Source organism: Curtobacterium sp. MCSS17_006 (assembly GCF_003234215.1).
Lineage (GTDB): Bacteria > Actinomycetota > Actinomycetes > Actinomycetales > Microbacteriaceae > Curtobacterium > Curtobacterium flaccumfaciens.
This window is the reverse complement of record NZ_QKSO01000001.1, coordinates 110,662-167,509: the sequence shown is the minus strand read 5'-3', so window position 1 is coordinate 167,509 and position 56,848 is coordinate 110,662. Positions and strand designations below refer to the sequence as shown.

At 69.1% G+C, this 56,848-nt stretch carries 59 protein-coding genes (2 of these 59 running past the window's edge); 41 read left to right on the top strand and 18 right to left on the bottom strand.

Annotated features, from left to right (window positions below):
• From DEJ21_RS00860 to DEJ21_RS17900, 3 genes are all read left to right on the top strand, one after another.
• Positions 1-443, top strand: partial view of a ParA family protein gene (locus tag DEJ21_RS00860; protein ID WP_269149421.1) — the final stretch only. It extends 451 nt beyond the left edge of the window; the window shows 443 of its 894 coding nt (coding positions 452-894); its start codon lies off the left edge, out of view; the stop codon is at positions 441-443.
• The gene (locus DEJ21_RS00855; RefSeq protein WP_111223416.1) at positions 443-1,411 is read left to right on the top strand and encodes a ParB/RepB/Spo0J family partition protein; all 969 of its coding nucleotides are present in this window, start codon (positions 443-445) and stop codon (positions 1,409-1,411) included. Before DEJ21_RS00860 ends, DEJ21_RS00855 begins: the two co-directional genes overlap by 1 nt.
• Positions 1,412-1,575: 164 nt before the next feature.
• Positions 1,576-1,878 (top strand): hypothetical protein, encoded by a 303-nt coding sequence (locus DEJ21_RS17900; protein WP_146247670.1) that lies wholly within the window; start codon positions 1,576-1,578, stop codon positions 1,876-1,878.
• 158 nt (positions 1,879-2,036) lie between these two features.
• Here DEJ21_RS17900 and DEJ21_RS00850 read toward each other — a convergent pair whose 3' ends face one another.
• From DEJ21_RS00850 to DEJ21_RS18450, 5 genes are all read right to left on the bottom strand, one after another.
• Positions 2,037-2,999, bottom strand: a complete 963-nt coding sequence (locus DEJ21_RS00850) for a D-alanine--D-alanine ligase (RefSeq protein WP_111223415.1) — start codon at positions 2,997-2,999, stop codon at positions 2,037-2,039.
• 60 nt (positions 3,000-3,059) lie between these two features.
• On the bottom strand, positions 3,060-4,364 hold the full coding sequence (locus tag DEJ21_RS00845) for a PLP-dependent aminotransferase family protein (protein ID WP_111109534.1): 1,305 nt from the start codon (positions 4,362-4,364) through the stop codon (positions 3,060-3,062).
• Between the two features lie 150 nt (positions 4,365-4,514).
• Complete coding sequence (trxA, locus tag DEJ21_RS00840; protein ID WP_017887828.1) at positions 4,515-4,841, bottom strand: thioredoxin; 327 nt, start codon at positions 4,839-4,841, stop codon at positions 4,515-4,517.
• Between the two features lie 66 nt (positions 4,842-4,907).
• The gene (trxB, locus tag DEJ21_RS00835) at positions 4,908-5,906 is read right to left on the bottom strand and encodes a thioredoxin-disulfide reductase (protein WP_071404123.1); all 999 of its coding nucleotides are present in this window, start codon (positions 5,904-5,906) and stop codon (positions 4,908-4,910) included.
• A 94-nt stretch (positions 5,907-6,000) separates the two neighbouring features.
• Positions 6,001-10,164, bottom strand: a complete 4,164-nt coding sequence (locus DEJ21_RS18450) for a DUF6049 family protein (RefSeq protein ID WP_220036537.1) — start codon at positions 10,162-10,164, stop codon at positions 6,001-6,003.
• A 127-nt stretch (positions 10,165-10,291) separates the two neighbouring features.
• Between DEJ21_RS18450 and DEJ21_RS00825 the strand changes: the two genes are divergently transcribed.
• From DEJ21_RS00825 to DEJ21_RS00740, 19 genes are all read left to right on the top strand, one after another.
• Positions 10,292-11,731, top strand: a complete 1,440-nt coding sequence (locus DEJ21_RS00825; RefSeq protein WP_111223565.1) for a CCA tRNA nucleotidyltransferase — start codon at positions 10,292-10,294, stop codon at positions 11,729-11,731.
• A gap of 212 nt (positions 11,732-11,943) precedes the next feature.
• Entirely contained in the window at positions 11,944-12,327 is a 384-nt protein-coding gene (gene rpsF, locus DEJ21_RS00820) for a 30S ribosomal protein S6 (protein ID WP_027466903.1), read from the top strand.
• A 3-nt stretch (positions 12,328-12,330) separates the two neighbouring features.
• Positions 12,331-12,900 carry a single-stranded DNA-binding protein gene (locus DEJ21_RS00815; protein ID WP_027466902.1) on the top strand — a complete coding sequence of 190 codons (570 nt, stop codon included), beginning with the start codon at positions 12,331-12,333 and terminating at the stop codon, positions 12,898-12,900.
• A 50-nt stretch (positions 12,901-12,950) separates the two neighbouring features.
• On the top strand, positions 12,951-13,208 hold the full coding sequence (gene rpsR, locus DEJ21_RS00810; RefSeq protein WP_017887834.1) for a 30S ribosomal protein S18: 258 nt from the start codon (positions 12,951-12,953) through the stop codon (positions 13,206-13,208).
• 14 nt (positions 13,209-13,222) lie between these two features.
• Positions 13,223-13,675 (top strand): 50S ribosomal protein L9, encoded by a 453-nt coding sequence (rplI, locus tag DEJ21_RS00805; protein ID WP_027466901.1) that lies wholly within the window; start codon positions 13,223-13,225, stop codon positions 13,673-13,675.
• 569 nt (positions 13,676-14,244) lie between these two features.
• Positions 14,245-15,609, top strand: a complete 1,365-nt coding sequence (gene dnaB, locus DEJ21_RS00800; RefSeq protein WP_031260130.1) for a replicative DNA helicase — start codon at positions 14,245-14,247, stop codon at positions 15,607-15,609.
• 173 nt (positions 15,610-15,782) lie between these two features.
• Positions 15,783-16,307: a DUF6932 family protein gene (locus DEJ21_RS00795; RefSeq protein ID WP_146247669.1), complete on the top strand. Its 525-nt coding sequence runs from the start codon at positions 15,783-15,785 to the stop codon at positions 16,305-16,307.
• A gap of 112 nt (positions 16,308-16,419) precedes the next feature.
• Complete coding sequence (locus DEJ21_RS00790; protein ID WP_146247668.1) at positions 16,420-17,301, top strand: hypothetical protein; 882 nt, start codon at positions 16,420-16,422, stop codon at positions 17,299-17,301.
• Between the two features lie 159 nt (positions 17,302-17,460).
• Entirely contained in the window at positions 17,461-18,432 is a 972-nt protein-coding gene (locus DEJ21_RS18445; protein ID WP_220036536.1) for a hypothetical protein, read from the top strand.
• A 40-nt stretch (positions 18,433-18,472) separates the two neighbouring features.
• Positions 18,473-19,342, top strand: a complete 870-nt coding sequence (locus tag DEJ21_RS00780; protein ID WP_220036535.1) for a hypothetical protein — start codon at positions 18,473-18,475, stop codon at positions 19,340-19,342.
• A gap of 1 nt (position 19,343) precedes the next feature.
• Positions 19,344-20,378, top strand: coding sequence for an ImmA/IrrE family metallo-endopeptidase (locus tag DEJ21_RS18440; RefSeq protein WP_220036534.1), 1,035 nt, complete (start codon positions 19,344-19,346; stop codon positions 20,376-20,378).
• Positions 20,379-20,469: 91 nt separating this feature from the next.
• Entirely contained in the window at positions 20,470-21,117 is a 648-nt protein-coding gene (locus DEJ21_RS00765) for a multiubiquitin domain-containing protein (protein WP_111223411.1), read from the top strand.
• The gene (locus tag DEJ21_RS00760) at positions 21,114-21,515 is read left to right on the top strand and encodes a hypothetical protein (protein WP_220036533.1); all 402 of its coding nucleotides are present in this window, start codon (positions 21,114-21,116) and stop codon (positions 21,513-21,515) included. Before DEJ21_RS00765 ends, DEJ21_RS00760 begins: the two co-directional genes overlap by 4 nt.
• Positions 21,512-22,948 carry a ThiF family adenylyltransferase gene (locus DEJ21_RS00755; RefSeq protein ID WP_181435743.1) on the top strand — a complete coding sequence of 479 codons (1,437 nt, stop codon included), beginning with the start codon at positions 21,512-21,514 and terminating at the stop codon, positions 22,946-22,948. The genes DEJ21_RS00760 and DEJ21_RS00755 overlap by 4 nt, the downstream gene beginning before the upstream one ends.
• A gap of 546 nt (positions 22,949-23,494) precedes the next feature.
• Positions 23,495-24,466 carry a hypothetical protein gene (locus DEJ21_RS00750; protein WP_111223409.1) on the top strand — a complete coding sequence of 324 codons (972 nt, stop codon included), beginning with the start codon at positions 23,495-23,497 and terminating at the stop codon, positions 24,464-24,466.
• Positions 24,467-24,913: 447 nt separating this feature from the next.
• Positions 24,914-25,456: a hypothetical protein gene (locus DEJ21_RS17895; protein ID WP_146247667.1), complete on the top strand. Its 543-nt coding sequence runs from the start codon at positions 24,914-24,916 to the stop codon at positions 25,454-25,456.
• A 330-nt stretch (positions 25,457-25,786) separates the two neighbouring features.
• Positions 25,787-26,104 carry a hypothetical protein gene (locus tag DEJ21_RS17890; RefSeq protein WP_146247666.1) on the top strand — a complete coding sequence of 106 codons (318 nt, stop codon included), beginning with the start codon at positions 25,787-25,789 and terminating at the stop codon, positions 26,102-26,104.
• 298 nt (positions 26,105-26,402) lie between these two features.
• Positions 26,403-27,125 (top strand): HNH endonuclease, encoded by a 723-nt coding sequence (locus DEJ21_RS00745; protein WP_181435742.1) that lies wholly within the window; start codon positions 26,403-26,405, stop codon positions 27,123-27,125.
• A complete protein-coding gene (locus DEJ21_RS00740) occupies positions 27,122-28,051 on the top strand; it encodes a hypothetical protein (RefSeq protein ID WP_111223407.1) in 930 nt (309 codons plus the stop codon). Before DEJ21_RS00745 ends, DEJ21_RS00740 begins: the two co-directional genes overlap by 4 nt.
• A 447-nt stretch (positions 28,052-28,498) precedes the next feature.
• On the opposite strand, the gene DEJ21_RS00735 is transcribed toward DEJ21_RS00740, so the two are convergent.
• Complete coding sequence (locus tag DEJ21_RS00735) at positions 28,499-29,941, bottom strand: glycosyltransferase family 39 protein (RefSeq protein ID WP_181435741.1); 1,443 nt, start codon at positions 29,939-29,941, stop codon at positions 28,499-28,501.
• Between the two features lie 75 nt (positions 29,942-30,016).
• Between DEJ21_RS00735 and DEJ21_RS00730 the strand changes: the two genes are divergently transcribed.
• From DEJ21_RS00730 to DEJ21_RS00715, 4 genes are all read left to right on the top strand, one after another.
• Positions 30,017-30,481 carry a hypothetical protein gene (locus DEJ21_RS00730; RefSeq protein ID WP_146247665.1) on the top strand — a complete coding sequence of 155 codons (465 nt, stop codon included), beginning with the start codon at positions 30,017-30,019 and terminating at the stop codon, positions 30,479-30,481.
• Between the two features lie 53 nt (positions 30,482-30,534).
• Positions 30,535-30,954: a MauE/DoxX family redox-associated membrane protein gene (locus DEJ21_RS00725; protein WP_027466888.1), complete on the top strand. Its 420-nt coding sequence runs from the start codon at positions 30,535-30,537 to the stop codon at positions 30,952-30,954.
• Between the two features lie 71 nt (positions 30,955-31,025).
• Positions 31,026-31,586 (top strand): MOSC domain-containing protein, encoded by a 561-nt coding sequence (locus tag DEJ21_RS00720; protein WP_228516464.1) that lies wholly within the window; start codon positions 31,026-31,028, stop codon positions 31,584-31,586.
• A complete protein-coding gene (locus tag DEJ21_RS00715; RefSeq protein ID WP_111223404.1) occupies positions 31,586-32,554 on the top strand; it encodes an NAD-dependent epimerase/dehydratase family protein in 969 nt (322 codons plus the stop codon). Before DEJ21_RS00720 ends, DEJ21_RS00715 begins: the two co-directional genes overlap by 1 nt.
• A 23-nt stretch (positions 32,555-32,577) precedes the next feature.
• Here DEJ21_RS00715 and DEJ21_RS00710 read toward each other — a convergent pair whose 3' ends face one another.
• On the bottom strand, positions 32,578-33,024 hold the full coding sequence (locus DEJ21_RS00710; RefSeq protein ID WP_111223403.1) for a MarR family winged helix-turn-helix transcriptional regulator: 447 nt from the start codon (positions 33,022-33,024) through the stop codon (positions 32,578-32,580).
• 176 nt (positions 33,025-33,200) lie between these two features.
• On the opposite strand from DEJ21_RS00710, the gene DEJ21_RS00705 reads away from it, so the two are divergent.
• The 4 genes from DEJ21_RS00705 (at position 33,201) to DEJ21_RS00690 (ending at position 36,521) form a co-directional block, all read left to right on the top strand.
• Positions 33,201-33,854, top strand: a complete 654-nt coding sequence (locus DEJ21_RS00705) for a hypothetical protein (RefSeq protein ID WP_027466885.1) — start codon at positions 33,201-33,203, stop codon at positions 33,852-33,854.
• Between the two features lie 128 nt (positions 33,855-33,982).
• Positions 33,983-34,867 (top strand): S26 family signal peptidase, encoded by an 885-nt coding sequence (locus DEJ21_RS00700; RefSeq protein ID WP_111045713.1) that lies wholly within the window; start codon positions 33,983-33,985, stop codon positions 34,865-34,867.
• Positions 34,864-35,721 (top strand): LamG domain-containing protein, encoded by an 858-nt coding sequence (locus DEJ21_RS00695; protein ID WP_111223402.1) that lies wholly within the window; start codon positions 34,864-34,866, stop codon positions 35,719-35,721. The genes DEJ21_RS00700 and DEJ21_RS00695 overlap by 4 nt, the downstream gene beginning before the upstream one ends.
• A gap of 230 nt (positions 35,722-35,951) precedes the next feature.
• Positions 35,952-36,521: a manganese efflux pump MntP family protein gene (locus tag DEJ21_RS00690; protein WP_027466883.1), complete on the top strand. Its 570-nt coding sequence runs from the start codon at positions 35,952-35,954 to the stop codon at positions 36,519-36,521.
• 82 nt (positions 36,522-36,603) lie between these two features.
• Here DEJ21_RS00690 and DEJ21_RS00685 read toward each other — a convergent pair whose 3' ends face one another.
• Together DEJ21_RS00685 and DEJ21_RS00680 are read right to left on the bottom strand one after the other, a co-directional pair.
• The gene (locus DEJ21_RS00685; protein ID WP_111223401.1) at positions 36,604-36,936 is read right to left on the bottom strand and encodes a DUF4190 domain-containing protein; all 333 of its coding nucleotides are present in this window, start codon (positions 36,934-36,936) and stop codon (positions 36,604-36,606) included.
• A gap of 97 nt (positions 36,937-37,033) precedes the next feature.
• Positions 37,034-38,437, bottom strand: coding sequence for a hypothetical protein (locus DEJ21_RS00680; protein WP_111223400.1), 1,404 nt, complete (start codon positions 38,435-38,437; stop codon positions 37,034-37,036).
• Positions 38,438-38,575: 138 nt separating this feature from the next.
• Between DEJ21_RS00680 and DEJ21_RS00675 the strand changes: the two genes are divergently transcribed.
• The 5 genes from DEJ21_RS00675 to DEJ21_RS00655 all read left to right on the top strand — a co-directional run bounded on the left by DEJ21_RS00675 (position 38,576) and on the right by DEJ21_RS00655 (position 43,361).
• Positions 38,576-39,298, top strand: coding sequence for an SDR family NAD(P)-dependent oxidoreductase (locus tag DEJ21_RS00675; protein WP_111223399.1), 723 nt, complete (start codon positions 38,576-38,578; stop codon positions 39,296-39,298).
• Positions 39,299-39,395: 97 nt separating this feature from the next.
• Positions 39,396-40,088: a DUF6766 family protein gene (locus DEJ21_RS00670; protein ID WP_164941154.1), complete on the top strand. Its 693-nt coding sequence runs from the start codon at positions 39,396-39,398 to the stop codon at positions 40,086-40,088.
• 129 nt (positions 40,089-40,217) lie between these two features.
• Complete coding sequence (locus tag DEJ21_RS00665; protein ID WP_111223398.1) at positions 40,218-41,561, top strand: sensor domain-containing protein; 1,344 nt, start codon at positions 40,218-40,220, stop codon at positions 41,559-41,561.
• Positions 41,558-42,202 (top strand): response regulator transcription factor, encoded by a 645-nt coding sequence (locus DEJ21_RS00660; protein ID WP_027466877.1) that lies wholly within the window; start codon positions 41,558-41,560, stop codon positions 42,200-42,202. The genes DEJ21_RS00665 and DEJ21_RS00660 overlap by 4 nt, the downstream gene beginning before the upstream one ends.
• A 163-nt stretch (positions 42,203-42,365) precedes the next feature.
• Positions 42,366-43,361, top strand: coding sequence for a LacI family DNA-binding transcriptional regulator (locus tag DEJ21_RS00655; RefSeq protein ID WP_181435740.1), 996 nt, complete (start codon positions 42,366-42,368; stop codon positions 43,359-43,361).
• Between the two features lie 58 nt (positions 43,362-43,419).
• On the opposite strand, the gene DEJ21_RS00650 is transcribed toward DEJ21_RS00655, so the two are convergent.
• A complete protein-coding gene (locus DEJ21_RS00650; protein WP_111223396.1) occupies positions 43,420-43,815 on the bottom strand; it encodes a MerR family transcriptional regulator in 396 nt (131 codons plus the stop codon).
• A gap of 95 nt (positions 43,816-43,910) precedes the next feature.
• On the opposite strand from DEJ21_RS00650, the gene DEJ21_RS00645 reads away from it, so the two are divergent.
• Positions 43,911-44,612, top strand: coding sequence for an SDR family oxidoreductase (locus DEJ21_RS00645; RefSeq protein ID WP_111223395.1), 702 nt, complete (start codon positions 43,911-43,913; stop codon positions 44,610-44,612).
• Between the two features lie 120 nt (positions 44,613-44,732).
• Entirely contained in the window at positions 44,733-45,719 is a 987-nt protein-coding gene (locus DEJ21_RS00640) for a matrixin family metalloprotease (RefSeq protein WP_111223394.1), read from the top strand.
• Positions 45,720-45,823: 104 nt separating this feature from the next.
• Here the strand turns inward: DEJ21_RS00640 and DEJ21_RS00635 are convergent, their stop codons facing one another.
• Positions 45,824-46,474: an NAD(P)H-binding protein gene (locus DEJ21_RS00635; RefSeq protein ID WP_111223393.1), complete on the bottom strand. Its 651-nt coding sequence runs from the start codon at positions 46,472-46,474 to the stop codon at positions 45,824-45,826.
• Positions 46,475-46,609: 135 nt separating this feature from the next.
• Between DEJ21_RS00635 and DEJ21_RS00630 the strand changes: the two genes are divergently transcribed.
• Together DEJ21_RS00630 and DEJ21_RS00625 are read left to right on the top strand one after the other, a co-directional pair.
• On the top strand, positions 46,610-47,095 hold the full coding sequence (locus tag DEJ21_RS00630) for a DUF4126 family protein (RefSeq protein ID WP_181435739.1): 486 nt from the start codon (positions 46,610-46,612) through the stop codon (positions 47,093-47,095).
• Positions 47,096-47,247: 152 nt separating this feature from the next.
• Positions 47,248-48,219, top strand: coding sequence for an NAD(P)-dependent oxidoreductase (locus DEJ21_RS00625; protein ID WP_111223391.1), 972 nt, complete (start codon positions 47,248-47,250; stop codon positions 48,217-48,219).
• Positions 48,220-48,228: 9 nt separating this feature from the next.
• Here DEJ21_RS00625 and DEJ21_RS00620 read toward each other — a convergent pair whose 3' ends face one another.
• The 6 genes from DEJ21_RS00620 to DEJ21_RS00595 all read right to left on the bottom strand — a co-directional run bounded on the left by DEJ21_RS00620 (position 48,229) and on the right by DEJ21_RS00595 (position 53,648).
• Positions 48,229-49,422 (bottom strand): MFS transporter, encoded by a 1,194-nt coding sequence (locus DEJ21_RS00620; RefSeq protein WP_111223390.1) that lies wholly within the window; start codon positions 49,420-49,422, stop codon positions 48,229-48,231.
• Positions 49,419-50,117 carry a carboxymuconolactone decarboxylase family protein gene (locus DEJ21_RS00615; protein ID WP_111223389.1) on the bottom strand — a complete coding sequence of 233 codons (699 nt, stop codon included), beginning with the start codon at positions 50,115-50,117 and terminating at the stop codon, positions 49,419-49,421. Before DEJ21_RS00615 ends, DEJ21_RS00620 begins: the two co-directional genes overlap by 4 nt.
• A 60-nt stretch (positions 50,118-50,177) precedes the next feature.
• Entirely contained in the window at positions 50,178-50,381 is a 204-nt protein-coding gene (locus DEJ21_RS00610; protein WP_071404097.1) for a hypothetical protein, read from the bottom strand.
• Entirely contained in the window at positions 50,378-51,292 is a 915-nt protein-coding gene (locus tag DEJ21_RS00605) for a helix-turn-helix transcriptional regulator (protein ID WP_181435738.1), read from the bottom strand. The genes DEJ21_RS00610 and DEJ21_RS00605 overlap by 4 nt, the downstream gene beginning before the upstream one ends.
• A gap of 264 nt (positions 51,293-51,556) precedes the next feature.
• Complete coding sequence (locus tag DEJ21_RS00600) at positions 51,557-52,435, bottom strand: helix-turn-helix transcriptional regulator (RefSeq protein WP_111223387.1); 879 nt, start codon at positions 52,433-52,435, stop codon at positions 51,557-51,559.
• A 55-nt stretch (positions 52,436-52,490) separates the two neighbouring features.
• Positions 52,491-53,648 (bottom strand): sorbosone dehydrogenase family protein, encoded by a 1,158-nt coding sequence (locus DEJ21_RS00595; protein ID WP_111223386.1) that lies wholly within the window; start codon positions 53,646-53,648, stop codon positions 52,491-52,493.
• 110 nt (positions 53,649-53,758) lie between these two features.
• Between DEJ21_RS00595 and DEJ21_RS00590 the strand changes: the two genes are divergently transcribed.
• On the top strand, positions 53,759-54,157 hold the full coding sequence (locus DEJ21_RS00590) for a cupin domain-containing protein (RefSeq protein ID WP_111223385.1): 399 nt from the start codon (positions 53,759-53,761) through the stop codon (positions 54,155-54,157).
• Entirely contained in the window at positions 54,154-54,825 is a 672-nt protein-coding gene (locus DEJ21_RS00585) for an SDR family oxidoreductase (RefSeq protein WP_027466861.1), read from the top strand. Before DEJ21_RS00590 ends, DEJ21_RS00585 begins: the two co-directional genes overlap by 4 nt.
• A gap of 121 nt (positions 54,826-54,946) precedes the next feature.
• Here DEJ21_RS00585 and DEJ21_RS00580 read toward each other — a convergent pair whose 3' ends face one another.
• Positions 54,947-56,848, bottom strand: the 3' portion of a protein-coding gene (locus DEJ21_RS00580; RefSeq protein WP_111223384.1) for an ABC transporter permease. The gene runs 918 nt beyond the window's last position; only the last 1,902 of its 2,820 coding nucleotides appear in the window; its start codon lies off the right edge, out of view — the gene reads right to left on this strand; the stop codon is at positions 54,947-54,949.

Sequence of the window (56,848 nt, the reverse complement as noted above, 5' to 3'; positions counted from 1 at the left end):
TGTACCTGCAGTCGCTGGACGAGCCGTACCACTACGTCTTCATCGACTGCCCGCCGTCGCTGGGCCTGTTGACGATCAACGCCTTCGTTGCCGCACAAGAGGTACTCATCCCGATCCAGTGCGAGTACTACGCGCTCGAAGGGCTGAGCCAGCTGCTGCGGAACATCGAGTTGATCGAGCGACACCTCAACCCGAACCTCCGAGTCTCGACAATCCTGCTGACGATGTACGACGGCCGCACGAACCTGGCGAACCAGGTGGCGAACGACGTCCGGGAGCATTTCGGTGACCAGGTCCTCAAGGCGATGATCCCCCGCTCCGTCCGCGTGAGCGAAGCACCGAGCTACGGGCAGAGCGTCGTCGCGTACGACGTGAACTCCACCGGGTCGCTGTCCTACCTGGAAGCGGCCGCCGAGATCGCAGCACGAGGAGCGAAGCACTGATGGCACCGAAGCGAACTGGACTCGGCCGAGGCATCGGCGCCCTGATCCCGACGGCGACCGATCAGCAGGACCGTCCCGTCGACGTGTTCTTCCCGACCGGTGGCTCGCCGGCATCCGCTCCGACCGCGGACGAGCTGGTGGCCGTGCCGGGAGCTCGACTCGCCAACCTCAATCCGCTCGACGTGATCCCGAACGCGCAGCAGCCGCGGAAGGAGTTCCGCGAGGAGGAGCTCCAGGAGCTCGTGCACTCGATCCGCGAGATCGGCGTGCTGCAGCCCATCGTCGTCCGGCCCATCCCCGGCGCGACGGGTACCGAGCCCCAATACGAGCTCATCATGGGTGAGCGCCGTCTGCGGGCCACGAAGGAACTCGGCCTGAGCACGATCCCCGCGATCGTGAAGGACACCCCCGACGACGCGATGCTGCGCGACGCGCTGCTGGAGAACCTCCACCGGGCGCAGCTCAACCCCTTGGAAGAGGCATCGGCGTACCAGCAGCTCCTCGCGGACTTCGGGATCACCCAGGAACAGCTCGGACAGCGCATCGGTCGATCGCGCCCGCAGATCACGAACACGATCCGACTCCTGCGGCTCCCCTCCCCCGTGCAGCGGCGAGTGGCCGCAGGCGTGCTCTCTGCCGGACATGCTCGCGCCATCCTCGCCGCTCCGGACGCCGAGGCGATGGAGTACCTGGCCGAGAAGATCGTCAACGAGGACCTGTCCGTCCGTGCTGCCGAGGCGATCGCGCAGCAACTCTCCGTGAAGACGCCGCCGGCGAAGCCGAAGACCGAGCCGTCCAAGCGCCAGGCACACTTCAACGATCTCGCTGAACGGCTCGGTGATCGCCTCAACACGCGGGTGAAGATCGCAGTCGGTGTTCGCAAGAGTTCCGTCACGATCGACTTCGCGAACGGCGACGACCTCAACCGGATCCTCGGTGAGCTCGGGGTTGAGGGCCTCGAGGGCTGAACCAGGCCGTATGCGGCGCTGTGCGGCGCTGTGAGCCCCTGCGACGGTCGGGCTGGGGTCGGCGCACCTGCGACTCAACCCGGCAGCTCTGGTGGAAACACAGCGTGCTCGACGCGGCTGCTCGAGTAGTGAGGGTGGTTGGCCTCAGGTGAGATGGTGGCGACGTGACCACCATCGGCTCGCCCTTCGTGCCAGCGATCCGCGGGACGTTCTTCCGAGCGGTCGACCCGAGGTTCCGTGAGTTCGCTCTCGAGGGATCGCGTTCCGCCAGCCGCGACTGCAGAGCGGACGATCCGACGCGCTACCTCGGATTGCCAGTTGAGGGGGTCGAAGCTTCGATGCTTGCGAACAAGGGCGTGCGGCAGCGAAACGTGGAGATTGACGTCAAGGCCTCTCCGATCGTCTGTTCACGCGGTTCGGGCGCCTCGGGGCCCGCCGAACGCGCCGGGTGCCAACACCGGCGCTGAGTGAAGATCCTCATGGCGAGATGTTCCACGTGGAACACCTCGCCTCGCGAAGCAGGGAAGTCACTCAATGCCGTCGTTCCACGTGGAACATTTGGGCCCGTTCGAGGGGCAGGTGCAGAGCACGTGCCGGTGTTCCACGTGGAACATCGGCTGCATGGTCAGGCGCGGTGGTCCCGGATGGCCTGCTCGGCGAGCTCGGCGTAGGTCCAGCCGAGGTCGAACCCGGACGCGGACAGCGCCTGCGGCAGCAGTGACGTCTCGGTGAGCCCGGGGAGCACGTTCGCCTCAAGGAACCAGGGTGTGCCGGCCCCGTCGATGATCAGGTCGACGCGGGACAGATGCCGGAGTCCCAGAGCTACGTGCGCGGCCACCGCAGCCTCCGCGGCTGCTCCGGCGAACTCATCGGACAGTCGTGCGGGGGTGTAGAAGGTCGTCTCCCCCGCGTTGTAGCGCGCTTCGAAGCCGTAGATACCGTTGCGCGGCACGATCTCCACGGCGGAGAGCGCCACGGGGCCGTCGCCGGTGTCGATGATCCCCACGGCGACCTCCGTGCCACGGATGAGCTGCTCGACCACGACGTCGTCGCAGTACGTGTACGCCGTCACCATGGCCCGGGGCAGGTCCTTGACGTCGTCGACGAGGGTCACGCCCTGCGCACTCCCGCCGCGCGCCGGCTTCACCGCGAGCGGCACCGGGTGCTCGGTTGCGATGGCCTCGAGGACACCGACGGCACCGAGCTCACGGAAGACGTCGTGGGAGAGCGTCACCGAACGAGGGGTACGGACGCCGGCGCGGGCGACCAGTGCTGACGCCGTGGGCTTGTCCCATGCCAACCGAGCCGACGTCGAACGTGAGCCGACGAACGGGATGTCCACAGCCTCCAGGATGCCCCGCAGGGCCCCGTCCTCTCCGGAGGCGCCGTGCAGCGCCGGCCACACGACCTCCGGGCGTGATTCGGTGAGAGCCGGCAGGAGCATCGCGTCGGCGTCGCGCAAGTCCACCTGCCAGCCGTAGCCGGTCAGTGAGTCGGCGACCCGACGACCGGAGCGGAGGGAGACATCGCGCTCGTGCGAGATGCCTCCGGCGACGACGACGACGTGACGACGGGTGAGCTCGGCCATGCGGGGTCCTCCGGTGTGGAACTGCGGTGCTGTGCGATCAGCACTGAGGAAAAGCGCTGATCAGGAGATGTTCGGCGGCGGTGCGCTGACGGACGACGTCTCGCGGACCACGGTGTTCGGGCGGGTCGTCGGGCCGAACGTCTCGATGAGTTCGAGTTCGTCGTTGACGACGTTGGCCAGACGCTTGACGCCCACCCGGATCTGCTCCGGAGTGGGGTAGCAGAACGACAGACGGATGTGTCCGCCGCCGCGTCCGTCCGCGTAGAAGGCCGTACCGGGCGTGTAGGCCACGAGCTCCTTGACCGCGCGCGGCAACATCCCCTTGGAGTCGAGCGACTCGGGCAGGGTCAGCCACACGAAGAAGCCACCGTTCGGCTTCGTCCAGGACAGGTCGGGCAGGAACTCCCCCAGTGCGGACAGCATGGCGTCACGGCGCTCGGCGTAGATGCCCCGGAAGGTGTCGACCTGACCCTTCCAGTCCGCGGCGTCGAGGTACGCGTTCACGACGTACTGGCCGAAGGAGTTCGGCGCGAGCACGGCCGATTCGTTGGCGAGCACGAGCTTCTCGCGGATGGCGTGCGGTGCGAGCGCCCAGCCGACGCGGAAGCCCGGTGCGAGGGTCTTCGAGAAGGAGCCGAGGTACACCACGCCCTCTTCGTCGATCGATCGGATCGCCTGCGGCGCCGGCTCGTCGAACCAGAGGAGCCCGTACGGGTTGTCCTCGAGCACGAGGATGTTGTTCGACCGGCAGATGTCGAGCACCTCGATGCGGCGCTCGCGGCTCATCGTGACGCCGGCCGGGTTGTGGAAGTTCGGGATCGTGTAGAGGAACTTGATCCGCTTGCCCTGGGTGCGGAGGTTCGCGATGGCTTCGCGCAGCGCCTCGGGGACGAGACCGAACTCGTCCGTCGTGACGTGCACCGTCTCGGCTTGGTACGACCGGAAGACCCCGATCGCGCCGACGTACGACGGTGACTCGGCGAGCACGACGTCACCCGGGTCGATGAAGAGCCGTGTGACGAGGTCGAGGGCGTGCTGCGAGCCCGTGGTGACCACGACGTCCTCGGCGCTGGCACGGATGCCCTCGAGGCTCATGACGTCCACGATGTGCTCGCGGAGGGACCGCAGGCCCTGTCCGCCGCCGTACTGGAGCGCCATGGCGGAGTGCTCGTTCATGACACGGTCCAGGGAGCCCGTGACGAGCTCTCTGGGGAGCGCGGAGACGAACGGCATGCCGCCGGCCAGCGAGACCACTTCGGGGCGCGAGGCGACGGCGAACAGGGCTCGGACCTCGGAGGCGCTCAGCCCGGCGGTGCGCTGGGCGTAGGAGTCGTACCAGGGGTCGAGGCTGTTGCCGTTCGTCATCGAGTGCTCCGTTCAGTGGGACATTCCCGCCACACTACGACATCGGCCCGGGGAACCAGGGTTCCGCGACGAGGCCGATCGTCATCCGGTGGCTCCGGACGAGAACGGCCCCGCTCTCCGGGGAGAGCGGGGCCGTTCGGGTGGGGCGACCTACGCGAGGAACTCGGCGAGGTCGGCCTCGAGTGCGGGCTTCGGCTTGGCACCGATGACGGTCTTGACGACCTCGCCGCCCTTGAAGACCTTCATCGCCGGGATCGACGTGATCTGGTAGTTCATGGCCGACTGGGGGTTGTCGTCCACGTTGAGCTTCACGATCTCGATCTTGCCGGCGTGCTCTTCGGCGATCTGGTCGAGGATCGGCGAGACCGCGCGACACGGGCCACACCACTCGGCCCAGAAGTCGACGAGGATCGTCTTGTCGGACTTGAGGACCTCGTCCGAGAAGGTGGCGTCGGTGACAGCCTTGGCGTTGGACATGTGTGCTCCTTCGAGAAGTCGTTCAGGGGGTACAACGGCGATGCCGTCGTGGTATTCCGAGGCGGGTCAGGCCCGGGCGGCGATGACGTCGACCATGGCGGGCTCGGTCGGGGCAACGCCCTCGGCCTCGTCCGTCAGTGCGTCGTCGAGCTCGGCGAGGTACTTCTCGGCGTCGAGCGCGGCGACCGTGCCCGAACCGGCAGCCGTGATGGCCTGACGGTAGGACGGGTCGATGACGTCACCGGCGGCGAAGACACCCGGCAGGTTGGTCTTCGACGAGCGGCCCTGGACGGCGATCGTGCCCTCGGGCGCGATGTCGATCTGGCCGTGGATCAGGTGCGTGCGCGGGTCGTTGCCGATCGCGATGAACAGGCCGTCCAGCGCGAGCTCGGACTCCTCGCCCGTCACGGTGTCCTTGAGCGTGACGCCCTCGACCGCGGAGTCACCCGTGATGCCGGTGACCTCCTTGTTCCACGCGAACTCGATCTTCGGGTCGTTCATCGCGCGGTCCTGCATGATCTTCGACGCACGCAGGGAGTCCTTGCGGTGGATGACCGTCACCTTGTCGGCGAAGCGGGTGAGGAACGTCGCCTCTTCCATCGCGGAGTCGCCACCACCGACGACGGCGATGTTCTTCTGACGGAAGAAGAAGCCGTCGCAGGTCGCGCACCACGAGACACCGTGGCCGGACAGGCGCTCTTCGTCGGGGAGGCCGAGGTGACGGTACGCGGAGCCGGTGGCGTAGATGACCGCGAGGGCCTCGTACGTCTCGCCGGAGCCGACGGTGACCTTCTTGACCTTGCCGGTGAGGTCGACGGAGACGGCGTCGTCGTACAGGACCTCGGCACCGAACTTCTCGGCCTGTTCCTGCATCTTGATCATGAGGTCGGGGCCCTGGATCCCCTCGGGGAAGCCCGGGAAGTTCTCGACCTCGGTCGTCTTGGTGAGTTCACCGCCCGTCTCGACACTGGAGGCGACGATGAGCGGCTTGAGCTCTGCGCGCGCTGCGTAGATGCCGGCGGTGAACCCGGCCGGGCCGGAACCGATGATGATGAGCTGGCGCATGCCTGATTGCCCTTCCGTTGCGTCTGACCGGGTCAACCCATCGTACCGGCGAGGCATTCCACACGCCCCGTGAGCGTGCGGTGCGCGGCTGGGATCAGCGGCCGAGCTTGCTGCGGAGCATCCGGACGGCGTTGCCGATCTCACCGTTCTTCGCGACGACGAGGGCTCCGAAGTACACGGCTGCCATCACCGCGCCGGCGAGGACGAGGGTGATGGCCGCTCCGGTGAAGTCGGCCATCGCGAAGCCGCTCGCCGAGAACGACCCGAAGAAGTTCACGACGAGGAGTCCCACGACGCCCGCGATGAGCGCGGCGATGACGAACTGCACGTGCGAACGGGTGACCACGGGTCCTTCGATGCCACCGAGCCGCTTGCGGACGAGCACCAGGGCGACGATCGTCTGCGCGGTGCCCGCGAGGGTGGTGCACGCTGCGATCGCGACACCGATCGCCTCGTTCGGGAGCGTGCTGACCGCGAGGGCACCGATCACGAACAGCACCGACTGGACGCACTGCATGAGGAACGGCGTCCGGTGGTCGTGCATCGCCCAGAAGACGCGCTGGATGATGAACAACATGCTGAAGAGCGCGAGCCCCGGCATGTAGGCCAGCAGGACCGCACCGATCGACAGCGCCCCGTCGAAGGTGTTGGAGAACATGCGTCCGAACGGCACGGCGACGACCATCAGCGCGATCGACGCGAAGACGGTGAACAGTCCGACGATCCGCAGCGAGAGCGACAGGTTCTTCCGCACGGCGTCGAGGTCGCCGCGTTCCGCGTCGTGGCTCATCCGTGTGAAGTACGCCGTCGCGATGGAGACCGTGATGATCGAGTGCGGCAGCATGAAGAGCAGCCAGGCGTTCTGCAGCACCGCGTTGCCCGCCGCACCGGAACCCAGCGATGCGACGCGTGACTGCACGATGCCGGCCAGCTGGGTGACGAGGATCATCGCGAACAGCCAGCCGGCCGCCGTGCCCGTCGACTTCAGGCCGACCCCACGCCAGCGGAAGTCAGGTCGGAAGCTCAGGCCAGCCCGGCGCCAGAAGAACGGCAGGAAGGCGGCCTGAGCGAGGACGCCCAGGGTCGCACTACCGGCGAGGACAGCGATCTTGAGCGGAGTCCAGTCGTCGACGCCGGAGTTCGCGGCCCTGCCGCCGAACATGGCGATGAAGACGACGAGCCCGGCGATCGAGATGACGTTGTTGATGAGCGGCGCCCACGTGAACGGGCCGAAGACCTGCTTCGCGTTGAGGACCTCGCCGAGCAGGGAGTACATCGCGTAGAAGAGGATCTGCGGCAGGCACCAGAACGCGAACGCCACCGCGAGGTCGATCTGACCGGGCGTGAACCCCTTGCCCTCGCCTGAGGCGGTCTGCGCGTACACCTGCACGAGCAGTGGGGCGATGAGGGTGGCGACGACTGCGATGACGATGAACAGGGATCCGCCGAGCGTCACGATCTTGTTGACGTAGGCCGTGCCACCGTCGGTGTGCTGCTTCATCGCACGCACGATCTGCGGGATGAGCACGGCGGACAACAGGCCACCCGCGATCAGCGCGTAGATGTTGTTCGGGAGCTGGTTGGACACCGCGAACGCATCCGCCGCCGGTGACTGCGTCTGCCCGATCGCGTACGCCAGCACGAAGGTCTTCGCGAAGCCGAGGATGCGCGACAGCATCGTGCCGGCGGCCAGCATCGCGCTCGCCCGGCCGAGGCTGCGCTCGGCGACCGGCTCGGCGTCGACGTCGGGCTGGGGCTGGCTGGTGCTGATGGTCGGCTCCTCGGGGTCGCGGTCGTCCGCGACGGTGTTGCGTGCGGCGTCGGACGGGAGGCGCGGCTCGGCTCCGGCGCGCGCGATGGCGTCCTGCAGGGGGCCCTGGTCCACCGCCGCGGTCGTCTCTGCAGCCGTCTCTGCAGCCGGGGCTGAGGCCGCCGCTCCGGTGGCCGTGCCGGCCGTGGACGCGGCCACGCTGGGGGCGGGGGCCGCTCCGGAGCGGTGATCCGTGCCTCCAGGCCGGGTGGTGGACGCCTGCGCGCCCCCGACCGTCGGCTGGACCGCAAGGGGGCGGTTCGGGTCGTCGTCGTCCTCGTCGTCGAGTTCGCCGTTGCGGCGGCGGATGCGCTTGCGGATGCTGCGGAAGATGCCGAAGCCGAAGATGCCGATCAGGGCGATCGCGGCGGCCGCGGTGATGACCGTCTCCCACTGCGCCTGCACGTTCAGCTCGACGGTCGCGGGCTCGGCCACGGCGACGCCGGTGGGGCTCGAGAGCGACATCGTCAACTCCACCTTGCCGTTCGCGACCGACTGCACGGGGACGGTCGCACGGGTGGAGGAGTCGGGCTGGATCTCGACGACGATGTCGTTGCGGACGACCCGCAGCGCCGAGTTGGACGGCTGCACGGACAGGTGCACCGTGACCGGGTAGGCGGAGCTGTTGCGGATCGACACCGGCAGGGACGACCGGTCGCCGAGCAGGGTGAGGCTGCTCGAGTCGACGATGCCGACCTCGGTGGTGCTCTTCGCCCAGGCGGCCGTGCGGGCCTCCACCGCGGCGGCGAGGCCCTGGTCGTCGTCGCGCCACGCGTTCGAGGCGAGCGCGAGCAGACGGAGCCGGGCGGGCGCGGTGAGCTGGTTTGGGTCGCCGAGGATCGTCGCGAACGCGGAGAGCCCCTGTTCCCCCCGCACGAGTCGTTGCAGCTGGTCGATGCGGGCCTCGCCGGTGGACGCGCTGGCGAGCGTGAGCGACCCGGCGACGGCCTTCGAGGCGGTGGAGAGGTCGGCCGGGGCGACCCAGGCGGTGCTCTCGAGGGCGTCCAGCGCCTGGCTGAGCCGGGTGGAGTCGGACGGCCACTCGCGCCCGAGGGTCAGCAGGATCGGCCCCGTGGCGGTGGCGGCACGGGCCGAGGTGGCCAGCGTCGCGGTGAGCTCGGACATCGTCGACGACCAGGTCTGCCGGTCGGTGGCGGCGGCGGCTCGGCGGAGCATCGACGACATCGACTGGTCGGAGACGAGCACGTGGTCGTCGCCGATCTTCTCGGACGCGGTGATGGTGGTGTCCGCGCCGGCCGAGGTGTTGCCGCTCGAGACGATGGTGGTCTTCGTGCCGGCACGCTCGAGGGCGGGCAGGTCGGCGGAGGACACCGTGCCCTCGGTCGGCCAGGCGATCGAGTCCATCGAGTACGGGAAGTCGAGCAGGGACTCCGTGGTCGGCAGCGTCTCCTGCGCCTGGTCGGCACCGTCGTCGGTGGTGGTGCCGTCGCTCGAGGCCTCGGTGGGGGCCGGCGACGAGGTCTGCCCCGGTGTGGCCGTCGGAGTCGGTGCCGGGGTCTCTGCGCCGGGGAAGTTCTCGGACTTGACGGACTGGTCGAGGGAGATCGGCGACAGGATGCCGTCGGACCCGGCCTGGCGCAGGCCGGTGACGTCGGCGTCGGCGTAGGGCAGCGCGAAGGTCTCGTTGCGCAGTGCTTCCAGACGCTGCAGCCAGGTGATCGCACTCGACGGGGCGTTGTCGCCGAGGATCCGGATCGAGGCGATGATCCGCGGGTCCACCGCCACGGCGACGTTGTGGTCCTCGGCGGCGTCGAGCTGCTGCGTGAGCGTGCCGTCGACCGAGGTTGCGGCAGCGAGCACGGGGGCGGTGAGGATGCCGTCGGTCGACTTCGGCACGGTGATCGGCATCGCGACGGAGACGCTGACCGGGGCCTGTTCGAAGTCCGGGTACCAGGTGATCGCAGAGCGGTCGACGGCGAAGGCGTCGCCCGCCGTGTACTCGGCCGCGATGCGGCGGGCGCCGAACGAGGAGTACCCGCCGAGCGCCACGTTGCCGGAGACGATCTCGACCGAGTCGATGGTGATCGAACGGTGCGCCGGGATCGCCGGGATGTCCACGGAGTCCATCGGGGCGCCGAGGTAACCGGTCGTGGTGGTGTCGCCGAGCCAGCTCGCCAGGACGTCGCGCGTGCTCACCGAGCGGAAGATGTCGAACTCCGCGGTGCCGGCCGGCAGTGCCGCGTCGGTGTCGTTCGTGACGGTGACCGACAGGGTGAGGTCCTGGTCGCGCTGGACGACGCCACGGTTCGCGGGGGCGATCGAGATGGTCGCCTTGCCCGCGTCTGCGGCGGCCGGATCGGCGACGTGGCTCTTGGCTACGGACACCGTGGCGGCCGAGGCGTGATCGGTTGTGACGGGCGCGACGACCAGGCCGAGCGCGACGAGGGTCGACGCGGCTGCGGCGAGCGTGGTGCGGAGCATCTGCATACGGGGAGCGGGCCACGGGGTCGGTTCGGGCCGAGCACGAGTGTATGAGGCGCGACCATGAACAGGTCCCGTGCGCGCGCGGCTTGTGGAGAACTCGGGGCCTCGATCTGGGAGGATGAGCACCGTCATGCAGTCCGTTGCCCAGGCCGTCGAACGACTCGACGCACTCGCCACCACCGAGCCCGTCGACCTCCTCGCTCGGGCCTTCGCCGACGCCGGACACGAACTCGCCCTCGTCGGCGGCCCCGTCCGCGACGCGTTCCTCGGCCGTCCGGTGACCGATCTGGACTTCACCACCGACGCCCGGCCGGACGAGATCCTGCGGATCGTCGAACCCATCGCGAGTGCCACCTGGGACGTCGGTCGCCAGTTCGGCACCATCGCCGCACGGGTCGCCGGCGAGCAGGTCGAGATCACCACGTACCGCAGCGACGTCTACGACGGCGAGACCCGCAAGCCCGAGGTCGCGTTCGGCGACACCATCGAGGACGACCTGCTCCGGCGCGACTTCACCGTCAACGCGATGGCCCTGCGGCTGCCGGGCCGCGAGCTCGTCGACGTGCACGGCGGCGTCGAGGACCTGCTCGCCGCACGGCTCCGGACGCCCCAGACCGCGGTCGTCTCGTTCCGCGACGACCCCCTGCGGATGATGCGCGCCGCACGGTTCACCTCCCAACTGGGCTTCACCGTCGACGACGACGTGCGGGCCGCGATGGAGGAACTCGTCGCGTCGATCGACATCGTGTCCGCCGAGCGGGTCCGCGACGAGCTCGTCAAGCTGCTCAACACCGACGATCCGGTCCCCGGCCTCCGGCTGCTCGTCGACACCGGCCTCGCCGAGCGGTTCCTGCCCGAGCTGCCCGAGATGCGGCTCGAGGTCGATGAGCACCACCACCACAAGGACGTCTACGAGCACTCCCTCACCGTGCTCGAGCAGGCGATCGGGTACGAGGCCGAGCGGCACGCCGGCGACCCCCCGGACACCGTGCTCCGGCTCGCGGCGCTGCTGCACGACATCGGCAAGCCCGCGACGCGCAAGCTCGAGCCCGGCGGCGCCGTGAGCTTCCACCACCACGACCTGGTCGGTTCGAAGATGGCGAAGAAGCGACTCCGTGCGCTCCGCTTCGACAACGACACCATCGCCGCGGTGTCCCGCCTGATCGAGCTGCACCTGCGCTTCTTCGGGTACACCGAGGGCGCCTGGACCGACTCCGCCGTCCGCCGCTACGTCCGTGACGCCGGACCCCAGCTCGAACGGCTGCACGAGCTCACCCGTTCGGACGTCACCACCCGCAACCGCCGCAAGGCCGATCGGCTGGCGTTCGCCTACGACGACCTCGAGGACCGGATCAAGACCCTCTCCGAGCAGGAGGAGCTCGAGTCGATCCGTCCGGACCTGACCGGCGACGACATCATGCGGATCCTCGACATCCCGCCGGGGCGTGCCGTGGGCGAGGCCTACCGGTTCCTGCTCGAGGCCCGGATGGACGAAGGGCCCCTCGGGCCGGAGACGGCTGAGGAGCGCCTGCGCGAGTGGTGGAGCACCCGAGGCGACACCGGCGCCTGAGGCGACACCAGCACCCGAGGCGACGCCGACGCCTGAGACGCGACCGCCTGGCGGGCGGGACCGCTCTCCACAGGCCGGTGGCGCGCCTCCAGGCAGTCCGGTAGGCTACCCAGGTTGCCCCTCGCGCACCTGCGTGGTCTGGGGCACATGCATCAACCCTCCTGCCCCGGGAACCGCCCGGGGCCGCTGAGACCAGAGGAGGTGGGTTCCGCATGCACCAGTACGAACTGATGGCGATCCTCGACCCCGAGATCGATGAGCGCACCGTCGCTCCCAGCCTGGACAAGTTCCTGGCCGTGATCCGCAACGCGGGTGGCACCGTCGACAACGTGGACGTCTGGGGCCGTCGCCGGCTCGCTTACGAGATCGCGAAGAAGTCCGAGGGCATCTACGCCGTCGTCGACTTCACGTCGTCGCCCGAGGCCGCCAAGGAGCTCGACCGTCAGCTCGGTCTCTCCGAGGCCGTGCTCCGCACGAAGGTCCTCCGCGCTGAAGAGGGCATCGCGCAGGTCGCCGCCCAGAAGCAGCGTGACGAGGCTCGCGCGGCCCGCAAGGCCGCCAACGCCTCCGCAACCGCGACCGCGAGCGCCGAGTAACCCGTGGCCGGCGAAACCGTCATCACGGTGGTGGGCAACCTCACCGCGGACCCCGAGCTGCGCTACACGCAGAACGGGCTCGCCGTGGCGAACTTCACCATCGCGTCGACTCCTCGCACGTTCGACCGTCAGGCGAACGAGTGGAAGGACGGCGACGCGCTGTTCCTCCGCGCGAGTGTGTGGCGCGAGTTCGCCGAGCACGTGGCGGGGTCGCTGACGAAGGGCTCGCGCGTCATCGCGCAGGGTCGTCTGCGTCAGCGTTCCTACCAGGACCGTGAGGGCCAGCAGCGCACGAGCATCGAGCTCGAGGTCGACGAGATCGGCCCGTCGCTCCGCTACGCGACCGCACAGATCACCCGTGCAGCGGGTGGCAGTGGCGGCGGTCGTGGCCAGGTCGGCGGCGGCGCCAGCGCCCCCGCGGGCAACGGCGGCGGCAACTGGAACAACAACGGTGGCGGTCAGTCGGACGCGCCCTGGTCTCCCCAGGGCGGCCAGCAGGGTGGCGGCAACGCACAGTCGAACGACGTGTGGAGCACCCCCGGCGGCAACTTCGACGACGAGACCCCGTTCTGATCCTCAGCGTTCCGACGGACACACAACTTTTCTTCTAAGGACAAATCACTATGGCTGGAAAGAGCACCGGCGACCGCCGGAAGCCTCGCGGCAAGGGCGGCAAGAACGCTGCTCCCGCGAAGTCGATCAAGGTCGGCGTCATCGACTACAAGGACGTTGCGACCCTTCGCAAGTTCATCTCGGAGCGTGGAAAGATCCGCGCCCGTCGCATCACCGGCGTCTCCGTCCAGGAGCAGCGCCTCATCGCCCGTGCCGTGAAGAACGCCCGTGAGATGGCGCTCCTCCCCTACGCCGGCTCCGGCCGCTGATCGGAGGTCGACACATGTCGAAGCTCATCCTCACCCACGAGGTCTCCGGCCTCGGTTCCGCTGGTGACGTCGTCGACGTCAAGAACGGCTACGCCCGCAACTACCTCATCCCCCAGGGCTTCGCTGTCGCGTGGTCCAAGGGCGGCGAGAAGCAGGTCGAGTCGATCCGTGCCGCGCGTACCGCGCGCGAGCTCGCCACCATCGAAGAGGCACAGGACCTCAAGATGAAGCTCGAGAACGCGACCATCACCCTGTCGGTCAAGGCCGGCAAGGACGGTCGTCTGTTCGGCTCCGTCCGTCCGGGCGACGTCGCTGACGCCGTCCAGGCGCAGGGCGTCGGCTCGCTCGACAAGCGCAAGGTCGAGGTCCCCGCGACCATCAAGACCGTCGGTGACCACGAGGCCACCGTGCGCCTGCGCGAGGACATCACTGCCGTGATCTCGCTCAAGGTCGTCGCTGCCAAGTAGCACGGACGTTCCGCTCCACGACGGGCGGGTCTCCTCCGGGAGGCCCGCCCGTCGTTGCGTTCCGGGGGCGGTCGCGCGGCTTGTCCCACGGCTGTCGCCGACATGGTCACGGGCCTGGAGGCGCGGCTCGACTCGGGCTGGCTGGTTACGCTTCAGACGGGGTCGCGCTGGCTGGGAACAGGCCGAGAACTCTTCCCACAGGAGGGGTCCTTGTCAAGTCGTTTTACACAGTGGAAACGTGTCAAATCGGAACCTTCAAGGGGTACTTGAACCCCACTTTTCCACACACCGTGTGTAGCAGAAAAGCCCAGGTCAAGTGGTCGAAAGTGTGTTCGTACGGGTCTTTTTCCACAGACCCGTCCACAGTTCTCCACACAGCGCTCCGGCGTGTTCCGCAGGCTCTCCACAGAGTTATCCACAGGGCCGTTTGTTGGGGATAACTCTGGGGCCGTACGTTGGCCCAGCGACTCGGGGATGTCGGTTGCCGGGGGTAGAAACAGGGGTGCGGGTTCCGGCCGGTGGGTGCTGTCCCGCCGATCCAGGTCCGTGTCGTCAACAGAGGAGAGCGTGTGTCGATCGCACATCTTGAGCCCGCACCGCAGGACTACGCGGAGCGCGGTATGGAACGCACCCCGCCGCACGACATGCTTGCGGAGCAGTCGACCATCGGTGGCATGCTCCTGTCGAAGGACGCCGTCGCCGACGTCATCGAGACCGCCCGTGGCGTGGACTTCTACGTCCCCAAGCACGAGGTCATCTTCGACGCGATCCTGTCGCTCTACTCGCACGGTGAACCCACCGACGTCATCGCCGTCACCGACGAGCTGACCAAGACCGGGCTGCTGTCCCGCGCCGGCGGCGCCGAGTACCTGCACAGCGTCACGAGCATGGTGCCGACGGCCGCGAACGCCGGCTACTACGCCGGCATCGTCGCCGAGAAGGCGGTGCTCCGCCGCCTGGTGGACGCCGGCACCCGCATCGTCCAGATGGGCTACGCGTCCGAGGGTGAGGTCACCGACCTCGTCAACAGTGCGCAGGCCGAGGTCTACAACGTCGCCGGTGGTGTGCAGACCGAGGACTACGTCCCGCTGACCGACGCCATCTCCGCCGCGCTCGACGAGATCGAGGCCGCCAAGGGCCGCGACGGCCAGATGACCGGCGTGCCGACCGGGTTCGCGCAGCTCGACGGCCTGACAAACGGCTTCCACCCCGGACAGCTCATCATCGTCGCCGCCCGACCGGCCCTCGGTAAGTCGACCCTGGCGCTCGACCTGTGCCGCGCCGCCGCGATCAAGCACGACCAGACCGCCGCCTTCTTCTCGCTCGAGATGGGTCGCGCCGAGATCGCGATGCGTCTGCTCTCCGCCGAGACCAGCGTGCCGCTGCAGAACATGCGCAAGGGCACCGTGGACTCCCGCGACTGGACCACCATCGCGCAGACCCGCGGTCGCATCAACGACGCCCCGTTCTTCATCGACGACTCCCCCAACATGACGCTCGTCGAGATCCGCGCCAAGTGCCGTCGACTCAAGCAGCAGCACAACCTGAAGCTCGTGGTCATCGACTACCTGCAGCTGATGACCTCGGGCAAGAAGGTCGAGAGCCGCCAGCAAGAGGTCTCCGAGTTCTCGCGTGCGCTGAAGCTGATGGCCAAGGAGCTCCAGGTGCCCGTCATCGCCCTGTCGCAGCTGAACCGTGGTCCGGAGCAGCGTGCCGACAAGAAGCCGGCGATCTCCGACCTCCGTGAGTCCGGTTCCATCGAGCAGGACGCCGACATGGTCATCCTGCTGCACCGCGAGTCGGCGTACGAGAAGGACAACCCGCGTCAGGGTGAGGCGGACCTGATCGTGGCGAAGCACCGTAACGGACCGACGGACACCATCACCGTGGCGTTCCACGGGATGTTCTCGCGGTTCGTCGACATGCCGCAGTAGGCGCGAGGGCGCGTGTGACTGTCGTCGCAATGTGTCGCGATGCAGCGCGAACCGATCAGGCAAACCCACTTTGCAGCCGGACGACGTACCCCCGGACGAGGACGTTCGCAAAGTCTTCCTCAGCTCTACACTGGGCCAACGAACCGCTCAAGAGGGGGACTGTGCTTCCGGCGTTGGACGACCGCGGCTTTCTGCCGCCCGCGACCCATCCGTACCCGGCGACGCTTGATGAGCTGCATCAACGATTCGTGGTCGAGGCGCCGTTCCGCGAGCGTCGGCAACGGGTGTTCGACGCGCTCTCGTTGTACGCGGCGCTCGTCTGGGATGCACTCCCCTCGGCGCGGTTGCGGATCGACGGCGGCTTCGTCACACACAAGCCCTGGGCTGCACCGGAGGACGCCGACGTGGTCGTCGTATACGACCGACCAACCCCTCCCGGCGGCTTGAGCGCAGTGGTTCGCGCGCCGCTGTTCACGATGTCGAACCTGACTGCGGTGGTGTCCGGCGAATCTGTCACCCTCGAGAAGGCGGCAGTGATGGGCGGCCTCATCGACGCGTACCCCGCCCCCGCGGACAAGCCAGCGCTGCTCGCGTACTGGGATCGGATGTGGTCGAACGTCACCGGTCCAGGGAAGACTTCCCTCGACGGGGAGCGCAAAGGTTACGTGGAGGTGATGAATCCGAATGCCGGACGGTGATGAGAAGTCTCTCGAAGAGCTCTTTCGAGCGGCGTTACGCGAAGCTCGCGCCGATGCTGACAGCGACCTCCTGGTCGGAGCGCTCCTGTCCTCGGCCGTTGACACTCCGTCTTTGCAGCTCGTCGCTGAAGAGGAGTTGGCGCCTGATGCGGCCGAACTAGAACTGCATCTTGACGGGGGCGACGTGCGCGATCATGCCACGAACGCCAAGTCGTTCGGGGTGTTCGTCACGTCGATGGCGGACGCGTCGAAGGAGTACGCCAAGAGCATGCTTCGGCTCGGAGCGATGAGTGCTCCGCTCCGTATCGCTCCGGGGCCAGGGTCGGTCCGCGCCACTTTCATTGCACCGATGCCACACGAACGCGCTGATGAACGACACACGCCGCTGACAGCGGGCGTGACCGATGATCGCGTGTGGACCGAGAGCGACGTGTACTCGGATTCGCTGTGGGCCATCGCAAACGTGTTCAGCAACGCCGAACCTGAACCCGACAGCGCGGCCCTCGATGGCATCATTCAGTCGATCCCGTTCCGAGCCCGGACTCAGTTACGCAAGGTCGCCGAGCAGGTGGCCGCGAGGGACTGGCAGATCACCGGCCGCTTCCAAAAGCAAGGGCTGGGCTCTCACGGGGTATCTCTCACGAGCCGCGGCGCGAAACACCTCGCGGAACAGCTCGCTGTCCAAGACGTACACCGAACGCAATGGAACACGTCTGGAGCGATCACGGGTCACCGGTGGGACAAGGGACTCATGTTCTTCGCGGCAGATGATCGCGCGCGTACTTTTGCCGCGAGTTTCGAATCGTCCGACCTCGAGCAGCGCGTTGCACAACTAGCGACCGTCGAAGACCGCCGAGTGGAAGCACGGTTCACCATCTATACCGCCATCGGACGGGGTGTCGATGAAGGCCGCCGCAGTTACGTGCTTGAAGCGATCTATCCAACTGTTGCGGACGCGGAGCTCGACCTGCCCATCGCCGACAGACCGGTTTGATAGAACAAGGTGGATCGACTCGCGCAGCCGGCGCCGATGCTTAGGCTCACTCATCGACCGCGGCTTCTCAGCCGGAGTGAGGCGTCAGGGCGGGTGACGCGCCTATCTCGTCAGCGCTGAACTCGCCCCATCCCACTGGTACTAACCCGAGTTGGACGAATGGAAACGACAATCATCCGCGACGAAGCGGCCGCGCTGGGACACCTTGGTGTAGCGGCGCTCAAGATGATGGCCGCCGTATTCACCGCCCAAGTGCCCCGCTTCCCGGGACTAGTTCCGCCTGACGAGATCAGTGATCTCGTCAACCAGTTCTTCGCGGACAAGAACCCCGGCTATGTCGACGCCGTCACCGCAGCACCCAACGACGCGGCCGCAACCCGTCTGACCCGAAAATGGGCCGAACGATGGCTTGTTGACCGTGTCCGGCAACACCCCTGGGGAGCGCTGCGCAACCGACTGGAGAAACGCCTAGAACGCTCTCCACTGTTCGCGCCATCTGCCGTGGCGCACTACTGGCGCGAAGCGAGCGGAGAGGACGCCGATCGCCCACACACTCACGCCCAGCTGCGTGCGACTGCCCTCGCTGCACGTGTCGACGTCACCTTCCCCACAGGGGGCGGGGCGGTCACGCTCGGCCGGGCCGGACAGCTGGAAGAGCTCATACGACGGCTGCTGCACGTTGCTGGGCGGCTGAGCGTGAGCGACATCACCCGGATCTGCGCGGACCGATTCCCATCCGTGATGCTCAGCGGCGACGCGCATCTCTCGGCCGTGCAATCAGATGATGCTGGCCTAGACGAGGCCCCTGCCGACCCGGACGCCGTCCAGGTAGCAGCTGACCGAATCCGCGAGGCAATCCGCGGAGAGACGCTCCTGCGGCTGCTGACAGATAAGGAACGGCTTGTCATCCGGCACAGCGAGGACATGACCGCACTCGCTCGAGCCCTCGGGGTTGGGCGGAGTAGCGCGTACTCCGCGAAGGCACAGCTGCAGGCGCGGCTGATCGAGCTCGCTGGCGATGACGAGCGCGGAATGGCGGCGCTGAAGAGCATGATTGGCCTCGTGCTGGACGAAGATGGAGCTGTCCCGTCTTCACCGTCTGACGACCTGGAGGACACCCGTGCCATCTGAGGCAGCAGAGCGCTGGTTTGCGCTCGCGAAGCAGTTCCCCGTGAGCCCGAAGCTACGGGAACGTGTGTTGCGCGGCAGCAGCCAAACGGACAGTGTGGAATCAGGCCAGCTGCGGCAAGCGGATTGGCGCGACATCAGCGCGATGCTTGTCATCGATCAGGTTGACGACGACGGTGCGCTCGCCTGGGCCTACCCCGCCACACTCGAACCCAATGTCGCCGACAGCCGCGCCGTCATCATCGATGCCGAGAGGACCCCCGTCGGCGGCGCAATCGGTGTTTGGCCGACTGAAGCGGCCTGGGTCCCGTTCGCTGCACTCGACGCCATCATTGCCACGTTGCCGCCGACGCTGCTGAGCGTCCTCCGCACGGCTCAGCAACCTGAGACGCTCCTCGATACTGCCGGCGGAGTGCATCGTGCGCACGCCGATCCTTCGCCTGGATCCGGGTCCGCGCTAGGAACTGACGAGCTCCTCGACGCATTGGAAACACTGCGGGAGGCACCCCGGCTGACCGTCCGAGACGACTCGCAACCACCCGCTGACATCTCAGCGATCGCACTGCCAACGATCATGCAGGTCCTGCGAGTGTCACAACCCAGAGCGATGGCCATCCGCCTAGGCAAAGAACAGCTCACCGCCGATGAAACCCGAGCGCTCGCTGCCGCGGTGGGAGTCACTGAGACTGCCATCGAAGCGTTGCGACTGCCGTTGCCTAGGGAGCTCGATCGAGAACTGCAAGAACCACGTTGGCGGCCGATGATTCGGGCGAGCGCCGTTGATGGTGACGAGACTGCAGCACGAGCGCAGTTGGGCTACGAGGCGTTCCAGCTCGCCGCCCGTCAAACCGGGTCCGGCCGGGAGTTGTGGCGGCAACGGTTGGAAACCGTTCGCAACCTGCGGAGCCGATGACGTGCCACGCACCTTCGACGCGGTCCCCGCACAGGTGGACGCGATGCTCGCGGTGTGGCACGCTCGCGGCGGCGACGTCGAAGCACTCACGCTCGACGCGATGCGGGAGCTGCGGCAGCGAACAGATCTGACAATCACCGTCGTGCCAGAGTTCGTGCCACGCGACTACACGCAAGGCTGCTCCGTCGCCGGCGGGTACCGATGGGAGCCGCCGACATTGCTCGTGACCGAGTCGATGTCGAGGCGCCGGCAGCAGTTCACCGCCCTCCACGAGCTCGGTCATCACCTGCAGAAAACTGATGTGTGCCTCGGCACGACCGTGGTTGAGCACGCTCACCCCGAGGAGTTCGAGGACGCCTGCTGCGACGCGTTCGCGGCGCGGATCCTTCTTCCCGCGGACCTGGTGGTGCTGCACACGCCGCGCCGCGGCCCCACCGCGGTCGGCGCGGTCGAGCTGTTCGACTCGTCGAACGCGTCACGGGCGGCGATCTGCGTTCGACTGGCCGGGGCGCTGCAGTCGCCCGGCGTCGTCGCCGTTGTTGATGGCACGGGTACCGTGAGCTTCGCCGCAGCACGTGGCGGTCTGTTCCCGCCTGCACGTGGAAGCGACCAGCGGCAGAACCCTTTGGTGCGCGCCGCGTTGGACGCTGACGACCCCACTCGAGCGGTCACCCGAGACGATGCGCAGATTTGGTACCGAACCGGCCACTCATCGAACCGCCTCTACGGCCACGCAGCATGGTCCGGAGATCACCTCTTCCTCGTCCAGGTGGAGTACGGCGCATCCTGGTTGTCGTACTCGCCGCCCCGCGACGGCACATCGGAACGAACCATCGACCGGTGGGAAGAGTGCGAACACTGCGGCGCCCGCTTCACAATCGCATTCACCTGTCGTCGGTGCGGGCACCCGCGCTGCCCCGCAGGGCACTGCGGGTGCACGGCTGCGGCGCTGCGCACCTGCAATGAGTGCTTCCTCGAGAAGGCGTCTGCGCAGTTCCCGGCCGGGTCCATGATCTGCGCCGACTGCTTGAGCTGACATCTCTGCTGGACGATCTCGGGACTGTCCCGTCTCTGACCAGTGAGCAGGCAACCGCCTCCTCACAGCGGACAGAAACGAGGAGCCCACCGTGGCCTCATCCCAGCACACGACCAGCGTCGTCATCGACGGCGAGCAGATCCACATCCACCAGCGCCACCTCACCGGGGAGGAGCTGCGGAACCTGATCGCCCCGCCGGCCGAGCACATCTGGCTCGACGTCCCCGACGCGCAGGACCACTCCGTCGCCAACGCGGAGACCCTCGCCGTGACCGACGGCATGCGGTTCTTCACGGATCGTCCTCGCACGATCTTCATCGACAAGGTTCCCTACGAGGTGCGCTCAGCGTCCCTGACGGAGCAGCAGCTGCGTGACCTTCCCACACCGTCCGTCCCCGAAGATCACGGCATCTGGCGAGACATCCCCGACGCCCTCGATGACCCCATCGGTGCCGGCGAGATTGTTCCGGTCGCTGCGGGAGACCGGTTCTTCACCAGCCCGCTCCCGATGCACGACATCCCCGTCATCGTGAACCGTGCCCCGGTCACGGTGCGAGGAGCACGACAGACCGGGGCGTCGATCAAGGCGGCCGCGATCGCGCAGGGTGTGCCGATCCAGCCGGACTTCCTCCTGTCCATCAAGGACGGCAAGAAGTACCGCACCGTCAGCGATGACCAGCGCCTCCACGTCCACGCCGGCGACGAGTTCCGTGCGCTCGACGGGGACGACAACTCGTGAACGAGGTCACCATCAGCAGGGCGATCCTCGACGCGATCGACGAGCTGGAACAGACCTTCCTGGACGCGAAGGTCACCTTCGAAAGCGACGGCCAGGGCGGCGCGTGGGTGCGTATCGATCCTGTATCGCTGGGCCCGGCCTACCAGGAAGAGCGCTCCTGGATCGCGTTTCAGATCACCTACCCCTACCCCGAGGCGGACGTGTACCCGCTGTTCATCCGACCGGATCTACACCGACGAGACGGCGCTGCGCACGGGATCGCGTTCCAGAACGTCACGTGGGGTCCACACGGTGAGCCGGGCACACAGCTGTCTCGTCGCAGCAACCGGCTGAACCCGGCCGTAGACACCGCCGCGACCAAGGTCCTGAAGGTACTGCGTTGGCTGGAGACCGAATGAACAACGCATGGTCGGTCGTGATGACCGAGAAGCACTGGCAGGAGCTTCACACGCATCTGTTCCCCGGGGACGGCGACGAACACGGCGCCGTACTGCGGTGCGGCATCGCGACGAGCAGCCGCGGGAACCGGCTGCTCGTCCGTACCGTCGTCCCGGCGGTCGACGGCACGGACTACATCCCCGGCGACCGCGGCTACCGCAAGCTCACCGCCGCGTTCGCAGCCGAAAACATCGACGCGTGCGCCGAGGAAGGGCTGGCCTACCTCGCCGTCCACAACCACGGTGGCACCGACCGCGTGGGTTTCTCCAACACAGACATGGCATCGCACGAGCGTGGGTACCCGGCGCTGCTCGGCATCAACAATGGCCCGCCCGTGGGGGCGCTCGTGTTCGCCAGGGACGCGGTCACCGGTGACATCTGGACCGCCGACGGCCGCCGTCACGAGCTCACCCATCTTCGTGTTGTCGGACGCCCGCAACACGATCTCACCGCCGAGCCGACACCGATCGCAGTCGCCGACCCGGCCTACGACCGGCAAGCGCGGATCTTCGGTGACCGCGGCCAAGCGATCCTCGCTGCGTCCCGGGTTGCCGTCGTCGGTGTCGGTGGAGCGGGATCGCTCGTCAGCGAATACCTCGCCAGGCTCGGTGTCGGCGAGATCCTCCTGATCGATCCGGACCGTCTGGACACCTCGAACGTGCCCCGTGTCGTTGGCGCGCGCCGACGGGATCTCCCGGCAACGCTCCTCCCGGCATGGGCGCCGCGCTGGGCCGTCGCTGCGGCGGCCCGATGGTCGACGCAGAAAGTACGCATCGCCGCACGCGTGGCCAGGGAAGCGTCCCCGGCGTCCCGGATCACGACGATCCCACGCTCCGTACTCGAAGCCGACGTCGCCGTCGCTTTAACCGACTGCGACCACATCTTCCTCGCGGCCGACTCCGCGCTCGCACGCCGCCTCGTGAACTCCATCACCCACCAGTACCTGATCCCCAACACCCAGATCGGTTCGAAGGTGTCCACCAGCAACGGACACGTCAGTGACATCTTCTCCGTCTCACGGATGAGCAGCCCGGGCAGCGGATGCCTGCGCTGCAACGGGCTCATTCCCGCCTCGCGGCTCACCGAGGAAGCCACCAGCGACATCCAACGACGCCGCCAGCGATACGTCGACGACGACGACGTGCACGCTCCAAGCGTGATCACGCTGAACGCCGTCGCCGCATCCCGTGCGGTCGATGACTGGCTCATGAGCATCGGCGGCCTCACCGAACCGGACGTGACCCCTGACCACTGGGTGTCGTACAACCCTCGGACCGACGAGACCGTGGAATTCGAAACCGTCGCCGAGCCAGCGTGCCCACATTGCGGCCCCAGCCGATTTGCTCTCGGGGACGCAGTGCCGATCCTGGCCAGACCCACGTCGGCATCTTGACTGCCGCATGTCGACAGTTAAGTCGAGGAGATGATTGGCAGCCTTCAGTCCCTCCCCTACCGGCCACCGTCGGCCCCGTCTTCGCGACCGTTCCTCCACCAAGCATCGAACGGAGGTCGGTTCGGCATCTCCTAGGCTCAGAGGAGAGCTTGCTGTGTAGGAAGCTCGTGAGGCGCCTGTCGGCTGCTCGCCGTCGCTCTAGGAGATCGCATGTCCTCGTTCCGCAAACCGCCGTTCGCTGCGCGAGCGCCTTCGACGCCTCTCGAAGCGGTCCGCACAGAGCGGGTCAACAGAGTTGCGAGGAGCGAGCAGGTCGTTGCGAGCCGGCGGGCCTTCAAGGAGGGGTCGAACGTTCGGTAGGAACTCCGATTCAAACCTCTCGTCTCCTCGTGTCGCCCTAGAGCCGTCGGCACCGAGATGAACGGATATCGTCTACCCAATCCTGGGTTTCAGACTCTCTGGTCCTGCGCCGGAGCAAGCCGGGCTGGATCGCAGAAACTTATGAGCCACAGAACCGTCCGTCTTTGGGCGAGAGCGTGAGGGGCAGTGACTGAAGTTAACGTCACGGCGATCTATGAGCTACCTGTACCGATCTGGGTCGCGGCGGCAACGTTGAGTCGGACCTACGAATCGGGTGTTGGTGGCCTCGAATTCGACGTTGCGATGCCGAAAGATCATGAGCCAGACGGCGCACCGCCCGCCATCTCGGACTTGTCAGAGGAGGCGGAGGGCTTAACCTGGACGCAGGAGTACGGTGCTTTCATCCCTGAGTCCTTGAAGCCAGCCACGGCGCTGGTGCGCATCGCGCTGCTGAATGTTAAGGGCCCAAATGACGATGACCTGCCCTGGCGGACAGTGGATCAGCAGCTTGCGGAGGGTGTCGACTGGTGGTTCGGCAGTGTTCGCAGTTGGGTGGAGGTCCTTACCGGCCAGGATCTCGACCCTAAACACCGCGTACTCGACGCAGAAGCGGTGGGCTCGGGGCTTACCTTTATCGAACCACCGCATCAAAACGCCCTTGGGTTGAGGATCACCACCCCGCACATTCGGCCAGTCCAAGAACGAGAGTGGGAAGCGCTGCTGAAGGCCGTCGGGGAGGGGAAAGAACCTCCGTTGGAAGAGCTGCTTAGCCGCGATGCCCGTGCTGCGCAACGTCGAGGCGCGAATCGTCGAGCGATCATCGACGCTACTACGGCGGTAGAGATCGCCTTGACGCGCCACGTCGGAAGCCTGCGCTCCACTTTGCCGCCGAAGCAGCAGAAACGGCTTGACCGGAAACCGAGCTTCGGGACCTTCATCTCGATTGCAGAAGACTCAGGGCTAACGCTGCAGGTGACGTATGAGCGTCTTCGCTCTTTAAATGAGTTGCGTAACAATGCTGCGCACCGAGGTTTGGCACCCAGCGATCTCGAGGCTGTTCGGGCCGTCCAAGTCATGATCGATTTTCTGGCGGAGCACGGTGTTTACCGCCGGATGGCGACTTCCGAGCCCGACGGCAGTGAGTTCACCGTCTATTGAGACGCGTGAAGGATTGTGACTTCGAGAATGAGTAGCCTGCGCATGGTGACTCGGACAGTCCCGACGCGGGCGGAATCCGATCAGAGCGAGGGAGCTCCCGGGATTCAAGCTTCAGAACCGGCAGTCACCGGTCGAGCACGCACGCGGTACTCGATGCCGTGACGCTACGAGCATGCGGCACCTCTCTGATCGGGTCTGCGACGCCGTGATCTCCGTCAAGGAGGTTGGCGGTCCGTTGACGTCGCGCGAAGGAGCGTGATGAGCGCATCGTGACCAGAGACTTCCGCAAGCCTTTAACACCAAGCGGATCGAGGCCTGATGTCGATGGATCCAGGCCAGGAGTCACGAGTCGGCCGGTCGCGCTTGACGAGCAGGATGGGCCCCCATCCGGGGGGGCTGGACACCTCGCGACGAGGTTTGAGCCCGACTCGCCTATATGCTGCTTCGATGAGGAGTCACGATCCCGAAAACCCGGTCGTCTACAGCGGTTCAATCCGATGGGCGATCACACTACGTCCGCTGGTGGTCACACTCACCGGTGTGGTGGCGGCCGGTCTAGCTGTAGGGATAACCCGCGTTCTGGAGTGGGGTCGTTCAGTATTCGATGTCGTTGCCCTTGGGTGGGGGATCTGGGGGACTTTGCTCGCGCTAACGATTTATCTCGTAAGCACTGCAAATGCGAAGACGGCGATTGACGCGTCACAGGATGAAGAGGACGCGGAGGACGCGACTGAGGGGGTCGTCGCGACAGTGGGTTCGACGATGAGCGGTCCTGCCCTCAAAACTGCGCTGTCTGAGCACGAGGACTACGTCAAGGCCCTACGGCGGAAGTACCCGGATATCCCGCTAAAGGACATAGTGTACGTAGATGTCGCGCCCCGGAAGGGCCAGGAACGCAATCGGGCTCGAATCATTGCGACGCGTGAAGGTAAAGAGTACAGCGTATTCCACGGGGGTCGTACGGGGAGCTGGATCATCAGACGCGTCTGAGCCACGGCCCGGTGGGTCAAGGGATGAACGGAGGTTGGGCCACGTGCTTCGGCGCGCAGCTGAGCTATCACGTACTGGTAGGAGCGGCGGAGAGTCGTCGAGGCGGTCGGATCTCGTCGCCATGCCGACGGCCTCTCATCCTCACGTGTGCCTAGGCAGCCTGAAGTTCAGGCATTCTCCCCGGCCGAGGCCCGACCGGCAACGCGGACACCCGCGATAGTGCGGCCGATGCGAACGCCGACCAGGGTGCGCCTAAGGAGCTGTCGCCGGTCGTCTCGATAGCCGATCCTTAGCAGGTCAGCCGCCTCGAAGAGCGAGGAAGCTCGAGCAGTGCAAGCGAACATCAAATCGGTGACAGTGCACGGCCGAACTCAGGACCGTGACGCCGACCTCGACCACGTACAGCAGTTCGAAGTTGAGACCGACACGGGACACCGTTACGTGGTCACCTGCGAAGGCCCACCAGCCGGATCTCCCTCAGACCGGAAGGTGACGCTCGCCGATGATGGTCACCTAGTCGGCAGTGTCCGCTTGCTCGGCGCAGGCATGCCTGGCGCGACCAACTACCGTTACAAGAAAGCTGGCGCGCTCCTCGCGGGCGGTAAGCAGTTCGATCTGTGGAACGCGGTGCAGTCCCTGTTGCAGTGATGCCTCTCGGCTGGTCGGGCACTAACCAGCACTCGGCCGTTTGCGGCGCTGTTGAGCGTGTTCGATAGACGATGGTGATCCGGACATCTTGCCGCGCCCTTCAGTGACTGATTCGCTCTCGCGTTAGGCCCGGTTCACGGTTGGGTGCGCAACAGTGCCGACCTCTGCCGTCTCCGGAGGAACCTGGCTCATTCGGGCTTCGGTAAGTGCGACGGCGTCGGTGTACTTCAAGGGCGCCTGACGCCACCAAACGTCACGCCCTCTCATCCGTGACGCGGCGCTCACTCACGATATGTTCGTGACGAGCTACCTCGATGATCGGAGCCCGATGCCTCGCCCCCTCGACGCGGATCGACCACTGGCCGCGTTCCGCTGCGGCGGTTGCGGTGTTGAGTACCCGACGCATCTGCGGAATCGGAAGTACTGCACGAGCGAGTGCCGTCTGCTCTACTCGACGGCACGCACGGGGTGCTGCTACGGATGCCGCACCCAGATCGCGATGGACCTCGATGAGCGGTTCGTCGCGCATGTCACGGGCGAATGGGAAACACTCTCGACCGCGTTCGCGGCTGAGCACGAGGACTGCCGCCGCGGGATCATCGATGAGTCGGGACGGCCGGTCGGTTGCGGATGTTCGCGGTGTAGCCGGGATCGAGGCGATGCCCAGCCACGGATGGGCCTCGCTCCCCCGTCGAAGGCGCGCGAGGTGACACCGGAGTTCGCGAGGAACCGGCCGATCGTGCTCGAGCGCGACGCTTGGGTGTGCCAGATCTGCGCCATCCCGATCGACCGCGACGCGCGATCGTTCGAAGACCTCGCGCCGGCTGTCGACCACATCGTTCGCGTGACCGAGGGCGGAGGCGACGAGCTGGACAACCTTCGCGCGACGCATCGGTGGTGCAATCTCAGGCGCGAGCACTTCTTCTTCGGCGCTGACGGTCTCGTTGCGGAGGCGGCGCGAGCTCGCTTCGGGAGTGCTCTAAAGGGTCTGCGCGCCAGCAAACGAGCAGACGAGCGATGAGTCCGCCAAGCGGCTTCGATGGTGCTGGCTGGTTCGGCGATCTCTCGAAGATCGGCGCACAATTCGGCAGCATCGTGCCGAAATACACGTTCGATCTGCAGCCCGGCCTCCTCGCGAACCCTTCGTGGTACACGCCGAAGACGGACTGGGCGGCCACGATCGCGAGCTCGTCGATCGCCCAGGAGCTGATTCGTAACGTCACGACGAGCTTCTCCAGCCTCGTCGTGCCGGGACTGACGTCGAGCGCGCTCGGTTCAATCCTGGCGAATCTGCCTTCGTGGGAGGACATGGCACGGGGCATCTACCCCGTGAACATCCTCGATGCCGAGGCAGACATCACCATTGCCGAGATGAAGGCCTGGATGCTCGAGGAAGGCCTACCGATTGCGTGGGTGCCTCGTGCGACGACGATCGACGCGTTGCACGCCGCCGGCTCAGCCTCCGCGCGACGGGTCGTCTTCGGTCGACGCTGGAAGACGATCCTGACCGACTGCGAAGCTGTTCTGCAGAAGGTGTCCTCGTCGGAGGTTGCCCCGTTCGCCACGCTCGCGCAGAAGGCGATCGACGGAATCCGAGAAGGTCATCATGAGCTTGCCCAGGCGTTCGTGGCGAACACCCTGGACACGACTACGCGACGCTGGATGTCGACGAGCCTGCGCACAGAGGTGACTTCAGCCTCACCGAAGAAGCGCAAGGATCCGGACACGTTCACATCGCGTCAGTTCTTCGCGTTCGCGCAGCTCCAAGGCATCTACCGGCCGTACTTCCCCGACGACGGCGAACCGATCCCTGCGACGTTCAACCGTCATGCGGCAGCGCACGGGGTCTCACGCAGGCAGTACTCCCGAATCAACTCGGTGATCGGAGCGGCGCATCTCACCAGTTGGCTCTGGTTCGTCGACACGGGCTTGAGCCGGAACTCCTGACCCGTCACTAGATGTTTGACGTCCTGCCGGTGGTCTCATGCGGATCGGCTAACGGACACGTCGTGCAACCCTTTTCCTATGGTCGACGATGAGGTTCCGCTGGCTCGCGGCGACGCTTCCGCGAGCGTCATGCGCGTGGGTGACACCGTTCGGAAGCCTCCTCTTCCATCAACGTTGTCCGTGGCTCGGTTCACCGCCCACCTACGATCCCGAGGTAACGACGTGCCGACTGCGCACGGTCGGGATCGGGATAAGGGCCGCAGCTCTTCGAGACCTCCCGGCAGATCTGTCATTCATTCCGCCCGCGGCCTGGGCTTTTCGGCACGCGACAGCAAACGCTGCAAAACGGCCGCGACACCACGTCTGCAAGCCCCTTGTCCGCAGGCACCGATGCGACACCTTGCGTCGACGCTCACAGCGCGCGACGCCTCGCCGACGTCGCATCGACTAGCGGGCGATCGTGAGGGCCCCGTTGTCCTCGCGGATGCGGCCGTCCTTCGGGACCCACACGCGCAGGCCGTCGAGCCTGCCCGTGGTGAAGGACGAGGCGTCATCCTGCAGCAGCGTGGTCACGGCCTCCGGTGCGGGGAGCCGCTGGTCGCGTCCGACGACGATGGCGACGTAGGGGCCACGGTCGAGTCGGTTGGTGCCGTGGTCGCCGACGTACGGCTGGAAGAGCGTGGGAGTCGCCGACACGAACAGGATCCGACCGTCGGGCACATCGTGTTCCTCGAGGTACCCGGGCAACAGCGCGATCCCGGTCGGGTGCGCCCGCGCGACGGCCTGACTCACCCGGAACGAGGGGACGACGAGCGTCGCGACGAGGACCAGCACGACCGGGACGGTCAGGGCCCTCGGGGGGACGGTGGCGAGGCGTGCGAAGCCGATGGCGGCGAGGACCAGCAGGAACGGCATCCACGCGGTGTAGTAGGTCGGCAGCGCGATCTTCGCGACGACGACGTAGAACCCGACGAGCAGCACCAGGGATGCGCCGACGTACGCGACCAGGCGGTCCGCCTGCACCACCAGGGCAGCGAGCACACCGATCGCGAGGACGACGAGCATCCCCTTGCCGGTGCCGTCGAGCAAGAACCGGAAGCTCGCCCACCACGGTGCGAACGTGTAGATCTGCCCGTCGATCGTGATCGGGTGCCCGTTGGTGTTCTGCCCCTCCTGGAACGCGACCATGTACTGGATCGCCGAACGGATGCCCATCGGGACGTACAGGGCGACGAACGTCACCGTGAAGGCGGCGACCCACAGCGCGCCGCCGACGAGGCCCTTCCGCCAGGCCTTGAACAGGACCGGGAGCAGCAGGAACGCCGGGAGCAGCACGATGGTCGACAGCTTGGACGTGACCGAGGCGGCCATGAGCACGCCGGACACGGGAGCGAGCCACCAGGCCCGCTCGCTGCGGATCCACCACCACGCGGCGACGATCGCGAACACGGCGAAGGCCATCATCACCGGGTCGAGCAGGGCGAGCCGGTCGACCCGGGCACCCGCACCACCACGCGGGGTCAGCCACCACAGCGACGCCGCCAGCAGGGCACCCCAGTACCCGATCTCGCGACGCAGCCACAGGTAGAGGACCACGCCGACCGCGAAGGTGAGCACGCCGACGAGGACCCGCGGGCCGATCGGACCCTGCCCGGTGAGGAGCTGCACGAGCCCGAACAGGTACTTGGCCGTCGGCGGGTGTTCGCGGTTCGCGGTGAAGTCGCCGTGGACGTACTGCCACCCGCTCTGCAGGTAGATGTTCTCGTCGCCGGTGATGTTCGAGCCGGCCAGGTTCCAGAAGCACTGGTAGAGCGCGGCGATCACGACGAGGGAGGCGATCGTCACGCGGAGACGGAGGTCGCCGGCGAACCCGGACACTCGTGATGGCACCAGACGAACTTACTGGCCCTCCGACCGTCTTCGGCATCGACGTGTTAGGTTGTGCACAACCTAATGGAGCGCAACGTGAAACTCACCAGCTGGATCGGCCTCGTCACCGGCGGCCTGCTCGCCGGGCACGGCATCGCCACGGTTCGCCGCACCCCGCTGCGCGCTCGAGCCCAGCAGATGCAGCGACGTGGATTCGAGCCGGGCGTCCCACACGCACTCGGCATCCCTGCCCTGGAAGTCCTGGCCGGGCTCGGACTCGCCACCGCAGCGGTCCGCCGTGCCCCGGGGAGCGACCTGGTCGGCACCGGCTCCGCCGTCGCGGCGACGGCCCTCGGTGGGACCCGGCTCGTGATCGACCGCGAAGACGGCTCGGTGACGAGCACGACCGGCGGTGCTGCCGCACTCACACTCGCCGGCGTGCTGCGGCTGCTCACCTCGACCCGCGGCCGTCCGGTCGCGCGGATCCTCACGCTCGGTTCCGCCGCTGCCGCGATCACGTTCGAGGCCGCACGCCGACGCCGCGTCCTCCGCAGCCGCTGACCTCGCCCCCCACTCCACCGAACCCCACCACGACCGTGAAAGGCACCTCCCCGATGGCAACCCGCACCCCCGCAGTCCGCTCCACCCGCCCCCGGACCATCGTCCGCATCCTGTTCGGTGCGATGCTCACCTGGGCCGGCATCAGTCACCTGACGGTGGCCCGCGAGGAGTTCCAGGCGCAGGTGCCGAAGTTCGTGCCGCTGCCGACGGACGTCACGGTGATCGCCTCCGGTGTGGTGGAGATCTCCCTCGGGGCTGCGCTGATGCTCCTGGCTCGGCGTCAGGTGACCGTCGGGTGGGTCGTCGCGGTGTTCTTCCTCGCGGTCTTCCCCGGCAACATCGCGCAGTGGATGCACCACCGTGACGGGTTCGGCCTGGACACCGACACCAAGCGCTTCGTCCGCCTGCTGTTCCAGCCCGTGCTCATCGCTGTCTCGCTGTGGGCGACGAACGCGCTGCGCAAGCGCCGCTGAACCGGCCCGCGCGAGCGCCACTGACCGACGCTGCACCCGCGCGACCGTGACCATGGGGCAGAATCGGCCCCATGAGCGGGGACGACATGGATCAGCCGCGCGTGGTCGCGGTGAGCAAGGACGGCGAGCACCGGTTCAGCAAGCCGTTGGTCGACGCGGTGACGCTCGTGGCGGGGTGGGGCATCGAGGGGGATGCCCACGCCGGCACGACCGTGCAGCACCGCTCCCGGGTCGCTCGTGACCCCTCCCAGCCGAACCTGCGCCAGGTCCACCTGCTGCACGCCGAGCTGTTCGACGAGGTCGCCGAAGCCGGGTTCAGCGTCGAACCGGGACAGATGGGCGAGAACGTCACGACCAGTGGCATCGACCTGCTCGGGCTGCCCGAGGGAGCAGTGCTGCACCTCGGCGATGACGCCTCCGTGCAGGTCACCGGCCTGCGGAACCCGTGCCAGCAGATCAACGGCTTCGAGCCGGGGCTGCTCCGCGCGGTGTTGGGGCGTGCCGAGGACGGCACGGTCGAGCGCAAGGGTGGGGTGATGAGCGTCGTGCTCACCGGTGGCACGGTCCGGCCGGGCGATCGCATCCGGGTCGAGCTCCCCGACGGCGAACGACGACCCCTCCAGCCAGTCTGATGGCCGAGCGCGTGCGACGCGTCCTGGTACTCGGCGGCACCGGTTGGCTCGGGCGAACGATCGTCGACGAGCTGCTGTCCGAGGGCACCGACGTCACCTGCATCGCCCGGGGCACCACCGGCAGCGTCCCCGAGGGAGCGCGCTTCGTCCAGGCGGATCGAGCCCTGGCCGGCGCGTACGAACAGGCCACCGGGAACTGGGACGAGGTCATCGAGCTCGCAAGCGCCCCCGAACTCGTCGCCCCGGCGCTCGACGCCCTCGCCGACCGGGCCGCGCACTGGACCCTGGTGTCCACGGTCTCGGTGTACGCGGACAACGACGAACCGGGCGCCGACGAGTCCGCCCGGCTGGTGGAGCCGAAGGACCCGTCCGAGTACGCCGACGCGAAGGTCCTCGCCGAGCGCATGACGCGGCTCCGGCTCGGGTCACGGCTGCTCATCGCACGCCCGGGGCTGATCGTCGGCCCTGGCGACCCGAGTGACCGGTTCGGGTACTGGCCGGCACGCTTCGACCGTGGTGGGCCGGTGCTGGTGCCGACGACGGCGGAGCGGTTCGTCCAGGTGATCGACGTTGCGGACCTCGCCGCTTGGATCGTCCGTGCCGGGCGCGAGGGGTTCGTCGGCACGGTCAACGCCGTGGGCGCTCCGGTGCCGATGCAGGAGTTCTTCCGCTGCGTGGCCGAGGTCACCGGCTTCGACGACGAGCTGGTCACGGTCGACGACGACGTCCTGCTTGCACACGACGTGGCCTACTGGGCCGGACCGCGATCACTCCCCCTGTGGATCCCGGTGTCGGAGGCCGGGTTCGCACAGCGCTCCGCGGTGGCGTTCACGGACGCCGGCGGAGTGACCCGACCCCTCCGGGACACCGTCGTGCGCGTGCTCGAGGACGAGCGCGCCCGCGGGACGGATCGGGAACGCCGTGCCGGCCTCATCGCGACCGAGGAACGGGCGATCCCCACCAGGTAGACGCGCGGTCCGCACGAGCGAGGTCAGGACGCGGCGGCAGCCTGCTCGTACAGACTCGTCGCGAGGTCGTTGAGCACCTCGTGCAGTTCGCCCTTGTGCGCCCCGTCGACGGCCCGGAGCATCGCTGCGTACCGCTCCTGGTAGTCCGACACGACGACATGGCCCGGGGGCAGCAGCCGCAGCAGTGAGCCTCGGCGATCGGCCGGGTTCGGTGCGCGTTCGAGCAGGCCGGCGGTGCTCATCCGGTCGATCATGTTCGTCACCGCGCCCGAGGTCAGCCCCAGGTACCCGGCGACCTCGGTCGGCGTGGAGTACCCGGTGTCACTGATGAGCACGAGCGCTCGCAACGCGTTCTCGTGCACGCCCGCACGAGCGCTCAGCTGACTCACCAGGCTCGCGTTCGCACGCACGACGGCGGTGAACGCGGCCATGAGATCGGCCGCGTCGTCGTCGTTGCGTGTTGCTGCCACGAGGGCCCTCTTCCGTGTCGGGTACCGGGGGGACAAGAGGCGTCCCCCGTACTGGGGCAAGTATACGAGTGGTCAACTTGGTGAATCGCTGACTATCTTAACCATTGAAGCAAAACAGCCCGAAGGTCTTGCTCCCCCCGACTTCCTGCAACCACCACCGAACGAAGAGGTACCCCGTGTCCACCAAGCTCCGCACCTCCGCACTGAAGCGGATCCGCTTCGCCCCCGTGGCGCTCCTCGCGGGTATCTTCGCCGCCGTCCTGCTCTCCCTCTCGCTCACCGGCACCCTCTCCGGGTTCGCCGCGAGCATCACCAACAGCAGCAACACCGCCGGCAGCGGCACGCTGATCATGCAGGAGCAGAACGCCGGCGCGACCGTCACCTGCCTCAGCACCGACGGCGGCTCGGTCTCGACGAACTCGGCGACCTGCTCGACGATCAACAAGTTCGGCGGCAGCACGACGATGACCCCGGGCAACACGGTCAACACCGCGATCTCGATCAAGAACACCGGCACCGCGAACGCCAGCACCTTCACGCTGAACCCGGGCGCCACGTGCACCCAGTCGGCCAACGGTTCGGCCAACGGCACCGCGACCGACCTCTGCGCCAAGATGAACCTCGTCGTCACCTCCGGCTCCACCACCGTGTTCAGCGGCACCCTCGCCAGCTTCAAGGGTGCGGCGGCGTCGGCCTTCACGATGCCGCAGGCCCCGGCCGCCGGCGCGAGCGTCCCGTTCAACTTCGCGGTGACCCTCGACTCCTCGGCCGGCAACACCTACCAGGGCCTCGCCGCCTCGGTCCCGATGACCTGGACCTTCACGGCCTGATCCAGCCTGATCCAGCCTGATCCGGCCTGATCCGACCCCCCATCACCCCTCCCCCCAGACCGGCGACGCTCGGCCGACCCCCCTCCGGTCGAGCGTCGCCATTCCCCTGAATCCCCGGAGCAGCGCCCATGAGCCAGACCGCAGCGATCCCGCTCAGCGGCATGCTCGACCGCCCGGTCCTCCGCGGCCGTCAGGTCACCCGCTCCGAGACGGTCCTCGCCTGGTCGGTCGCCGCGATCGCCGCACTGCTCCTCACCGCCGCCGTCCTGTTCCTCTCCGCCGGCGGCCGCTGGTTCGTCGTCGAGACCCCCTCGATGGGCGAAGCCGCCCCGGTCGGCACCCTCGTGCTCGACCTGCCGGTGGACGTCGCCACGCTCAGCGTCGGAGACATCGTCTCGTTCGAGACCTCCGCCAACCCGGACGTCGTCTACACGCACCGCATCGTCTCGATCGACGCGGACGGCGGGATCCACACCCGCGGTGACGTCAACGGCGCGACCGACCCGTGGACGCTCACCCAGGCCGACGTGATCGGCACCCCCGCACTCCTGGTCCCGCGCATCGGCTGGCTGCTCCGGGCCGCTCCGATCCTGCTCATCGGCACGCTGATCATCCTGACCCTGACCAGCGCGTTCACCGACCGGGTGACCCGCACGTGCCTGCGGATCGCGGGCAGCGCCCTCACCGTCGCGTACGCGGCGTTCGTGTTCAAGCCGTTCGTCAACGTGACGACGATCACGAACACCTCGAGCCCGACCGGCGTCGAGGCCACCGTGATCTCGTCGGGGATCTTCCCGGTCCGCGTCGACGCCCACGGCGGCAACAGCGTCCACCTGGTCGACGGTGAGATGGGCAAGGTCGTCATCCACGAGCTGACGAAGAACGGGCACTACCAGCTCATGTCGAACATCGACCTCGACCCCCTGGGTTGGGTCGCCCTGTTCGCCGTGTGCCTCGTGCCGCTCGTGGCGTGCCTGGCGGTCGGCCGCGTCGAGGCGGTGCGTCCCTCGTGATCCTCCGTCGCCTGCGCGACGGTCGCGTCGTCGCCGTCCTCCTCGTGGTCGCCCTGGCCGTCGTCGTCCTGCTGAACCAGTTCGCCCCGACCCGCTCGGCGTACACCGCGCGCGTGACCAACAGCGCGAACACGGCGGCGACCGCCCCGTACTTCACGTGCACCGGTGCCGTCGGCGCCGACACCGCGAACGCGCTGTTCGCCTACCGCCTGATCGAGGCTTCTGGATCGAAGACGGCCACCGACTGGTCGGGTCGCGGCGCGAACGGCACCTACCAGGGCACCATGACCGCGACCACGCCGAGCCCGAACGCCTGCCCGCGTGACAGCGGCAGCGCCTACGCGCTCAACGGCTCCACGAGCTACGTCTCCACCCCGCGCTCGTACGCCAACCCCACGACATTCAGCGAGGAGGTCTGGTTCCGCACCACGGTCGCCGGCGGCATGCTCATCGGCTTCGGCAGCAGTCAGACCGGAGCGTCGAGCCAGCACGACCGGAAGCTCTACCTGACCACCAGCGGCCAGCTCGCGTTCGGCACGTACACCGGCAGTGCCACCCAGGTACTCACCTCGCCGTCGGCCGTCAACGACGGCAGGTGGCACCACACCGTCGCCACGATGTCGCCCACCAACGGCATGCGCCTGTACGTCGACGGCACGCTCGTCGCGTCGAACACGGCCTTCAAGAGCCCCGAGAACTTCACCGGGTACTTCCGCGTCGGCTACGACGTCGTCAGCGGATGGCCGGGTGCCACGAACAACCCGTACTTCACCGGGTCGATGCGGTACGCCGCCGTCTACGGCACGGAACTGACGGCCAGTCAGGTCGCGGCGCACGCGGCCGCCGGTTCCTGACGCACTGACTGCCGGCCTGGAGGCGCACCGCGGCCCCGCCACGGGCCTCCAGTCCGTCCCCTGGTCACGTCGACGACGTGGGCCGGGTTGTCGGACCGGGCCCACCAACCCGCGGATTCGGGCCGACGAATCCCGCTGATCAGGCCTTTTCGTGCCCTCGACCGTGCCAGGATCGTCAGGTCCTGAGACGTCGGAGTCTCCATCCGACCGTCTCGAAAGGCGCCACCCCCATGTCCTTCTGGGCCCTGTTCCTCATCGCGCTCGGCGTCTCCGCAGACGCCTTCGCCGTCGCCCTCGGCAAGGGCCTGCACATGAAGCGCTTCGACGTGCGGCACGCGATCGTGATCGCGCTGACGTTCGGGGTGTTCCAGGCGGTGATGCCGTTGCTCGGCTGGCTGCTCGGGTCGGCGTTCGCGCAGTACATCGCGGCCTTCGACCACTGGGTCGCGTTCGGGCTGCTCGCGCTGATCGGCGGGAAGATGCTGTGGGAGGCGTTCTCGAAGCACGAGGACACCGAGCAGGACACCGATCGGCTGCCGGTCCGCGAGCTCCTCGTGCTGGCGGTCGCGACCAGCATCGACGCCCTGGCGGTGGGCGTCACCCTGGCGTTCCTGCCCGTGTCGATCGGCGGCGCGGTGCTGCTCATCGGGATCACCACCGCGGTGCTGTCGTTCGTCGGGGTCCTGGTCGGTCGTCGTGTCGGTGCCCGTTTCGGCAAGCCGGCGGAGATCGCGGGTGGCGTCGTCCTGATCCTGATCGGCCTGAACATCGTGCTGGAGCACACCGGCGTCATCGGCTGAGGCCACGGTCCGGAACCAGCCCCAGACAGACCGGAGGCCCGTGGCGAGCTGCCACGGGCCTCCGTTCTGGTGCTGGTGGGTGTCAGTAGCTGCCCATGCTGCCCGCCGGAGCGTTCGCGACGACAGCGATCACGAAGATGATCCAGATGATGCCGAAGACGAGCGACAGGGCGCTGATGATGATGCCGGCGAGGGCGAGGCCGCGGCCGCGCTCCCCGGTCTTCTTGATCTGCGAGAGCGCGATGATCGACACGACGAGGCCGGCGATGTTCACCACGAAGGCCAGGACGAACCCGACGATCGCCATGACGTTGAAGCGGTCGGACGACGGCTGCATCGGAGCGCCGTAGGGCTGCCCGCCGGCGGCGTAGGGGTTCGGGTTCTGCTGGTTGTACTGGGGCGTGCCGTCACTCATGGCGCCGCGTCCTCTCTGATCAGGGGGATGTCTACACAGGAAACGTACAGGACCAGCGGGCCGTACGGGGCGGTGGGATCAGGCAGGACCGCACCCGTCAGATGTCGAGCACCCCGTCCACAGCGTCCGACCGGTCAGCGATGTGGCCGGTGGCGATCTCCTCCTCCAGGTGCACCGTGACGTAGGTCCAGTCCTCCACGTGCCCGGCGTCGTCGAACACCCGGTAGCGCCGACGGAGCCGCAGGTACGGCACGGCGCGGTGCTCGAACGACACCACGAGCTCGGTCGCCGGCCACTCCCCCTCGACGGTGACCTCGACCGCCCGGTAGTCACTCGCCGACCGGCGGGGCTCCGGGTGGTCGCGGGTCCACAGGATGCCGGGCTGGTCGAGGGCCTCGAACACGTCCACGAGGTCCGCGACCGCGCGCTCCCGTGCGGCAGCGTCCAGGTCGTGCAACGGCCAGTGCGCGCCCTCGACGTCGGTCAGGTCGAACCGCTCCGTCCACGGAGCGCGGGCTGCTTCCAGACGCTCCTGCTCGTCCTCCCACGACGTCTCGTCCTCGTCGTTCGCGGGGCGGGACGGCAGGTCCTCCGTGGTCACGGTGGCGGGGAGGCCGCCGGTCAGGTCGAGGTCGACCTCGCGGGAGACGTAGACGACGTTCCGGAACACGGACGCGTCGGGCTCCAGTCGCGGACCGGTCGGTGCGTACCGGATGGTGAGGACCGAGCCGGTACGGCGGACGTCCTCGACCAGGTGGTCGACGGCGATCGTCGTCCGGCTGCCGTCGGTCCGGACGAGCACCAGTTCAGTCGACGGGGTCGGCAGGGGCGGAGCGGGTTCCGCCTGCGGTTCAGGCGGCGGGACGAAGCCGCCCTCGACGCCGCCGAAGCTGACGCTCCAGTACCGGGGCCCATCGTCGTCATCGTCGTCCAGCAGCTCGGGCTCGTCGTCCTCCGGCTCCTCGCCGGCCGCCAGCGTCGCCGCCCACTCCTCCGGCGACGGCCAGAACGGCTCCGACGGCGCCCACGGCAGGGTCTCCGGGTCGACGCCGTCGAGCGGGTCGTCCGAGTCCTCGTCGTCCTCGACTGCCTCGTCGTCCTCCGGATCCCCGAGGCCCTCGTCCTCGTCCTCACCCATCCACATGGACGCGTCACGTGGGTCGCCGATCCACAGCCCCTCGACGTCCGCCCCGAGCACCCGTCGATCCCCGAGGTCGACCGCGCACGTCACCCCGGTCGGCGTGACGTGCACGGCCGTCCGCGACTCTGTGTCGAGGTCGCCTTCAGCGTCCTCGCGCGACACGTAGACCACCCAAGCGCCCTCGTCGGTCGCGAGGACCCCGATCTCGTCGACCGCACCGTCCGGCAACGGGGCGTCCGGCCACGTCACCCACCGCACGTCGTCGCCCGTGACGATCGCCGCGACCGGTCGTGTGGCGTCCGGCACGATCGTCGCGTCACCGACGCCGACGGCGTCGATCGGCTCGAGGAAGCTGCTCATGCAGCGACCGTACCGCGGCCCTCTGGCCGGGCCGTGAACAGCCGGGAGGCTCGTGGCGGGCCCGCACCGCGCCTCCCGTCCGTCCGTTCCCGGTCCACCTGCCGGACCCGCCGCAGCCGTCGGGCGCATGATGGGCGGATGGCACGCATCCTCGTCACCGGATCCACCGACGGCCTCGGGCGGGGAACCGCCGACTCGCTGCTCCGCAGCGGGCACGACGTCGTCGTCCACGCGCGCAACCGGGCCCGCGCCGAGGCGGTCGCCGACCTGGTGGAGCGCGGCGCCGAACTCGTCGTCGCCGACCTGGCGGACCGCGACGCCGTGATCGCCACCGCCCGGGAACTCGACGCTGGCACCCCGCTCGACGCCGTCGTGCACAACGCCGGCGTGATCTCGGGCCGTTCCCTGGTGCCCGTCAACGTCGTGGCGCCCTACCTGTTCACCGCGTTGCTGCGCTCGCCGGAGCGGCACGTGTACCTGAGCAGCGGGATGCACCGGGGCGGCCGCCCGCGCCTGGACACCGTCGACTGGACCGGCGCTTCGGAGACGAACTCGTACTCCGACACGAAGCTGTTCGTGACGGCGCTCGCCGCCGAGGTGCCGCTCCGGCGCCCGGGCGTGCTGAGCAACGCCGTCGACCCGGGCTGGGTGGCGACCAAGATGGGCGGGGCCGGCGCTCCCGACGACTTCGAGCTGGGACACCGCACGCAGGAGACGCTCGCGACCGACCCAGACCAAACCGTGACAGGCGGTTACTGGTTCCACGGGGAGCGGCAGGAACCGCACCCGGCGGTCGCGGACCAGCGGTTCCGCACCGCACTGCTCGACGCGCTCGGCGAGGCCACCGGCATCACGCTCTGAGTCGCTGACGGAACCGCCGCGACCGGTCGGGTGCTCCTGCGAAGGCGTTCGTGGCGTCCGGACGAGGATGGCGTCGAGACGACGAACGGAGGACCCGGTGACCCTCGGCCTGCACAACGGATCGAGTGGGTGGCAGCGCGTGCGACGGCACGGCCTGCTCCTCGCGAACGTCGCCGTCTTCGTCGTGTGCTTCGTCGGCATGGTGTTCGCCGGGTGGCGGGTGTCCGCGGCAGACGCGCTGCAGCACGGCGAGGCGGCCGTGTCGCTCTGGGGCTTCCTGACGAGCGGCGACTTCGCCGAGGCGACCTTCGAGAACTGGGAGAGCGAGTTCCTGCAGATGGGCGCGTACATCGTGTTCACGGTGTTCCTGTTCCAGAAGGGGTCGAGCGAGTCCGAGCCCCTGGACGAACAGAGCCCGCAGGACGAGGACCCCCGGGAGCACGCCGACGACCCGAAGGCCCCGTGGCCGGTGCGCCGGGGCGGGATCGTGCTCGTGCTGTACGAGAACTCGCTGCTGATCCTGTTCGCGGTGCTGTTCCTCGGCAGTGTCGTCGGGCACGTGATCGGTGGCGCTGCGGCCTACAACGAGGAGCAGCTCGAGCACGGCGACAGCGTGGTCTCGGCGTGGGGCTACCTCGGCACGAGCCAGTTCTGGTTCGAGTCGATGCAGAACTGGCAGTCGGAGTTCCTGGTCATCTCGGTGATGGTGATCGCCACCGTGTCCCTGCGGCAACGAGGGTCGAGCCAGTCGAAGCCCGTGGCCGCACCGACGGAGCAGACCGGGGCCTGAGCCGACCCGGCTGACGATGATCGCGGGGTTTCCCCACCGACCACGGGGGGCAGCACCGGTGTGCGGGCGGACCCCCGCAGCGAGGCTGGTGCCGGGCAATAAGCTCGTCACCGACACGAAGAGGTCCGCATGTACACCGCCGTCGCCACCCCGGGCGAACCCACCACCCTCCCCCGGTTCCGACCGTTCCGAGCCGTCGCCGACGGCAGCACCTGGCGGGCCTTCGCGTTCCACGCCGCGCACCTGCCGATCGCGATCGCCGCGCTGGCCTGGTTCGTCGTCGTGCTGGCCGTCGGCATCCCGGTGTCGCTGACCTGGGTCGGCCTGGTCGTCGCCGCGTTCCTGCTCGGTGGGTCGCACTGGTTCGCCGCGCTCACCCGCCGGATGTCCGCCGCGCTGCTCGGGCAGGTCGTCGTCGCTCCGGCACCGCCCCGTGCAGGTTCGACGCCGCTCGGCACCGCGTTCGCCCGGCTGTCGGACGGCCCGACCTGGCGGGCGTTCGCGTACCTGCTCGCGGGGTTCGTGCTGACCACGACCACGTTCGCCGTCTCGACCGCGGTGCTCGTGAGCGGTCTGGGCGCGATGACCCACGCGGCGTGGGGGCACTTCCTGCCGGCGCAGCGGGGCGCGGACGGCGAGCTCCACAGCGGTGCGCAGTTCCTCGGCGTGTACGTCGACACCCCGCCGCTGCAGGTCGCGTTCGCGGTGCTGGGCCTGCTCATCGTGCTGTTCCTCTGGCCCGCGGTGAACCACGGGCTCGCGGCACTGCAGCGTGTGGTCATCCGCGCCCTGCTCGGTGCCACCGCCCGCGACCTGCGGCTCCGCCAGGTCACGGCCTCGCGCGACGCCGCCGTGCTCGACGCCGACACCACCCTGCGCCGCATCGAGCGGGAGCTGCACGACGGCACCCAGGCCCGGCTCGTCGGCCTGGCGATGACCCTCGGCGACGCCCGCGACCGCCTGCAGACCGGCGCTGACCCGGACGCGGTCACCGCACTGGTCGACCGGGCGCACGCGTCGACCAAGGAGGCCCTGGTCGAGCTCCGCGCCCTGGCCCGCGGCATCCACCCGCCCGTCCTCGACGAGGGGCTCGAGGCCGCGCTGACCTCGGCGTGCTCCCGGACCCCGTTCCCCGTCGCGCTGTCGGTGGACCTGCCCGTCCGGCCGTCCCGCGTCGTCGAGGGCATCGCGTACTTCGGGGTGCTCGAGCTGCTGACGAACGTGTCGAAGCACGCCGGAGCCTCGGCCACCGCCGTCCGGGTCGGCATGCTCGGCACCGACCTGCTCGTCGAGGTCGAGGACGACGGCCACGGCGGGGCCCACGTCGCGCTCGGCACCCCCGACGGTCACGGCACCGGCCTGGCCGGCGTGCTCGAACGGCTGCGCGCCGTCGACGGTGACCTGCAGGTGGACAGCCCCGCCGGCGGCCCGACCCGCGTCCGGATGCGCATGCCGAGCGGAGCCGAACGGTGAGGATCGTCGTCGCCGACGACAACACGATCGTGCGCGAGGGGCTGACGTCGCTGCTACGCGGTCGCGGGCACGAGGTCGTGCCGGTGTCGGACGGCGACGCCGCGGTGGCCGCCGTCGCGCACGGCGCGGTCGACGTCGTGGTGATGGACATCCGGATGCCGCCGACCCACACCGACGAGGGCGTCCGTGCGGCCGTGCGGGTGAAGGACGTCCGGCCCGACGTCGGGGTGCTCCTGTTCTCGCAGTACGCCGAGGCGCAGTGGGCGCGGGCGCTGCTCGACGTCGCCACGGTCGGCGTCGGGTACCTGCTCAAGGACCAGGTCGCCGAGGTCGGCACCTTCATCGACTCGCTGCACCAGGTCGCAGCGGGCAACGTGGTGCTCGACCCCGAGGTGGCGGCCGCACTGGTCCAGGCGCCGCGTGCCACGAGCGGTCCGCTCGACTCGCTGACCGCCCGCGAGACCGACGTGCTGCGTCTGATGGCCGAGGGCCGGTCGAACGCCGCGATCGCGGACACCCTGTTCCTGTCCGGCGGGACCGTCGAGAAGCACGTCACCGCCGTCTTCACGAAGCTCGGGCTCGAGGCGACGCCGAACGAGAACCGGCGGGTGCTCGCGGTCCTGCGGTTCCTGGCGGACTGAGCGGGGCCCTGGACGGGCCGAGCCTGGACGGGAGGCCCGTGGCGGGCCCGCCACGGGCCTCCCGTCCGGTCCGCACCGCGCTGGTGCGGTAGGTTCCTGCCGAACGCAGTCCGCACGTGAGAGGGGGCGCCCGATGGCGCAGGGGCACCGCTCTCCGCCCACGATGAGCGACGTCGCCGCCGTGGCGGGTGTCTCGAAGAAGACCGTCTCGAACGTGCTGTCCGGCTACGAACACGTCTCCGTCCGCACCCGTGACCGTGTGATGGCCGCCGTCGACGAGCTCGGCTACGAGCTCAACGTCTCGGCCCGGAACTTCCGCGCCGGACGCTCCAAGGTGCTCGGGCTCGCGGTGCCGGAACTGCGGCAGGCGTACTTCGCGGAACTCGCCGATGCCGTCATCCGCGCTGCCGGAGCCGTGGGCTACACGGTGCTCATCGAGCAGACCGCGAGCGGCGTGCGCGAGGCGGACGCGATCACCCGGATGCGCGAGCACTCCATCGACGGCATCATCTACAGCCCGCTGACCGTCCGGCCGAGCGACGCCGCCGCGCTCGAGGTGAAGTTCCCCCTCGTCGTGCTCGGCGAGCCGATCCCGGACGCCCCCGTGCCGTTCATCGCCATGTCGAACGCGGACGCGCTGCGGGACGCGACCGCCCACCTGCTCGACGCCGGTCGCCGGTCGATCGCGTTCATCGGCTCCGACCCGTCGGGACCCGTGCGCACGGCGCAGGAGCGACTGCGGGGCTACCGCGAGGCGCTCGACGACCACGGTGTGCCGTTCGCGCCCGAGCGGGTCGTGCCGACCGCGCTGTGGCACCGGGCCGAGGGTGCGGCGGCTGCGCGCCAACTCCTCGACGCCGGCGTGCCGGTCGACGGGATCGTCTGCTGCAACGACGCGCTGGCGCTCGGGGCGATGAGTGCCCTGCAGCTCGCGGGCCGGACCGTACCGGACGACGTCGCGGTCGTCGGGTTCGACGACATCGAGGAGTCGGCGTACTCGACCCCGGCGCTGACCACGGTGTCGGCCGACCTGGACCGCGTCGCGGCGACGGCGGTCGGGGTGCTCGTCGCCCAGCTCGAGGAGGGCGCCCCGGCGGCACCGGGGGTGCTGCGCTCGCGCCACGCGCTGGTGGTGCGGGCGTCGTCAGCGACCCGCTAGGGACTGGAGGCCCGTGGCGGACCCGCCACGGGCCTCCAGTCCGTCCCGGTGCCGCGTCTCAGGCCGCGACCGGCTCCGCAGGCCGGTCACGCAGTGCCGGGCAGTGCTCGGCGGTGGGGTGCTCGGTGATCGCGATGACCTGGTCGAGCCGCCCCCGGACCGCCTCGAGCTCGGCCAGCTGCGCGGTGATCCGGTCCCGCTCCGCGATGAGCAGCGCGAACGACTCCGGCGTCGACTCCCCGCGGTCGACGCAGGGCAGCAGCTGCACGATCGTGCGGCTCGCGAGCCCGGCGGCGAACAGCTGCTGCACGAGCTGGACCCGCTCGACGGCTGCGTCCGTGTAGATCCGCTGCCCGCTCGCGGTGCGCGACGCGGTGAGCATCCCCTGCTCCTCGTAGTACCGCAGCGAGCGGACGCTGACGCCGGTCTCTGCTGCGAGGTCACCGATGCGCATGGTGCTCCGATCCGGGGCTTGCCCCTGACATGAATGTGAGGTCTTAGCGTAGCCGAGCCGATGCGGGAGACACCCGAGCGGCAGGAGGAGACACCATGGAGATCGCTGGATCGGTCGCACTCGTCACCGGCTCGAACCGCGGCATCGGACGCCGCTTCGCTCTGCAGCTGCTGGAGCGCGGAGCCACCAAGGTCTACGCGACCGCACGTCGACCCGAGCTCGTGGACATCGAGGGCGTCGTCGCGCTGCCCCTCGACATCACCGACCAGGCATCGATCGACGCGGCGGCTGCCGCCGCGGGCGACGTCACCCTGCTCGTGAACAACGCCGGCATCTCGACGACGGGCTCGCTGCTCACCGACGACCTCACCGATGCGCGCCGCGAGATGGACACGCACTACTGGGGCAACCTCGCGATGATCCGGGCGTTCGCGCCGGTGATCGAGCGCAACGGTGGCGGCGGCATCGTGAACGTCCTGTCCGCACTGTCCTGGTTCGTCTACCCGGGATCCGGCGCGTACGCGGCGGCGAAGGCCGCCGAGTGGAACCTGACGAACGCCGTCCGGTTGGAGCTCGCAGGCAAGGGGATCAGCGTGCAGGGGCTGCACCTCGGTGCGGCGGACACCGACATGATGGACGGCTACGAGGGGCCGAAGGTCGACCCGGCCGACGTGGCGCGGGCCGCGCTGGACGGCGTCGAGCGGGGTGCGGCAGAGGTCGTCGTCGACGACTGGAGCCGGATGGTGAAGGCGTCGCTCGCCGATGCACCGGAGCGCTTCTACGCGCAGTTCGCCTGAGCGTCGCCCCTGACTGGGGGCGTGTCCGCGCAGCGCAGTCCTGGACCCGGTGCGCGGTCATCGGCGAGCATGGACCCCGATCAGGAGCGGGGGCACGTCGCCTGCCGCTGGAAGGGAACCATGCGTCCTGTCAGGAACGCGCTGAGCACCGGGGCGATCGTCGCGATCCTCGCCGGTCTCACCATCACCGCAGCACCCGCCCAGGCGGCGACCCCGGGGGCCGGCGCGAGCTGCGCCCCCGGGGCCCTGTCGGTGCAGACGCTCGAGAGCGGCTGCACCGCGACCTCCGGCACGGTCGTGACGCCGGACGGCCGCACCTTCGCGCTCCCCGCGCCGGGTGAGAGCGTCATGGCGAGCAGCTCGGCCGCCCCCGGGGCGCCCGAACTCGCCGACGTCCTCATCGCCAACAACGGCTCCGCCGGTGTCGCCGTCCGCGTGGACGAGGCCTGGACCGGTTCGGCCCCCGCCGTCCAGCAGGAGCGTGCGCAGGGCCAGGCCGCGACGGCACAGGCCGCTCCCGCCGCGACGACCGCTGCGACCACGAAGTGCACGAGCACGGCGTACAAGGCGTCCGGCTACACCTGGCCGAGCACGGTCAAGTGGTACTACAACCAGACCGACCAGAAGTCGACGTACGCCAAGGACGCCCTGCGCAAGGGTGCTAACGCGTGGAACGGCACGATCTCGGCATGTGACCGCACCGTCACGTCGACGGCGAAGAACGACTACCTGCGTCTCGCGACCCAGAAGCCCAACCTCACCGACCAGGGCGGCTGCTCGCGGAACAACGGCTACAACGTGATGGGCTGGGGCAAGCTCCCGACCGGGACCCTCGGCGTGACGTGCGTCTGGTTCGACGGCAACGGCAACGCCCGCGAGGCCGACCAGCGCTACGCCACCGGCTTCAAGTGGAGCTCGACGGCCACCTGCTCGGGCGCGCGCTTCGACACCCAGGTCGTCGCGACGCACGAGTGGGGCCACCTGTACGGCCTCGACCACGTCGCCACCGGCACCGGCCAGGTCATGGAGCCGTCCGGCGGCTACTGCGAGCTCGACGGCCGCACGCTCGGCCGTGGCGACATGACGGGCATCTCGACGCTCTACTGAGCTCGACGCTCTGCAGGGACACGGACGGGGTCGTGGCGGAGAACCGCCGCGACCCCGTTGGTCTGTCGGTCTCGGTCAGGCCGCGTCGGCGCGGTCGGTCCTGGTCAGACCGCGTCGGCGCGCAGGAACTCCGCCACCGGAGTCGACCCCGTGTTGAACCGGAACGTGTTGCCCGCCGTGCCGGGGTTCTCGACCACGTCGGCGACCACGTGCGCCACGTCACCGCGCGGCACCTGGGTCGACGAGCCGTCCCAGTCGACGGAGCCGGTCGGCTCGTCGTCGGTCAGGGTGCTCGGGGCGACGATCGTCCACTGCAGCCCCGAGTCGCGGAGCACGGCGTCGGCGATCATCTTCGACTGCGCGTACGCGAAGAAGTCCTGGTCCTGCGGGACGCCGTGGTCGAGCTGCGAGCCCGAGAACGACACCATCACGTAGCGGTCGACGCCGGCCAGCTTCGCCCCCTGGATCGACAGCACCGCAGCGTCGCGGTCGATCGCCCAGGTCCGGTCGACGGACCCGCCACCGGCACCGGCCGACCACACCACGGCGTCGTGCCCGCGGACGAGTTCGGCGAAGTCGTTCAGGGACTGCTGCTGGATGTCCGCGACGAGCGGTTCGCCGCCGTGGGCTCGGATCTCGTCGGACTGGTCGGCGTTCCGGATGACGGAGGTGACCGTGTGTCCGCGCTCGGACAGGATGCGGGTGGCGAGGAGTGCGACCTTGCCGTGGCCGCCGAAGACGATGACGTTGCTCATGGGCCGGACGCTACTCGGGGCGGCTCCGTGCCCGGGGAGCGCCCGGGGAACGCTCGCGTCCGTCCGTCGCCCGCGATGCTCGGAACACCCGAGGTCACCGTGCGTACCGTCGGGGGCAACACGACAGGAGTCACGATGAGCAAGCAGCACGAGCAGCACACCCTGGTCCGCACCCTGGTCCTCGGCATCATGAGCGGCGGCCGGAGCGCCACCCCGCTCGCCGTCCTCGCACTGAACCACGACCGGTCCTCGCTGAAGGGTTCGTGGCAGCAGTGGAAGGTCTTCAGCACCCCGGTCGGCCGCGGGCTGCTCGTCGCCTCCGCCGTCGGTGAGCTCATCGGCGACAAGCTGCCGAAGACCCCGAACCGCATCGCCCCGTCCGCACTGCTCGGACGGATCGCGTCCGGTGCCCTCGCCGGTGCCGCCCTCGGCACCACGGGCAAGCGCGACCTGCGCATCGAGGGCGCGATCCTCGGTGGCGTCGGTGCCCTCGTCGGCAGCTTCGTCGGCTGGGGTGCGCGCAAGGCCCTCGGGGGCGCGGGCCTGCCCGACCCCGTCGTCGCGCTCGCCGAGGACGCCGCGACCATCGCCGGCTCCGTGAAGGTCATCACCGCCGACTGAGCGCTGCGCTCGCCGGCGCTGCGCTCGCCGGCGCTCGCCGCTTGCGCCGTGCGTGCCGCGGGCGCGTTTCGTGAGCAGGAACGGTCGGGTCGCACCGCCGCACCCGACCATTCCTGCTCACGATCCGCACGCCTCGGCCTACGGTGGCCTCCATGCACATCGTCGTCATCGGAGCCACCGGCCACATCGGCTCGTTCCTCGTCCCCCGTCTCGTCCGCTCGGGTCACCGGGTCGTCGCCGTCACCCGCGGCACGAGCACCCCGTACGCCGACGCCCCGGAGTGGCAGCAGGTCGAGCGGATCACCGCCGACCGCGAGCAGGAGGACCGCGACGGCACCTTCGGCAGCCGCATCGCCGCGCTCGGTGCCGACGCCGTCGTCGACCTCGTCTGCTTCACCGAGTCCTCCGCCGCAGCGCTGGTCGACGCGCTCCGCGGCACCGGTACGCACCTGGTGCACTGCGGCTCGATCTGGCGCGCCGGCGTCTCGCACGTGCTGCCGATCACCGAGCAGAACGCAACCCCGCCGTTCGGTGACTACGGAGTCCAGAAGGACGCCATCGCCCGGATGCTCAAGGAAGAAACCGCATCAGGCGGTTTGGTCACGACGTCGCTGCACCCCGGTCACATCAGCGGTCCGGGCTGGACGCCGATCGGTCCGCTCGGCAACCTCGACACGTCGGTGCTGACGAAGCTGTCCGCCGGCGAACCGCTCGAGGTCCCCGGTCTCGGCGCCGAGACGATGGCCCACGTGCACGCCGACGACGTCGCGCAGGCGTTCCAGCTCGCGGTCGAGCACCGCGATGCGGCGGCGGGCGAGGACTTCTTCGTCACGGCTCCGACGGCGCTCACCGCGCGCGGGTACGCCCACCTGGCAGCGTCGTGGTTCGGCCAGGAGGCCCGGCTCGACCCCGTCACGTGGGACCGGTTCCGCGAGACCACGGCTCCAGAGCACGCTGACGCCAGCTGGGAACACCTGTCCCGCAGCCAGGTCTTCAGCACCGAGAAGGCGAGTCGTCTGCTCGGCTACGCACCGGCGTTCACCGCCGAGGAGACCGTGCTGGACGCCGTGCGCTGGCTCGTCGACCACCGTGAGCTCGAGGTCGCGAACCCCCTGGTCCGCTGAGCCCCGTGGTCAGACCCGCTCCGGCTCGACCACGAGCCCACGGTTCCGGTGCACGACCCAGACCGTCGCGGCGAACCCGGTCAGCACAGCGGCGCCGATCGTGATCGCTGTCCAGCCCCCGGCGTTCCACAGCACCGACGCCAGCGCGGAGCCGATCGCCCCGCCGATGAAGTTCGAGGTGACGAAGGCCGTGTTGAGCCGGCTCCGCGCGGCCGGGTCGACCGAGAAGAGCCGGGTCTGGTTGAGCACGTTCGCGGCCTGCACGGCGACGTCGAGCAGCAGCACGGCGAGCAGCACCACGACGATCGAGTGCGCACCGATCCCGGCGACGACCAGGGAGACGAGCAGGAGCACGATCGCTCCCCCGGTGACGGGGACCGACAGCCCCCGGTCGTGCAGTCGCCCCACCCGCTGCGCCGCCACGGCACCCGCGAGCCCCACCAGGCCGACCAGCCCGATGCTGCTGGTGGAGAAGTCGTAGGGGTCGCTGCTCAGCAGGAACGTCAGCGCGGTCCAGAACATCGTGAACACGGCGAACACCGACGAGCTGATCACGAGCGTGACCTGCACGGTCCGGTGGGTCCGGACGGCACGGAACACCGACAGGATGAGCTGCGGGTACGCCACCCCGCCGCGGGCCTCGAGCTCGGGGATGGCCCGCCGCAGCAGCACGGCGAGGACGACCGCGACGACGGCGGCGAGCACGTAGATCGCGCGCCACCCGAACGCGTCCGCGACCAGGCCGCTGATCGTCCGCGACACGAGGATGCCGGTGAGCACCCCGGACGCGATCGTGCCGACCACGCGTCCGCGCTGCGCGGGGTCGGCGAGGTCCCCGGCCAGCGGGATGAGGAGCTGCCCGGCGACCGTGGTCAGCCCGACCAGCGCCAGGGCGACCAGGAGCGTCGCGAAGGTCGGAGCGATAGCGGCGAGCAGCAGCGCGACGGCGGAGGCGACGAGCACCCAGGGGATCAGGCGTCGGCGGTCGAGGACGTCCCCGAGCGGCACGACGAGCAGGATGCCGAGGGCGTAGCCGACCTGGGTCAGCGTGACGAGCAGCCCGGCGAGCGACGCCGAGGTGCCGAGCGACGATGCGATGTCGTCGAGCAGTGGCTGCGACCAGTACAGGTTGCCGACCGCTGCTCCCCCGGCGACGGCGAACAGCAGCGTCCGGCCCGTCGACATCGAGTGGTCGGTGGTCATGCTGCGGGTGCTCCCTCGTTCACGGCGGCCAGGGCGTTCAACGTGCGCGGGTAGCCGATGAGCGGGACGAGCACGGTCAGGACGTCCAGCATCTGCTGGCGGGTGTTCCCGACGTTCAGGTTGCCGGCCACGTGCCCCTGCACCTGGGCGTCGGCACCGCCGAGCGCCGCGAGCAGCGCGAAGGTCAGGAGTTCACGGGTGGGCAGCGGCAACCCGTCCCGGCCGACGGTGTCCCCGAAGCAGTTGCCGGACAGGAACCGCTGGAAGTGCACGGCGTCCGCGGGGGCGTTCTCGTACATCGCGTCGACGCGATCCGCACCGACGACGGCGCCCTGCACCGCTCGGCCGCGCTCGAGCCGGTCCGCCGGGGTGGTCGTCGACTGCCCAGCCAAAGGCAGAGTGACCCCGCGGGCGACCAGTACGGCGTTGGTGATCGTCAGGAAGTCGCCGACTCGTGCGGAACCGACGTAGGCCACGGCCTGGTAGACGATCTCCTTCGCCTCGGTGGGCGAGAGCGGGCCGTCGAGGGCCGCGTCCAGCAGGTCGCGGAACGCCGTCGGCGCCCCGGCCGCGATCGTCGCACCGAGCTGGACGACCACGCGGTCGTGCTCGCTGAGTGCTGCGTTCCGCAGGGTCTCGTCCACGAAGTCGGCGTGGTACCGGGCGAACTCGGGGTCGGTGTCAGCGAAGGTCATGTCCTCGACGCTAGGGCCGACCGCGGAGCCGTGACAGGTGCTGTCCTCCCCCCTCAGCCGTCACCGTCGCCGGAACAGCTCCCCCAGGTGCCACGGCCCGGGTGCGAGCCGCACCGCTGCCTCGGCTCGGACCCGTTCCTCGAGTTCACGGTCGCGGGTGAGCTCGTGGATCTCCTGCTCGGCGCGCCACCGGAACCGCAGTCGGCCGAGGAACCCGGTCGGCGGAGCCGGGACGACGGTCTCGACGGACTCGGTCTCGTTCACGCGTCCTCCCCGGCAGCAGCACCGGCGACGGAAGCGGTCGACGCAGCCGCCGCACTCGTCGCACCGGTCGCGCTCGTCGCCGCGAGGTTCGCCAGCAGCTGCAGCCGTTCCTCGGACGCCGACCCGGGCTCGGTGCCGTACACGACCATGGTCAACCCCGAGTCCGTGACGAGTTCCATCGTCTCGTAGCTCATGTCGATGTCGCCCACGTCCGGGTGGTGCACGCGCTTCACCCCGCTCCGGTGCCGCATCACGTCGTGCGCGGCCCAGCGCCGCCGGAACTCGTCACTGCGGGTGGAGAGCTCCCCGATCAGGTCGGTCAGTCCCTTGTCGTACGGCGAGCGGGCCGCCTCGGCGCGCAGGGCGGCGACCACGTCGCCGGCGACCGAGTCCCAGTCTCGCCAGAACTGCTGACCGCGCGGGTCGAGGAACGCGAAACGCGCGGTGTTCGGGGTGCCGGAGGGCGACAGGAACAGCGGCGAGTACACCGCGCGGGCGAGCGCGTTGCCGGCGAGGAAGTCGAACCGGCCGTTGCGGACCCAGGCCGGGGCGCTGATCGAGTCGAGCACCCGCTGCACGTTCGGCCGGACCTTCGACGTCGGGATCGTCCGGCGCGAGGCGCCCGAAGCGTTCTGCAGACGGGCCAGGTCGAAGAGGTGCGCGTGCTCGGCATCGTCCAGAAGCAGCGCACGGGACAACGACTCGAGGACGCTCTCGGAGACCCCGGTCAGGTTTCCGCGCTCGAGGCGGACGTAGTAGTCGACGCTCATCCCCGCGACGAGTGCGAGCTCTTCGCGCCGCAGTCCCTTGACGCGGCGGACCCCACCGAAGTCGGGCAGACCGACCTGCTGCGGCGTGACGCGCTCGCGGCGTGTGCGGAGGAAGTCGCGCACTTCGCTTCTGGTGTCCATGCGTCCACGGTACGGCCGGCCGGGTGTCGCAAGCAGGGGTTGCTGGTACCCGTCAGCAGGGATCGGCCCGGACCCGGACGGGACGGACACGAGCCGGTTCGACCGGGTGATCCCGGAGGTCTGACGCGACCACGAGCGGCCTGGAGGCGCGGTGCGGGCCCGCCCCGTCCTCCCTAGCAGGCTCGGTCGGCGCGGCCCGCGTGACGCTGGCGCGTCACCGCTGAGCGGACCGCGCCCGTCCACGCGGTGGTCGCGACCACCGCGTCAGGCGAGCTGGCGCGCCCGTTCCGCGATGCCCTCGGTCGCCGCCCACGAGGCCAGCACCCGCAGGGCGTCGGCCGTCGGGCTGCCCGGCGTCGCCGGGTAGATCGTGAGCGAGAGTCCTGGGTCCTCGGCGAGTTCGAGCGTCTGGAAGTGCAGTTCGAGCGGCCCCACGACGCTGTGCCGGAACGACTTCACGCCGGCGTAGTGGCGGCGGACGTCGTGCGCTGCCCAGAGCTCGCGGAAGTCGTCGCTCCGCATCGACAGCTCGCCGATCAGTGCGGCGAGGTCCTTGTCGTTCGGCGTCCGGCCCGCTTCGCGGCGCAGGATCGCGACGTTCGTGTGCGCGGCCCGTTGCCAGTCCTGGTAGAAGTTCCGCGCCTGCGGGTCGAGGAAGATGAAGCGCGAGAAGTTCATCGGCCGGGCCGGTGCCGCGACCAGGTCCGAGTGCATCGCGAAGCCGAGCGCGTTCGCGGCGACGATGTCCTGCCGGTTGTTGATGATCATCGCCGGGGCGTCCGTGACGACGTCGAGCAGGTACTGCAGCTCGGGTCGGACGGCAGCGACGGGCACGACACGACCGGCGCGACGCGGGGTCTCGTTCTGGTGCTGCGACAGGTCGCGCAGGTGCTCCTGCTCGGCGGGGTCGAGCTGCAGGGCCCGGCCGATGGCGTCGAGCACGCTGTCCGAGACCCCCTGCAGGTTCCCGCGCTCGAGCCGCGTGTAGTAGTCGATGCTGACGCCGGCCAGGCGTGCGACCTCCTCGCGACGCAGCCCGGTGACGCGGCGCCGTGTGCCGAAGGTCTCGACGCCGGCCTGCTCCGGGGTGATGCGGGCGCGACGGCTGGAGAGGAAGTCGCGCGCTTCGTCGCGGTGGTTCATGCCGTCACGGTACTTCGCCCCGTCCGGCGCGAGCGAGGGGCTGCGGGAACCCCTTTCACGTGCGCGTGAACGGGACGGACACGATCCGGTCGTCCCCGCTCGACGGCGTCCCACGGCCGTCGGTGTTGTTCGTGACGAACCAGAGCGTGTCCGACGGGCCCTCGAGCACCGTCCGGATGCGGCCGAAGTCGCCCGCGAAGTACTCGGTCGCCGTGCCGGGGTCGTCGGCGGGGACCGCACGGAGCACCTCGCCCCGCAGGTTCGCGACGAACACCGTGTCGTCGACGACGGCGAGGCCGCTCGGGGACGCCTCGTCGGTGGACCACTGCTGCACGGGGTCGACGAAGCCCTGGTCCTCGCCGCCGGTGCCCTCGACCTCGGGCCAGCCGTAGTTCGACCCGGGCTCGATCACGTTGAGCTCGTCGTTCGTGTCCTCGCCGAACTCCGACGCGAACATCGTGCCGTCCGACGACCACCCCATGCCCTGCACGTTGCGGTGCCCGAGGCTCCACACCGGTGATCCGTCGATGGGGTTGTCGGCGGGGACGTCGCCGTCCGGGGTGAGCCGCAGGATCTTGCCCGCGAGCGACTCCTCGTCCTGCGCGTCCGTGCTCGCGCCGGCGTCCCCGACGCTCGCGTAGAGCATGTCGTCGGGCCCGAACGCGATCCGCCCGCCGTCGTGGAACGTGTTCTTCGGCAGGCCGTCGATGATCGTCGTCGCCTCGCCGAGCCCCCACGACCCGGTGCTCCCCGTCAGCTCGTACCGCTGGATCCGGTTGCCGTCGTCGGCCGTGGAGTAGACGAACAGGTCGTCGTCGTGCAGCGCGAGCCCGAGCAGTCCGCCCTCGCCGCCGTGGCTGACACCGTCGACCGTGCCGACCTGGCGGGTGGTGCCGTCGGACCGCAGCTCGAGCACCCGGGCCGAGTCGCGCTCGCTGACCAGCGCGTCGCCGTCGTCACCCGTCAGGACCACCGACCAGGGGGCCTCCAGGCCGGTGACCACGTCGGTGGTGTCACCGTCGAGCGCCACCTGACCGGCCGACAGGTCGGCGGGCGCGGTCGCGCGCGCCGACGGCGAGCCGCCCCGGTCGGATCCGTCCCGCTCTGCTCCGTCGCCGCTCGTGCAGGCGGTGAGGGCCAGCGCCGCGACGGCGGCGAGGCCGGCCACCGACCAGAGGCGGCGGCTGCGGGGCGTTCCGGCGGGTGTGTCCACGATGATCCTCCCGGGGTCGTGGGTCGATCACACACGCTGCGTTCGGGAAACCCCTGAGGGGGTCTGTCGGCACCTCCCGACGGTGCGCACGGCGGCCTACCGTCGTCGGCATGCAGATCGAACCGAAGCAGCCGACCGTCAAGAACCCGCCCGAGCAGTTCACCGGCGACGTGTACCTCGACGCCATCGCCTCGCCGAAGCAGCCCGGTCAGACGATGACCGTCGCCAAGGTCCGGTTCCTGCCCGGCGCCCGCACCGCCTGGCACTCGCACGCCAAGGGCCAGACCCTGCACGTCACCGAGGGGGTCGCGCGGATGGGCAGCCGGGACGGCCGCGTCATCGAGGTGCAGGCTGGACAGACCGTCTACACGCCGGCCGGCGAGGAACACTGGCACGGCGCGACACCCACCGACTACATGGAACACCTCGCGATGCTCGAGGCCGCCGACGACCCGGCGACGACCACCACCTGGCTCGAGCACGTGAGCGACGAGGAGTACACCGCATGACCACCATCGCCATCGTCGGGGCCGGCAAGGGCCTCGGCCTCGCCGTCGCCGAGCGCTTCGCCCGTGAGGGCTTCGCCGTCGCCCTGATCTCCCGCAACCAGGACCGCCTGGACGGCCTCGCCGCAGAGCTGCGTGAGCGCGGCCACACCGCAGCCGGGTTCGCCGCGAACGTCCGTGACGGAGACTCCCTGCGCACCGCACTCGAGCGTGCTACGGAGCAGCTCGGCCCCATCGAGGTGCTGCAGTACAGCCCGCTCCCCGCCAAGGAGTACATGCGCCCCGTGCTCGAGACCACCGCGGACGACCTGGTCGGCCCGATCGAGTTCTCGGTCTACGGCTCGGTCAACGCCGTCCGCCAGGTGCTGCCCGGCATGCGCGCCATCGGCCACGGCACGATCCTGTTCGTCAACGGCGGCAGCGCGGTCCGACCTGGCGCCCGCGTCACCGGCACGTCCGTCGCCTTCGCGGCCGAGAGCGCCTACGCGCAGCTGCTGCACGACGCCGTCCGCGACGAGGACGTCCACGTCGGCCAGCTCATCATCCCGTTCGGCATCGACGACGGGCAGCCCGAGCACTCCGGGGAGTCCATCGCCGACCGCCTGTGGGCGATCCACACGGAGCGCGGCGACTTCCGCACCTACGCGGAGGCGCTGCCCGAGCTCGCGTGAGCGCGGCGCTCGCCGCTTCGTGAGCAGGAATGGTCGGGTCCGGCACAGCGACCCGACCATTCCTGCTCACCATGTGACGGACGGGAGGCCCGTGGCGATGCCGCCACGGGCCTCCAGTCCGTCAGTGCGCCCGTCGCACCGCCACCCGCCGCCGACCCCGCGAGGTCAGCCACGCCCCGGCCGTCACCACGAGGGGCAGGCCGATCGCGAGCAGGGCCAGCACCGGCCAGTCCGGCACGAACGGCATGTGGTTCACCCCGACCGGACTCTCGGTGAACCGCAGGGTCAGGGCGCGGATCGGCAGGAGCCCGAGCAGCGTCCCGATCACCGAGCCGACCGTGGCCAGGATCGCCGCCTGCCAGGTGGACACCCCTCGGCGCAGGCGTGGTGCGGCACCGACTGCGTCGAGCACCTCGTCGTCCCGCCGGCCGTCGGACCGTGCGAGTCCGATCGCCACCGCCGTCGCACCGATGGTGACGGCCGCCGCGAGTGCGAGCACGATCGCCCGGATGATCGCCTCGTTGTCGGTGGGGCCGGCTTCGTAGGTGAACTGGGGTCCGTCCGACCGGGCACGGTCGTCGCCGCCGAAGCTCTGCCACGCCGAACTCAGCGCGTCCCATTGCTCGGGGGCGATGTCGCCGGGCAGCTTCGTCACGAGCATGCCGTCGACGGCGACCACCCCGTACTGCGCCGCGGTCGCCTTCGTCATGAAGACACCGACCCGGATCCGCGGGGTCTGCACGTCGAGGACGGCCGGGATCGACACGCTGGAGTCGGGCTTCGTCTTCGCCGTGATCGGCGGGCTCTCCCACGTGCGGTCGTGGAACGCGTCGATCCGGACCGCGCCGTCGTGGGCGTACTCCGGCCAGAGCGACACTGCCTTGCCGTCCTCCAGCGCATCCCGCACCGCGTCCGACGGGCGGTGGCCGGTGAGCACGGCGTAGTCGTCGACGGTGCCCGTCCAGATGTGCGGACCCATCGAGTCGCCGCTCTCCAGGTAGACCGCGCAGTTCGTGGTGTTGTTCGACGGACACGCGCGGCCCTGCCAACGGTGCGGCTCCGTGACGGTCGAGGGAGTGTCGCCCGCGCTGGCGTTGACGACCCCGAGCACTCGGATCCGGTCGTGGTCGAACACGCGTGTCGCGATCTTCGCAGCGTGCGCCGTCAAGGCCGGGTCGTGGCCCTGGGGCATGCCCTCCGTGCCGATCAGCTGCACCTCGGCCGTCGCCACCCCGACCGCCGTGGAGTACTCGTACCCACGGACGTACTGGGCGTGGCTCGACGCGCTCCACGTGATCACGACCGAGGCCACGAACACGACGCTCATCACGCTGGCGAGCACCGGCACCGTGCGGACCGGGTTGCGGCGTGCGTCGCGGGCGGCGAGCCGGGCGGACAGACCGGCCCGCGAGGTGAGCCGGGTGATCAGGGCGAGCAGCCACGGTGAGCAGATGGCGATGCCGAGCTGCATCAGGCACGGCCCGATCGCGACGCCGGCGCCGACGACGTAGGCCCACCGGTCCTGCTGCACCGGACGGTCGTTGAGCATGAGCACCCCGACACCGCACGCCAGCGTCATCACGGCGCCGAGGACCACGAGCAGCGGCCCCCAGATGCGACGACGACGGCGGGCCGGACGGCTGACGGGCACCGGACGGAGCGAGCCCCGCAGTGCCGCGAGCACGTTGATCCGGGTGGCCGACCGAGCGGCGACGAGTGCGGAGACGAGTCCGGCGAGCACGCCGGCCACGGCGATCGACAGCAGCAGGAGCGGCGGCACGTGCAACCCGGGGAACGACGCCACGTTGCCGTTGTCGATCAGTCGGTAGGCGAGCACGCCGATCCCGGTGCCGGCGACGACCCCGAGGACCGCGCCGACGAGGCCGAGCACCACGCCCGACCCGGCGACGATCGTGCGGACGAACCGCTTGTCTCCGCCGACGCTCGTGACGATGGCGTACGAGCGGGTGTCCGCCCGGGTGCCGACCAGGAACGCGGCCCCGGCGAGCAGGGCGACCTCGAA

Coding starts and splice junctions, on each gene's coding strand:
- trxB (WP_071404123.1), bottom strand. CDS start 5,906: ATGCGCCAGCTCATCATCATCGGTTCCGGCCCGGCCGGGTTCACCGCC.
- rpsR (WP_017887834.1), top strand. CDS start 12,951: ATGGCTGGAAAGAGCACCGGCGACCGCCGGAAGCCTCGCGGCAAGGGC.
- DEJ21_RS00625 (WP_111223391.1), top strand. CDS start 47,248: ATGCACATCGTCGTCATCGGAGCCACCGGCCACATCGGCTCGTTCCTC.
- rplI (WP_027466901.1), top strand. CDS start 13,223: ATGTCGAAGCTCATCCTCACCCACGAGGTCTCCGGCCTCGGTTCCGCT.
- DEJ21_RS00665 (WP_111223398.1), top strand. CDS start 40,218: ATGTACACCGCCGTCGCCACCCCGGGCGAACCCACCACCCTCCCCCGG.
- DEJ21_RS00615 (WP_111223389.1), bottom strand. CDS start 50,117: ATGACCTTCGCTGACACCGACCCCGAGTTCGCCCGGTACCACGCCGAC.
- DEJ21_RS18445 (WP_220036536.1), top strand. CDS start 17,461: ATGGAAACGACAATCATCCGCGACGAAGCGGCCGCGCTGGGACACCTT.
- DEJ21_RS00635 (WP_111223393.1), bottom strand. CDS start 46,474: ATGAGCAACGTCATCGTCTTCGGCGGCCACGGCAAGGTCGCACTCCTC.
- DEJ21_RS00685 (WP_111223401.1), bottom strand. CDS start 36,936: ATGAGTGACGGCACGCCCCAGTACAACCAGCAGAACCCGAACCCCTAC.
- DEJ21_RS00650 (WP_111223396.1), bottom strand. CDS start 43,815: ATGCGCATCGGTGACCTCGCAGCAGAGACCGGCGTCAGCGTCCGCTCG.
- rpsF (WP_027466903.1), top strand. CDS start 11,944: ATGCACCAGTACGAACTGATGGCGATCCTCGACCCCGAGATCGATGAG.
- DEJ21_RS00585 (WP_027466861.1), top strand. CDS start 54,154: ATGACCACCATCGCCATCGTCGGGGCCGGCAAGGGCCTCGGCCTCGCC.
- DEJ21_RS00645 (WP_111223395.1), top strand. CDS start 43,911: ATGGAGATCGCTGGATCGGTCGCACTCGTCACCGGCTCGAACCGCGGC.
- DEJ21_RS00590 (WP_111223385.1), top strand. CDS start 53,759: ATGCAGATCGAACCGAAGCAGCCGACCGTCAAGAACCCGCCCGAGCAG.
- DEJ21_RS00825 (WP_111223565.1), top strand. CDS start 10,292: ATGCAGTCCGTTGCCCAGGCCGTCGAACGACTCGACGCACTCGCCACC.
- DEJ21_RS00675 (WP_111223399.1), top strand. CDS start 38,576: ATGGCACGCATCCTCGTCACCGGATCCACCGACGGCCTCGGGCGGGGA.
- DEJ21_RS00640 (WP_111223394.1), top strand. CDS start 44,733: ATGCGTCCTGTCAGGAACGCGCTGAGCACCGGGGCGATCGTCGCGATC.
- DEJ21_RS00740 (WP_111223407.1), top strand. CDS start 27,122: ATGAGTCCGCCAAGCGGCTTCGATGGTGCTGGCTGGTTCGGCGATCTC.
- DEJ21_RS17895 (WP_146247667.1), top strand. CDS start 24,914: ATGAGGAGTCACGATCCCGAAAACCCGGTCGTCTACAGCGGTTCAATC.
- DEJ21_RS00855 (WP_111223416.1), top strand. CDS start 443: ATGGCACCGAAGCGAACTGGACTCGGCCGAGGCATCGGCGCCCTGATC.
- DEJ21_RS00720 (WP_228516464.1), top strand. CDS start 31,026: ATGAGCGGGGACGACATGGATCAGCCGCGCGTGGTCGCGGTGAGCAAG.
- DEJ21_RS00715 (WP_111223404.1), top strand. CDS start 31,586: ATGGCCGAGCGCGTGCGACGCGTCCTGGTACTCGGCGGCACCGGTTGG.
- DEJ21_RS00690 (WP_027466883.1), top strand. CDS start 35,952: ATGTCCTTCTGGGCCCTGTTCCTCATCGCGCTCGGCGTCTCCGCAGAC.
- DEJ21_RS00725 (WP_027466888.1), top strand. CDS start 30,535: ATGGCAACCCGCACCCCCGCAGTCCGCTCCACCCGCCCCCGGACCATC.
- DEJ21_RS00850 (WP_111223415.1), bottom strand. CDS start 2,999: ATGGCCGAGCTCACCCGTCGTCACGTCGTCGTCGTCGCCGGAGGCATC.
- DEJ21_RS00680 (WP_111223400.1), bottom strand. CDS start 38,437: ATGAGCAGCTTCCTCGAGCCGATCGACGCCGTCGGCGTCGGTGACGCG.
- DEJ21_RS00845 (WP_111109534.1), bottom strand. CDS start 4,364: ATGACGAACGGCAACAGCCTCGACCCCTGGTACGACTCCTACGCCCAG.
- DEJ21_RS00620 (WP_111223390.1), bottom strand. CDS start 49,422: ATGACCACCGACCACTCGATGTCGACGGGCCGGACGCTGCTGTTCGCC.
- DEJ21_RS00755 (WP_181435743.1), top strand. CDS start 21,512: ATGAACAACGCATGGTCGGTCGTGATGACCGAGAAGCACTGGCAGGAG.
- DEJ21_RS00655 (WP_181435740.1), top strand. CDS start 42,366: ATGAGCGACGTCGCCGCCGTGGCGGGTGTCTCGAAGAAGACCGTCTCG.
- trxA (WP_017887828.1), bottom strand. CDS start 4,841: ATGTCCAACGCCAAGGCTGTCACCGACGCCACCTTCTCGGACGAGGTC.
- DEJ21_RS00605 (WP_181435738.1), bottom strand. CDS start 51,292: ATGGACACCAGAAGCGAAGTGCGCGACTTCCTCCGCACACGCCGCGAG.
- DEJ21_RS18450 (WP_220036537.1), bottom strand. CDS start 10,164: ATGCAGATGCTCCGCACCACGCTCGCCGCAGCCGCGTCGACCCTCGTC.
- DEJ21_RS00600 (WP_111223387.1), bottom strand. CDS start 52,435: ATGAACCACCGCGACGAAGCGCGCGACTTCCTCTCCAGCCGTCGCGCC.
- DEJ21_RS00700 (WP_111045713.1), top strand. CDS start 33,983: ATGAGCCAGACCGCAGCGATCCCGCTCAGCGGCATGCTCGACCGCCCG.
- DEJ21_RS00630 (WP_181435739.1), top strand. CDS start 46,610: ATGAGCAAGCAGCACGAGCAGCACACCCTGGTCCGCACCCTGGTCCTC.